The organism is Massilia sp. Root418, assembly GCF_001425265.1.
Classification (GTDB): Bacteria; Pseudomonadota; Gammaproteobacteria; order Burkholderiales; family Burkholderiaceae_D; genus Rugamonas.
The window spans coordinates 908,729-966,399 of record NZ_LMEC01000011.1; the positions used below are offsets into that span (position 1 = coordinate 908,729).

Sequence of the window (57,671 nt, forward strand, 5' to 3'; positions counted from 1 at the left end):
GGCCACGCTGGCGGCCGGCAGCGGCAACGCCACCCTGACGGCGGCCAGCATCAACCTCGGCAACAGCAGCGCGGGCGGCAGCTTCACGGCCACGGCCGGCACCGGCAACCTGGCCGTCAGCGGCACGGTCAGCGCCGGCGGCAGCGTGCTGCTGTCGACCCAGCGCAGCGGCGACCACCGCATCACCAACAGCGGCAGCGTGTCCTCGGGCTTGGACATCCAGCTCAAGAGCGGCAAGATGACGCTGGCCGGCGGCACGCTGACGGCCTCCTCGGTGCTGCTGGAATCGGACAACGCCATCAACCTGGGCGCCACCGGCAACCCGGCCGACACGCTGGCCCTCACCAGCGCCGACCTGAATTCCGCCCATGCCGGCGAACTGCAGGTGGTGGCGGGCGAGGGCCACGCCGGAACCGGCGACATCGTGCTGAGCGCACCGCTGTCCTTCGGCGGCGTGCTGGCGCTGACGGCCCACCGCAATATCGACCTGCAGGCGGCGCTGGCCACCGGTGGGCTGACGCTGAGCACGCCGGGCAGCATCACGGCCACCGGCAGTGTCGCGGTGGACGGCACCTTCAACGTGCTGCAGGGCAGCTGGAGCCAGTCCGCCGCCACGCTGCCATCCTTCCAGGCCACTGATTTCCGCCTCAGCGGCGGCAGCTTCCTGCGCACCATCGGCGGCAACGGCAGCGGGGCCACACCGTACACGCTGGTCGATATCTATGGCGTGCAGGGTATCGGCACGCTGAGCGGCAGCCACTCGTACGTGCTGAACAACAATATCGACGCCAGCGGCACCAGCGGCTGGAACGGCGGCGCCGGCTTCCAGCCGATCGGCAACAGCGACTACAGCTACAGCGGAACCTTCAACGGCAACAGCAAGGCCATCAGCGGCCTGGTGATCAACCGGCCCGACAGCGATAACGTCGGCCTGTTCGGCTACTTCGGCGGCAGCATCAACAACCTGACGCTGACCGGCGGCAGCATCAGCGGCCACCGCAATGTGGGCGCGCTGGTCGGCCGCACCAGCGGCGCCGACGCCCACTTTTCCAATGTGCATACCAGCGCGGCGGTGAGCGGGAAGGGCAATGTGGGCGGCCTGGCAGGTTACAGCGGCGCTGAGATCGACAACGCCAGCAGCAGCGGCGCGGTGACGGGCGGTTACGAGAGCCAGTACGCGTCCAACATCGGCGGCCTGGTCGGCTACAACTTCGGCAGCATCAGCGGTTCGCATTCGAGCGCCAGCGTTACCACCAGCGGCCAAGGCTATGCCGGCGGCCTGGTGGGCGCCAACTACTCGGACCAGGCCGGCGACGGCAGCATCAACGATTCCTATGCCACCGGCAATGTGAGCTCCAGCGGCGAGATAGTCGGCGGCCTGGTGGGCGACAACGTGGGCGGCGCCATTACCGCGGCGTATGCCTCCGGCAGCGTGCAGGGCGGCCGCAACGTGGGTGGCCTGGTCGGACGCAACGCGGCCGGCTATTCGCGCAGCGGCGCCATCCGGGACGTGTACGCCAGCGGCGCGGTCAGCGCGCACGGCAGCCCGAACACCAACATCGCGCACCAGAACATGGGTGGCCTGCTGGGCGAGAACCACAGCGGCACGGTGGCCAATGCCTTCAGCAGCAGCACCCTCAATGGCAGCGGCTTCAGTTCCGTCAGCGGCCTGGTGGGCTCGGCCTCGGAGGGCTCGTTGCTGCAGCGCGGCTACTTCGACGCCACCAAGGCAGGCACCAGCACCGATGCAGGCGGCGCCACGGCGCTGACCACGGCGCAGACCAAGCAGCAGGCCAGCTTCACCGGTTTCGACTTCACCACCACGCCGGTCTGGCGCATCTACGAGGGCGACACCACGCCGCTGTTGAAAAGCCTGCTGAAGCCGCTGACCGTTACCCTCAGCGGCAACCAGACCAGGGTCTACGACGGCGTCACCGGCGCCGCCTTCTCCGGCGCCAGCAGCATGACCGGCCTGGTGGACGGCGACACCGCCACCCAGGGCAGCCTGGCCTGGACCGGGGCGCGCAACGTGGGAACCTACTATGCGGTAGGTGGCCTCTGGTCCACGAAATACGACATCGCCTACGCCGGCAGCCCCCAGCTGAGCATCACGCCGGCCGCGCTGACGGTGAGCGGTATCAGCGCCAACTCCCGGGTATACAACGGCGGCACCAATGCCTCCTTGTCCTTCGCGGATGGGGGGCAGTTGCTCGGCGTTTTCAGCGGCGACTCGGTAGCGCTCAGCACCGGCAACGCCAGCGCCAGCTTTGCGGACCGCCATGTCGGCAGCGGCAAGGCGGTCTCCGTCACAGGCCTGGCGCTCACGGGCGCGGCTGCGGGCAACTATACCTTCAGTGCGCCCGCGCTGAGCGCCGATATTACGCAGCTGGCTTCGGTGAGCTGGATCGGCGGCGCCAGCGGCCTGTGGAGCGATGGCGCCAACTGGTACGGCGGAGCCATACCGGACGGCAGCAATGTGGCCCATGTGGTCCTTGGCGGCAGCAGCGGTGTGGTCAGCTACAACGTCGGCACCACTTCCCTGCGCAGCCTGACCGCCAGCAATGGCCAGGGCCTGGCCATCAACGGCGGCGCGCTCTCGCTGGGCGCGCAGGCTGGCGACGTTTCCGCGCTGTCCGGCACGGTCAGCCTGAACAGCGGCAACCTGGGCCTCACCGGCTCGCTGGCCGCCGGCACTTACACGCAAAGCGGCGGCGCCCTGGCCGGCGGCGGCAACCTGGCCGCCGGCGCTTTCAGCATGAGCGGCGGTACCGTGGGCGGGCTAGGGACGCTGGCGGTCGGTACGCAGTACGCGCAGACCGGCGGCGTGATCACCACGTCCGGCAATATCATCATCAACCAGGCCAGCGGTAATCTGGCGGTGGGAGCTCTCTCGGCGACGGAAGCCATCTCGCTAACCGCGCAAAGCGGTAGTATTTCGCAGAGCGGCGCACTGAGCACGGGCAGCCTGCGCACGGCATCCGCCGGCGGCACGGTGCTCGACAACAGCGCCAACCATGTGCGCAACTTCAGAGGCAGCAACAGCGGCAGCGGCGGCATCAGCCTGCGCAATGTGCTGAGCGGCAGCGACGAGTTGGGCGTCGGCGACCTTGGCACCACCGGCGGCGGCATCACGATAGATAACGTGGGCGGTATCCATACCACTGGCGACCTGCGCGCGCTGGCGGGCACGGTGTCGCTGACGGCGCACAGCCCGGTCTCGGTGGGGCATGAGATTGCTGCCGACAGCATCAATCTGTCGGCCAGCACCGGCATTATGCTCACCGGCACATCCGACTTGTTGGCCACGCACGATATCAGCCTGAGCGCCGGCACCGGCGTGCAGTTGGGCGGCACGCTGGCCAGCACCGCCGGCGGCATCAGTGTGCGGACGCAGGCCGGTTCGATCACGGCGGCGGAAGGGACATCGATTTCGAGCAGTGGGCCTACGCTGCTATCGGCGCTTACTGGTTCGGTGAATGTGGCCAGCAGCATGTTCCAGCCCGGTACCGTATCGACCGTTTATGACGGCGCGGCGGACGCGGCGGCCAAGGCGGCGGCGGAAGCAGCAGCCAAGGCAGCGGCGGAAGCGGCGGCCAAGGCAGCGGCGGAAGCGGCAGCCAAGGCAGCGGCGGAAGCGGCGGCCAAGGCAGCGGCGGAAGCGGCAGCCAAGGCGGCGGCGGAAGCGGCGGCAAAGGCAGCTGCCGAAGCGGCGGCCAAGGCGGCTGCGGAGGCGGCAGCCAAGGCCGCAGCGGAAGCGGCAGCCAAAGCAGCGGCGGAAGCAGCAGCCAAGGCGGCGGCGGATGCAGCAGCTAAGGCAGCGGCGGATGCAGCAGCCAAGGCAGCGGCGGACGCGGAAGCCAAAGCAGCGGCGGATGCGGCAGCGGAAGCCGCAGCCAAGGCGGCAGCCGATGCGGCAGCCGATGCGGCAGCTAAAGCGGCAGCTGACGCGGCAGCCAAGGCGGCAGCCGACGCGGCAGCTAAAGCAGCAGCCGATGCGGCAGCCAAAGCAGCAGCCGATGCAGCAGCAAAGGCAGCGGCTGATGCGGCGGCCAAGGCGGCGGCGGATGCCGAGGCGAAAGCGGCAGCCGATGCCTTGGCCAAGGCTGCAGCGGACGCGGCGGCGGCTGCGGCGCAGAACGATCCGACCCAGCCGGTCGGCCAAGCGATCAATTCCACCGTCAACATCATTAACGTCTCGACTTCCAGCAGCAGCGCCAGCGCCGGGAATTCGTCCGCCCCGCCGGCCGCTTCAGGTTCCGGTGGCACGGCTGCAGCCCAGCCCGGCGAAAGCAAGGGCAGCGAAAAGAGCGAAAAAAGCGACACCAAGGACGGCCCTTCGTCCACCAAGACGGCCCCGAAGGACGAACCAGTCAAGAAAATGTATTGCAATTGAACCACGCTGCCAGCGCCTTGCTGGCAGCTATCCACGGCAATATCTGTTTCTTTATGGAATTTAATTGCCAATTCGTGCTAGCATTCCGGCATCCGCGCACGGGATGTGTCATCTGGAACGAAAAAATCCTTGATTTTTCAGCAAAATCAGAGGGATTGCCTTGGTCCTGGGTAATAATCGCTAGTGCGCAGCCCGGCCGGGGTATTGGCCGTGCAGCCAGGCATCAGCACCAGCTTCAGCACCAGAATAACTCCAAGAGCCTATATGACATTGAAACTAGCGCGCTTTTTCGCGGGCACTTTGCTAGCCGCCGCCATCAGCGCGGCCTGGGCCCAAGAGCCCGGCACCGACATCCGATTTGAGATCAGCCGCTTCGACGTGAAGGGCAACACGCTGCTGCCCGCCGCCGACGTGGAACGCCTGGTGGCGCCGTTCGTTGGCCAGCGGCGCGACTTCGGCGACGTGCAGCGCGCGTTGGAAGCGCTGGAAGCGGCCTATCACGCGCGCGGCTACAACGTGGTGACGGTGGAACTGCCGGAGCAGGAGCTGGACCAGGGCGTGGTGCTGCTGAAGGTGGTGGAAACCAGGATCGGCCGTGTCAAAGTGGAGAACAACCGCTATTTCGACGAAGCCAATGTCCGGCGCAGCTTGCCGGCGCTGCGGGAAGGCCGCACGCCCGATCTGAACGAGGTGTCCAACAACCTGCGCCTGGCCAATGAGAACCCGTCCAGGAAGGTCAACCTCAAGCTGCAAAGCAGCGACACGGAAGGCGAGGTCGATGCGCGCCTGGACGTGAGCGACGAAAACCCGTGGAAAGCCATGCTCAACGCCGACAACACCGGCACGGGCCAAACCGGCAAGACCCACCTCGGCTTCGTGCTGCAGCATGCCAACCTGTGGGGCCGCGACCACGTGGCCAGCCTGCAGTACACCACCACCGCCGAAGAACCGGGCCGCGTGAAGGTGTACGGCGTGGGCTACCACATTCCGCTCTACAGCCTGGGCGATTCGCTGGACTTCTTCGGCAGCTATTCCAACGTCGATTCGGGCACCGTCTCGGCCGGCATTTTCGACCTGGCGGTGAGCGGCAAGGGCGCGGTGTTCGGGGCCCGCTACACCCAGGGCGTGGCCAAGCGCGGCAAGCTCGAATCGCGCCTGGTCTACGGCATTGATCACAAGGCATTCAAAAACAGCGTCGTGCTGCTGGGCGAGGAACTGGGCAACGACGTGACCGTGCATCCGTTGAGCGTGAACTACGTGGCCAACTGGAGTGGCGAGATCGGTGAACTGGGCGGCTCGGTCACGGTGCTGCACAACGTATCGGGCGGCGCGCGCGGCGGGCAGGACGATTTCACACGCGCCCGCCTCGGCGCCAAGCCCGACTACAATGTGCTGCGCCTGTCGGGCAGCTACAGCCGCAGCCTGCCGCAGGACTGGCAGCTGCGCGCCATCGCCAACGGCCAGTACACGCCGGACGCGCTGATCCCCGGCGAGCAGTTCGGCGCCGGCGGCGCCAGCTCCGTGCGCGGCTTCTCCGAGCGCGAGATCTCCAACGACAAGGGCCTGGGCGCCAACCTGGAGCTGTACACCCCGAATTTCTGCGCCAGCGAGCGTTGGCAGTGCCGCGCGCTGGCCTTCTACGACGCCGCGCACGTCAAGCGCAACCACGCGCTGCCTGAAGAACTGGGCGGCACCACCATCGCCAGCACGGGCCTCGGCCTGCGCGTGATGATGGCCACTTACCTTAACCTGCAGCTCGACTACGGCCACGTGGTACAGGCGGGTGCAACAGGGCGCAGCGGCGCCAACCGGCTGCACATGCGGCTGGGACTATCCTATTGAAGAGTTAGATGATGCGAGCGTATTTTCCAAGCCACCTGCACCTGAAGCGTAAACTCCTGGCGGCCACTGTCGCCGCCTGCTTCGGCGCCGCCGCGCATGCCAATCCGCTGGCCCCGCAAGTGGTGGCCGGGCAGGCGCAGTTCAGCCAGCAGGGCAATGTGTTCTCGATTACGAATGCGCCCAACACCATCATCAACTGGCAGAGTTTTTCCATCCAGGCCGGTGAAATCACGCGCTTCATCCAGCAGGGCGGCGACAGCAAGGTGCTGAACCGCATTGTCGGCCAGGACCCCAGCAAGATCCTCGGTGCGCTGCAGTCGAACGGCAAGGTCTACCTGATCAACCCGAACGGAGTCTTGTTCGGCAAGGACGCGCGCATCGACGTGAACGGCCTGGTTGCCTCCAGCCTGGCCATCAGCAATAGCGACTTTTTGGCCGGGAAGAACCACTTCAGCGGCGAGGGCGCGGGCAAGGTGGTCAACCAGGGCAGCATCACCACGCCGGGCGGCGGCCAGGTCTACCTGATTGGCGCCAGCGTGGAGAACAGCGGCGTGATCACCACGCCGCAGGGCGAGGTGGTGCTGGCGGCGGGCAAGAGCGTACAGCTGGTCGACTCGGCCAACCCGGACGTGCACGTGGTGCTGTCGGCGCCGGCGGACCAGGCGCTGAACCTGGGCCAGGTGCTGGCGGCCGGCGGCAAGGTCGGCATCTACGGCGCGCTGGTGAANTGTGCACGTGGTGCTGTCGGCGCCGGCGGACCAGGCGCTGAACCTGGGCCAGGTGCTGGCGGCCGGCGGCAAGGTCGGCATCTACGGCGCGCTGGTGAACCAGCGCGGCCGCGTGAGCGCGGACAGCGCGGCGCTGGGCGCGAACGGCAAGATCGTACTGAAGGCCAGCGGCGCCGGCGGCACCGCGCTGCTGGAGGCGGGCAGCCAGACCAGCGCCGCCAACAGCGCGGGCCGTGGCGGCGAGATCCAGGTGCTGGGCGAACGCGTGGGCCTGGCGGGCGACGCGGCGCTGGACGCCAGCGGCGCGGCCGGCGGCGGCACGGTACTGATCGGCGGCGATTACCAGGGCGGCAACGCGGCGGTGCCGAACGCCCAGTTCAGTTTTGTCAGCAAGGATGCCAGTATTTCGGCCGACGCCACCGCGTCCGGCAACGGCGGCAAGATCATCGTCTGGGGCGACCAGGCAACGCGCGCCTACGGCGCGCTGTCGGCGCGCGGCGGGCGGTCGGGCGGGAACGGCGGCCTGGTGGAAACCTCCGGCCACTTCCTGGACGTGGACGGCGTGCGTGTCGATACGCGCGCGCCGGGCGGAACGGCCGGCCTGTGGCTGCTGGACCCTGAATTCATCACCATCGCCAGCGGCGGCACCGCCACGCGCGACGACGTGGCCAACTTCGGCGCTGGCCAGGCGAGCGGCATTACGTCGATCGCACCGGCCACCCTTAATGCGGCCACCACCCACGTGGCGCTGCAGGCGCGCCGCGACATCACCTTCAGCGACGCGGTTTCCATTGCGGCGCAGGGCGTTGGCGTATCGGCGCAAGCGGGCGGCAGCATCACCGTGGACGCCGCGCTGGCCACCAATGGCGGCCCGGTTATCCTGCAAGCGAACCTGGGCGATACCGCCAGCGGCGCGGGTGCGGTGAATGTGAACGCGGCCGTGTCCACCAATGGCGGCAACCTGGTGCTGAGCGGCGCCAGCGTGGCGCTGAACGCGGCGGTGCGCGTGGGCCTGGGCGACGTGGACCTGCGCTCGAACACGGCCGGCGGCAGCATCTCGGTCGGTGCCGGCGGCAACTTGAGCGGCGACTCGGACGCGGCGTACTCGCCGCTGTTCTCCTTCATGGCGGACAGGATCAGCCTGCAGGGCAGTGTGAACGGCGGCGGCGCGGGCGAGGGAACCTCGGTGTCCTTCGTGCCCTACAGCGCGGACCGCACCATCCTGGTGTCCGGCTCGGCGAACGAAAGCAAGCTGACCCTGGCACCGGCCGACCTGGCGCGGGTGTCGGCACTGAATATCAATATCGGCAGCAGCGGCGCCAGTGGCGGCGTGGTGGTGGCGGACACCCTGGAACTGGGCAATGTGCGCAACCTCTTCATCGAAAGCGCGGGTGACATCGGCGTCAACGCCACCGTGCAGGCCAGCAGCACCAGCGGCACCATTTCGTTGGGGACCTACGGCAGCGCGGCTGGCATCAAGTTCGGCGCCGGCGGCAAGCTGGGTGCGCAGAATGTGCTGCTGCGATCGGACAATATGGACCTGGGCAGCACCGCCGGGGCCATCACCGCCAGCGGCCTGGCCAGCCTGTCCACCTACAGCGACACCGCCGGCATCCAGCTGGGCGGCAGTGGGGGCAGCGGCACCTTGTCCTTGTCGGCCGCCGAACTGGCTGCCATCGACGCGGGGACGCTGCAGTTGAATACGGCGCAGGATCTGTCGGTGGCGGGCGACGTGCTGTCGGTGGCGGACACGCTGGTGCTGAAGGCCGGCACCATCAGCAACGGCGGCGGCAAGATTACCGCCGGCGCGCTGGATATGACCGCCAGCGGCAGCATCGGCACGGCGGCCAGCGCGCTGTCGACGGTGGTGTCGCAATTGTCTGCGGAAAGCACGGCCGCCAGCGGCAGCAACGGCATCAACATCAGCAACGTGAACTACGCGGCCAATCCGCTGTCTTCGCAAGCGGGGCAGCTGACCATCAAGAAGCTCACGGTGGCCAGTGGCAATGACGGCGTAATTACGCTGCACAATTCCGGCGCCACGCTGCTGGACGCGTCGGGCACCGTGTCCGCAGGCAGCGGCAAAGTGACGCTGGCCGCGCATAGCCCGCTGACCATCAACGGCGCGGTGCGCACCGTTTCCGGCGATATCGAACTGGTGGCCGGTTCCAGCGGGGCCGCCACGGACGTGCTGAGCTTCGGCGGCAATGCCGTGGTCAGCTCCGGCAGCGGCGGTGTTACGCTGACCGCCGGCGCCGCCATTGAAGGGCTGAGCAGCGCGACGGTGCAGACTGCACCGGGAAAACTGGTTACGCAAGCGAACCAGAATACGCCTGTGACGCCGCCTGTCACGCCGCCGGTGACTCCACCGGTAACGCCGCCGGTGACTCCACCGGTAACGCCGCCCGTGACGCCGCCGGTAACGCCGCCCGTGACGCCGCCAGTTACTCCACCGGTGACGCCACCAGTGGTCACGCCGCCGGTCGAGCCGCCGGTCACACCGCCGGTCGTCACGCCGCCGGTCGAGCCGCCGGTCACACCGCCGGTCGTCACGCCGCCGGTTGAGCCACCTGTGACGCCGCCCGTGGTGACGCCCCCGGTCGAGCCGCCTGTAACTCCGCCTGTGGTTACGCCGCCTGTCGTTACGCCGCCTGTCGTTACGCCGCCAGTCGTTACGCCCCCGGTTGTCACTCCCCCGGTTGAGCCTCCCGTGGTGACGCCGCCGGTCACGCCGCCCGTGGTCACGCCGCCGGTTGTCACGCCGCCCGTGGTCACGCCGCCGGTCACGCCACCGCCTAGTCCGGACATCTGCAAGGTCGCGCCAAATTCGGCGCTGTGCCAGGTGCTGTCCCCGCCGACCGCCAGCGAGCCAGTCAAGCCGGTGCAGCTGGCGTCCAATGAAGTCATCAAGACCGTCAGCGCGGCGGTCCCGCGCGCCGAGACTGGCGGTCCGGCAGCCGTCAGCGCCACGCCGGACGACAAGGCCGACAGCAAGGCCGACACCAAAGAAATCGCCTCAAACGACAAATCGGGATTGAAAAATGAGCCAGTTAAAAAACTGTACTGCAACTAAAGCCTTGCTGCTGCTGGTCCTGTGGTGCAGCTGCACCCTGGCGCTTGCGGCGCAAGTGGCGGGCACCGTGGTGCAGCTGAGCGGCCCGCTTCTGGCGCGCAAGGCCAGCGGCGCGGTCAAGATCCTGTCGCTCAAGTCCGAAGTCGAAAGCGGCGACACGCTGGTGACGGAGAAGAACACCTACGCACTGGTGCGGTTCATCGACAACAGCGAGATGACGCTCAAGCCGTCCACCACGATGAAGATCGACAGCTACGCTTTCGACAACGCCAAGCCGGACGGCGACAGCGCCAATTTCAGCCTGGTGAAAGGCGGCCTGCGCTCCGTGACCGGCCTGCTGGGCAAGCGCAACAAGGAAAAGTTCGAACTGAAGACGCCAAGCGCCACCATCGGCATCCGCGGCACCACCTTTGTTGCCGAGTACGTCCCGCCGGACGAGGCGCGCGCCACCGCATCGCTGCAAGCCTGGCTCAATGCCAGCACTGCCGCGCTGGGCGATACGGTGATGCCCGTCGCGCCGCTGCAGCTGGCGCAGGCGGCGCCGCCATCTCCCTCAACGCCCTCGCCGAGTTTGCCGCCGGGCTTGTACGTGCACGTGATCGATGGCCTGATCCACGTGACGAATCCGATTGGCACCAGCAACTTCAGCGCCGGCCAGTTCGGCTACACGGCGAGTCCCCGGACGCCGCCGGTCATCGTGCCGAGAGATCCCGGCATCCGCTTCTCGCCGCCGCCGTCGTTCAGCATTCCAGGACCGACCGGCTCCACTGCGGCACCGGGTAAATCCAATACGGTCGACTGCGAAGTCCGTTAAGCCATGAATATCGGCCAGGCCGCGCAGGCATCGGGCGTTAGCGCCAAGATGATCCGCTACTATGAAAGCATAGGGCTGGTCAGCGAGAGCCGGCGCAGCGAGGCGGGTTACCGCATCTACGGCGAGAAGGATCTGCACGCGCTGCGCTTCATCAAGCGCGCCCGCAAGCTGGGTTTTTCGCTGGAGCAGATCCGCGACCTGCTGTCGCTCTGGCAGGACAGTGCACGCGCCAGCGCCGACGTGAAAAAGATCGCCTTATCGCACGTGGACGAACTGAATCAGCGCATCCGCGAGCTGACGGAAATGCGCGACACGCTGGCCACGCTGGCGTCCTGCTGCCAGGGAGACGAACGGCCCGATTGCCCCATCCTCAAAACGCTCAGCGAATAAACATCCAGACGGTCAGCGCCGCGCCGACCGCCACCACGAAGCCCCGCATCAGTTTTTCCGGCATGCGGTGGATCAGCCACGAACCGCACAAGCCGCCCGCAATGCCGCCCGCGCACAGCGCCAGCGCGGCGGGCCAGCTGATCATGCCCGAAAAGGCGAAGATGGCCGCCGCCGACGCGTTCATCGCCATCGCCAGCATGTTCTTGGTGGCGGTGGCCATGCGGATCTGCTGGCCGGCGATGGTGAGCGCGGCCAGCATCAGGAAGCCGATGCCGCCGCCGAAATAGCCGCCGTAGACGGCAATGCAGCACTGCACCGCCACCAGCGCCCAAGTCGGCATGCCGCTGACCGCGTGCAGCGGCTGGCTGCGGAAACTGCCCCAGGCGAAGACGGACGTGGCAAACAGCACCAGCCAGGGCACCAGGCGGGAGAAGAAGGTGGGCGGCGTCACCATCAGCAGGATGGCGCCGAACACGCCGCCGGCCACGCTGATGGTGAACAGCTGCCTGAACGTCAGCCCGGCCACGCCGCCCGCCAGCTTGCGGCCGGCGATGGCGGAGGTGGTCTGGCTGGGAAACATGGCGATGGTGGAGGTCATGTTGGCCGCCACCGGATTCAGGCCAGCCAGCAGCAGGGCGGGGAAGGTGATGAAGGAACCGCCGCCCGCGAGGGCATTCTGTACCCCGGCAAACAGGCCGGCGGCAGCGATCAGGAGGACGGTGTGGAGTTCGAGGGGAGGGACTGGAGACATGCCCGATTATAGCCGGGCGCGCCGCGCGGCGTAATTCGGGCATCATGGCCGCATCGCCATATCCGGGGGGAGCGAACGGTGGAATATGAACTGTACTACTGGCCCACCATCCAGGGCCGGGGCGAATTCGTGCGGCTGGCGCTGGAGGAGGCGGGCGCCCGCTACAGGGACGTGGCGCGCGGCAAAGGCGGCATGCCGCCCACCGAGGCGGCCATCGACCCGGCCGAAGAAGTGCGCGCCGCCTTTGCGCCGCCGGTGCTGCGCGCGGGCGAACTGCTGATCGGGCAGACCGCCAACATCCTGCTCTACCTGGGCCGCAGGCACGGCCTGGCGCCGCGCGCGGAAGCGGGCTGGCTGTGGGCGCACCAGTTGCAGCTTACCATCGCCGACATCGTCAACGAAGCGCACGACACGCACCATCCCGTTTCCACCAACCTGTACTACGAAGACCAGAAGAAGGAGGCGAAGAAGCGCGCGGCCGATTTCACGGCCGAGCGCATCCCCAAGTTCCTCGGCTACTTCGAGCAGATCCTGCAAAACAATGGCGGACGCTATATGGTGGGCAGGCGCCTCAGTTACGTGGACCTGTCGCTGTTCCAGCTGATCGAGGGCCTGCGCTACGCCTTTCCCAAGGCGATGGCGAAGCAGGAGCCGGGCTGGCCCGGCCTGCTGGCGCTGCACGGCATGGTCGCTGCCCGGCCCAATATCGCCGCCTACCTGGCCTCCAAGCGCCGCATCCCCTTCAACGAGGACGGCATCTTCCGCCGCTATCCCGAACTGGAGTAGGCTTACTGCGCGGCGGTGACGGGAAAGCCCGCGTCGGCGATGGCCGCCTTCACGGCGTCCAGCGGCGCGCCGGACTGCACCATCACCTGCTTGCCCGCCAGGTCTACCTCGACCGACGCCTGCGCGTCGATCGCCTTGACCGCCTTGGTCACGCTCGCCACGCAGTGCCCGCAGCTCATTTCTTCCACTTGCAGCTGATACATATCAACCTCCTTGTTGTGATGTGTGTACTGTAGGCCTTCCCACCATGGGAAGGTCAAGCCCAAAAAAAGGGGTCAGGGTTAATTAATTGGGAAATGTTTCCAAATTAATTAACCCTGACCCCTTTTTGTGCTGCGGCGCGGGCCGCAGTAGCTTGTTACAGCACGTCGCTGGCGTGGTCGGCCAGGCGCGAGCGTTCGCCGCGCGCCAGGGTGACGTGGCCGCTGTGCGACCAGCCCTTGAAGCGGTCTACTACGTAGGTAAGGCCGCTGGAACCTTCCGTCAGGTAGGGCGTGTCGATCTGCGCGATGTTGCCCAGGCAGAGGATCTTGGTGCCGGGACCGGCACGCGTGACCAGGGTCTTGACCTGCTTGGGCGTCAAGTTCTGCGCTTCGTCGATGATCAGGAACTTGTTGACGAAGGTGCGGCCGCGCATGAAGTTGAGCGACTTGATCTTGATGCGCGAGCGGATCAGGTCCTGCGTCGCGGCGCGGCCCCATTCGCCGCCGTCGCTGTCGGACTTGTTGAGCACTTCCAGGTTGTCGTCGAAGGCGCCCATCCATGGCGACATCTTCTCTTCCTCGGTGCCCGGCAGGAAGCCGATGTCCTCGCCCACCGGCACGGTGACGCGGGTGACGATGATCTCGTTGTACAGCTTGGTCTCCAGCACCTGCGCCAGGCCGGCCGCCAGGGCCAGCAGGGTCTTGCCGGTACCGGCCTGGCCCAGCAGGGTGACGAAGTCGCACTCCGGGTTCATCAGCAGGTTCAGCGCGAAGTTCTGCTCGCGGTTGCGCGCGGTCACGCCCCACACGCTGTTCTTGTTGTGGCTGTAGTCGCGCAGGGTTTGCAGCACGGCGGTCTTGCCGTTGATCTGCTTGACCTGGCCGTAGAACGGCGCCTCGCCGTTGGCCGGCTCCAGGAACACGAACTGGTTCACCAGCAGGGACGGGATGACCGGGCCGGTGACGCGGTAGAACGTGGCGCTCTGGCCGTTCTTGTTCTCCTGCCAGGACTCCATGTCCTTGCCGTGCTTGTTCCAGAAGTCGTCCGGCAGCTGGACGATGCCCGAGTACAGCAGGTCGGTGTCTTCCAGCACATGGTCGTTGAAGTAGTCTTCGGCCGGCAGGCCCAGCGCGCGCGCCTTGATGCGCATGTTGATGTCTTTCGACACCAGCACCACGGCGCGGCCCGGCTGCTCGTCCTCCAGCGAACGCACCACGCCCAGGATCTGGTTGTCTGCCTTGCCTTGCGGCAGGCTGGCAGGCAGGTCGGCGATCTGCAGCTTGGTCTGGAAGAACAAGCGGCCCTTGGCGTCCTTGTTGCCCAGCTTGGACAGCGGGATGCCGCTCTCGATGGCGTCGTCGTCGGTGCTGCCGACCAGCGCGTCCAGCGTGCGCGAAACCTGGCGGGCATTGCGCGCCACCTCGGTCATGCCTTTCTTGTGATTGTCCAGCTCTTCCAGCGTCATCATCGGCAGGAAGACATCGTGTTCCTCAAAGCGGAACAGCGATGACGGGTCGTGCATCAGCACGTTGGTGTCGAGCACGAACAGCTTGGTGCTGCCTTCCTGGTCGGCATGGCGGCTGGTGGAGGACTTGATGGTCACTTCCACCGGCTTGTGCTTGGCAGGATGCGGCGCTTCCACCAGCACCGGCGCGGACTTGCCGCGCGGCGACTTGGCTTTGGGCGACGCCGGCGCGGCGGCCGGTGCGGCGGCAGGTGCAGGAGCGGCCTGCAGCAGCGCGGCCTTCTTCGCGGCCGGCTTCTCGGCAGGCTTGGCGGCGGCGGCGGTCTTGGCCTTGGCGGCCGGTGCGGCGACTACCGAAATCGGCGCGGCAGGTGCAACAGCGGGTGCGACAGCTTTGACGGGCTTGGCCGCAGGCGCCGCCTTGGCAGCTTTCTTCGGTGCGGCAGGCGCGAGTTCAACAACAGGCAAAGGCTGGGGACGAACGCCGCTGGCCTTCGGGTAATCTTTTGCGAGCAACAGCGTTGCAGGCTTGGTAGGCAGTTTTGGCAGTGGCATCAGGATCTCGATCTAAAAAATGCTGGAAGGGTCCGCCCATTGGACACGCCGCGCAAATAGCGGCGCATGGGGTGGATGCTGACGAAAAGAAATATAAGAACTGCCGCGGGCGGGTAACGCCCGTTGAATGTACCGGTTGGTGGCCGCAGCCACCTGATACAGTTGGTGGGAGAACTTTGCAGACTCAAAATCGGATGTTGGTGCGTCAGTGTGGTGCGCTCTATGATTTTACAAATTCCAGTACTTCATCGACGTGACCAGGAACCTTCACGCCTCTCCATTCTTTCACCAATCGGCCGCTACCGTCAATGACAAACGTGCTGCGCTCGACACCGCGCACCGTCTTGCCGTACATCTGCTTCATCTTCATCACGCCGAAGGCCTGGCATACAGCCTCGTCCGGGTCGGAAATGAGCTCGAAGGGCAGGCCCAGCTTGGCCTTGAAGTTCTCGTGCGACTTCAGCGAGTCGCGGCTGATGCCATACACTTCGGCGCCGGCGGCCTGGAACTGCTCGTGCAGGTCGCGGAAGGCCATGTTCTCGGTGGTGCAGCCGGGCGTATTGTCCTTCGGATAGAAGAACAGCACGGTGTGCTTGGCCGGGCGGCCCGACAGCTGGAAAGTCTGGCCGCTGGTCATGGCGGCGGAAAAGTCGGCGACGGTTGCTACGGATGGGCTATCAGCCACAGGTGCTCTCCTGGACGGTGGCGCTGGTGCGTGGGCATGGTTGCTGGCAGCGTACCCAGCGGCGCATAGATGGGGATAATGTACTGTTATTCAAGCTTGTTCGGCTGATATTTCTTATTGCTTTTCGATGATGAGCGCCAGGGTCACCTTGCGGCCTTCGGCCATCAGGATATTGTAGGTGCGGCAGGCGGCGTTGGTGTCCATGCATTCCACGCCGATGTGCCTGCCCATCAGCGGCGCGGTCAGCTTGGGATGCACGAAGCGCTGGCGATCGCCGGTGCCGAGGATGACCACGTCCGGCGCGTCGTCCAGCAGCTGCTCGAAATGCGCGACCGTCAGCTGCTCGAAGCTGGCGACCGGCCAGGCGCGCGGTGGCGTTTCCGGCAGCACGATCAGGCTGTGGTCGTAGGGCTGGGCGTTGATTTCCACGCCGCCGGGAAAGTAGCCGGTGACGGTCTGGTAAGCCTGGGTGCTGTTGGGGTGGAGCTTCATAATAAAGTTTATGCGTAAGTATCTGTACGTAAAGTGGCGTAAAGGGACGCGATTCAGATCGTTATTGTAACGTTTTCCCTCGATCTGCGGCCCGCGAAGGTTGATTTAATCAAGCGGTTTCGGCAGAATGGGTATTTTCGCAATGCACCATTTGCGCGCATCGCCCGCCACGGGCCCCGTTATCTCGATAGGATTAGATTTTGCGACCGATTAACAAGTCGAACAAGCTGGCCGAAGTTTGCTATGAAATCCGCGGTCCGGTGCCGGAGAAGGCGCGGCAGATGGAAGAGGAAGGCCACAAGATCACCAAGCTGAACATCGGCAACCTGGCCGTGTTCGGCTTCGATCCGCCGGACGAAATCGTCCACGACATGATGGTCAACCTGCACGGCGCGGCCGGCTACACCGATTCCAAGGGCATGTTCGCGCCGCGCAAGGCGGTGATGCATTACACGCAAGGCAAGAACATCGCCGGCGTGGCGATCGACGATATCTACCTGGGCAACGGCGCCTCCGAACTGATCGTGATGTCGATGAACGCGCTGCTCAACACCGGCGACGAAGTGCTGGTGCCGGCGCCCGACTATCCGCTGTGGACCGCGGCCGTGAGCCTGTCCGGCGGCACCCCGGTGCACTACGTGTGCGACGAGCAGCAGGACTGGTTCCCCGATATCGAGGACATGCGCCGCAAGATCACCAGCAACACCAAGGCCATCGTCGTCATCAACCCGAACAATCCGACCGGCGCGCTCTATCCGGACGAGATCCTGCTGCAGATCATTGAACTGGCGCGCCAGCACCAGCTCATCATCTACGCCGACGAGATCTACGACAAGGTGCTGTACGACGAAGCGCGCCACACCTCGATCGCCTCGCTGGCGGACGACGTGCTGATGGTGACCTTCAACGGCCTGTCGAAGAACTACCGCGCCTGCGGCTACCGCGCCGGCTGGATGGTGGTCTCCGGCGAGAAACGCCATGCAAAAGATTACATCGAGGGCCTGAACATGCTGGCCTCGATGCGTTTGTGCGCAAACGCGCCGGGCCAGTTTGCCATCCAGACTGCGCTCGGCGGCTACCAGAGCATACAAGACCTGGTGGGCCCCGGCGGGCGCCTGTTAAAGCAACGCGACCTGGCTTACAAGCTGCTGACCGAGATTCCGGGCGTCACTTGCGTCAAGCCGAAAGCGGCGCTGTACATGTTCCCGCGCCTTGATCCGAAGATCTACCCGATCGCGGACGACCAGCAATTTGCCTACGACTTGCTGGCAGAAACCAAAGTACTGATAGTCCAGGGCACCGGATTCAACTGGATTGCGCCCGACCACTTCCGCGTCGTGTTCCTGCCGAACACGGACGACATGACGGAAGCGTTCGGACGTATCGCGCGCTTCATGGAAGGCTATCGCAAGCGCCACGGCAGCCCCATCTGATAATCACAGCGCCGGGCCGGCGCCGCCGGCCGCGCTGCAAGGAACTCACCATATGAAACCCATCAAAGTAGGCCTGTTAGGCGTCGGCAATGTCGGCTCCGGCACGTTCAACGTACTGGAACGCAACCAGGAAGAGATTCGCCGCCGCGCCGGACGCGGCATTGAAGTGGTGGCCGTCTCGGCCCGCAACCTGGAACGCGCCAAGCAGCGCACTGGCGGCAAAGTGAAAGTGGTCGCCAGCCCGTACGACATCGTCAACGATCCGGAAATCGATATCGTCGTCGAGCTGATCGGCGGCTACGACGAAGCCAAGGCGCTGGTGCTGCAAGCCATCGCCAACGGCAAGCACGTGGTCACCGCCAACAAGGCGCTGCTGGCCGTGCACGGCAACGAGATCTTTGCCGCCGCCCAGGAAAAGGGCGTGATGGTGGCGTTCGAAGCGGCTGTCGCAGGCGGCATCCCCATCATCAAGGCGCTGCGCGAAGGCCTGACCGCCAACCGCATCGATTGGTTCGCCGGCATCATCAACGGCACCACCAACTTCATCCTGTCCGAGATGCGCGACAAGGGCCTGGACTTCGCCACCGTGCTGAAGCAGGCGCAGGAACTGGGCTACGCCGAAGCCGACCCTACCTTCGACATCGAAGGCGTGGACGCGGCGCACAAGGCCACCATCATGTCCGCCATCGCCTTCGGCATCCCGGTGCAGTTCGATAAGGCGCACGTGGAAGGCATTTCCAAGCTGGACGCGGTGGACATCACCTACGCCGAGCAGCTGGGCTACCGTATCAAGCTGCTGGGCATTGCCAAGCGCGCCAAGGTCAACGGCACCGAAGGCATCGAGCTGCGCGTGCACCCGACCCTGATCCCGGCCAAGCGCCTGATCGCCAACGTGGAAGGCGCCATGAACGCGGTGCTGGTGCAGGGCGACGCCGTGGGCGCCACGCTGTATTACGGCAAGGGCGCGGGCGCCGAGCCGACCGCCTCGGCCGTTATCGCGGACCTGGTCGACATTACCCGCCTGGCCACGGCCGACCCGGAACACCGCGTGCCGCACCTGGCCTTCCAGCCGAACGCCATGACGGACATCCAGATCCTGCCGATGGACGAGATCACCACCAGCTATTACCTGCGCCTGCACGTGGTGGACCAGCCCGGCGTGCTGGCCGACCTGACCCGCATCCTGGCCGATGCCACGATCTCGATCGACGCGATGATGCAGAAGGAGCCGGCGGATAACGAGACGCACACCGACATCATCATCCTGACGCACCAGACGCAGGAAAAGAACGTCAACGCGGCCATCGCCAAGATGGAAGCGCTGGCCACGGTGGTGGGCAGCGTGACCAGGATCCGGTTGGAAAACCTGAGCTGATCTTCAGGCGGCGCTGCGGCGGGTTACGCGCGTACCGCGCTAACCCGCCCTACGAAAAACGCGGCGCTGCTGCCCGTAGGGCGGGTTAGCGCCAACGGCGCGTAACCCGCCAAGCCGCCGCCTATCGCCCCGCAATAATCAGCAATTCGATCAGCCGCCGGCGTCCGCCGGTGCTACCCTTGGCGCTCTCACCGGAGCCCGCCTTGAAGCCCATCATCCTCGCCTTGCTCGCCGCCGGCCACGCCAGCGCCGCCACCTACTACGTTTCCCCCACCGGCAACGACGCCGCCAGCGGCGCCCAGAACGCCCCTTGGCAAACCATCGCGCGCGCCCAGTCCGCTGCCGCGCCCGGCGACACCATCTACCTGCGCGGCGGCCGCTACGCCTACAGCGCAGCCACCACCGCCTGCGCCAGCCGCACCGCCGTGGTGGACGCCGTGACCCTGAGCAAAAGCGGCAGCGAAGGCGCCCCGATCCGCTACTGGGCCTATCCGGGCGAAATTCCGGTGTTTGACTTCTCCGCCATGAAAGACGACTGCCGCGTCAAAGGCATCAACGTCTCCGCCAGCTGGCTGCACCTCAAAGGCCTGGAAATCACCGGCGCCCCGCAGCAGCCGGAAAACCGCCTCAACCACGAATCCTGGGGCTTGTGGATCAAGGGTAGCCATAACGTGTTCGAGCAGCTCAACGCTCACCACAACATGGGCCCCGGCGTGTTCCTGGCGGACGGCAGCCACAACCTCGTGCTGAACAGCGACTCGCACCACAACTACGACCCCTACACCTCCAACGGCGCAGGGCAGAGCGCCGACGGCTTCGGCGCCCACATCAAGGCCAACCAGCCCGGCAATGTGTTCCGCGGCTGCCGCGCCTGGGCCAACACGGATGACGGTTTCGACCTCATCAAAGCCTATTCGCCCGTCACCATCGAATACTCGTGGGCCTGGCAGCACGGCTACCTGCCCGGCACCAGCACGCCGCTGGCGGCGGGCAACGGCAACGGCATCAAGGCCGGCGGCTACGGCGGCGTGTACGCGGCCAACGCCGCCAGGCATATCGTGCGCTTCTCGGTTGCCTTCCACAACAAGGCCGCCGGCTTCTACGCCAACCACCACCCGCTGGCGCTCGACTTCTTCAACAACACCGCCTTCGGCAACGGCGCCGACTACGACATGCGCGGCATCGCCCCGGACGGGGCCCCGGCCAGCTTCGGCCTGCTGCGCAACAACATCGGCCGCACCGTGCGCAACGCGGCCGGCGCCGACCAGGCCCACAACAGCTGGACCCTGCCGCTCACCGTGCGCGACAGCGATTTCGAGAGCGTCTCGGCCGAGGGCTGGGACGCCGCGCGCCAGGCCGACGGCAGCCTGCCGGCGCTGCCTGATTATCGGCCCCGCGCCGGCAGCGCGCTGATCGACAAGGGCGTGGACGTCGGCCTGCCGTTCAACGGCGCCGCGCCCGACCTGGGCGCGTTCGAGTCCGGCGCGCAGGCAAAAAAATAGCCGGGCTGCGCAAACGCGGCCCGGCGAAAAGGTCTTACTCTGGGTAGGTACTACAACATCAACTGCGGGTGCTACAAAACCGGATTACTTGCTGGCGACGGTCAGTTCGCTCTTCACTTCCTTCACGCCTTCAACGGCGGAGGCGGCCTGGATTGCTTTGGTGCCGATGTCGGTGTTGGCGACCTGGCCGGTCAGCGTGACCACGCCCTGGGCAGCGGTAACGCCCACGCCTTTGTAGTCGGACAGCGCAGCCTGGACTTTCTTGCTCAGCGCGCTGTCGGTGGCGGTAGCGGCAGTGCCGACGCCAGCCATCGCGCCTTCTTGCTGTGGCACAGCGTAGGCGGCGGTGATCGAAGCGGCGGTCAGGGTTGCGGCGGCCAGCAGGCGGGTGATCATTTTGGTATTCGTCATGTTTGCTACTCCATAAAGGTTTTTAAAGGAACGCCTTGTGACGTTATCCTCCCTATTGCAAGCGCTGTGCCAGGTCTAAAAACTCCAATGAAATCAAAGCCTTGGTAATTCTGCCAAGATTAACTTGCCGACAGGCAGCAGATCCGCAACAGTATTTGTCGTGATATGGCGACACCATCTGCGACCGTTTCCGTAAGCCTTTGAATTTAAACGTTTATTTTCTGTCGCCGCAGCACGACAGAAAAACCTCATGGCCGGCGGCGCGGCGATTGGGTAGAGTCTGAACACCCATCCCAAGGAGACGCACTCATGCAATTGTCCAACTACAAGACTTCGACCAAGCTCGTGCTGGCGTTCATCGCGGTGGCCACCATAGGCGCCTTGCTGGGCGCCTACGCCATCTACAACATGAAGCGCATCAACGATGCGGACACCCGCTTGTACCAGCAAGAGTTGATGGGCCTGTCATACTTCAAGGAAGCCAATGTGGAGCGCCTGAAGGCAGTGGTGGGCCTGCGCGACGCCATCCTTGCCAGCACCCAGGCCGAGCGCGACAACGCCTATGCCCGCATCGCCGACGGCAGGGCCAAGAGCAAGGCCTTCATCGCCCAGGCCAGCCCGTTGTTTACGACAGCAGAGGGCCAGCGCCAGGTGGCGCAGCTGCAGGACGTGATCAACACCGACCAGGCCGCCGCCGAGGGCCTGCTGACGAGGATCAGGGCCAGCGAGATGCACGCGGACAGCGAACTGCAGCAGTACATGCGCAACAACGTGGTCCAGCCCAGCGTGCAGCTGGGCATCGCGATGAACAAGCTGTCGCAGCTCAAGGAAAGCGAAGCCAAGGCTGTCGCCGAGGCCAATACCGGCTTGTATGCCAGCAGCCGCAACGTGATGATCATGCTGGTGCTGGCCGGGCTGGCGGCGGGCGTGTTCCTCGGCCTGGCGGTCAGCCGCCAGGTCACCCGGCCGCTGGCGGTGGCGGTCGGCAGCGCGCACCGCATGAGCGAGGGCGACATGACGGTGGCCATGCAGGTGGACGGCAAGGACGAAACGGCGCAGCTGCTGCAGGCGCTGGAAAACATGCGCGCCAGCCTGCAAGGCATCGTCGCTACCGTGCGGCAGGACGCGGACGGCGTGGCCACCGCCAGCAGCGAGATCGCGCAGGGCAATATGGACTTGAGCGCGCGCACCGAGAGCCAGGCCAGCGTGCTGGAGGAAACCGCCGCGTCGATGGAACAGATCAGCTCGGCGGTGAAGCAGAACGCCGACAGCGCGCGCCACGCCAACCAGCTCGCGTCCAGTGCCGCCAGCGTGGCGGTGCGCGGCGGCGAGGTGGTGGCGCAGGTGGTGTCCACCATGCAGGGCATCAACGACGCCTCGCGCAAGATCGAGGATATTACCGGCGTTATCGACGGCATCGCCTTCCAGACCAATATCCTGGCGTTGAACGCGGCGGTGGAAGCGGCGCGGGCGGGCGAGCAGGGCAGGGGCTTCGCGGTGGTGGCGTCCGAAGTGCGCAACCTGGCGCAGCGTTCGGCCGCGGCGGCCAAGGAGATCAAGGCCCTGATCAGCGACTCGGTGGAGCGCGTGGACCAGGGCGCCAGGCTGGTGGACCAGGCCGGCGCCACGATGACCGAAGTGGTGGACAGCGTGCAGCGCGTGAGCGCCATCATCGGCGAAATCGCGCTGGCCAGCGGCGAACAGACCACCGGCGTGGAACAAGTGAACCAGGCCATCATCGAGATGGACCACGTGACCCAGCAGAATGCCGCGCTGGTGGAGCAGGCGGCGGCAGCCGCCAAGGCTATGCAAGACCAGGCGGCCAGCCTGGCGCAAGCGGTCAGCGTGTTCAAGATTGAAGCCGGGGCCGCGCGCCAGCATGCGCACAATCCGGCCTCCAGCCGGGCGCTGGCGCTCAGGTAAAACGTCGGGCGGGTTCGCTGTGCGCCGCCCGCCAGGCGGCGCCGCGCCGCCGGCCATGACGGCCGCAAGCCGCCCTACGAATCGGCGCCGTCGGCGCGGAACTGGGCCGCGTTGAGATCGTATTTCTGCAGCAGGCGGTAGAACTCGGTGCGGTTGCGGTCCGCCAGGCGGGCCGCGTCGGCCACGCTGCCGTCGGTGAGCTTGAGCAGCTGCACCAGGTAGTTGCGCTCGAAGCGCTGCTTGGCCTCCGTGTAGCTGAGCACTTCCAGCGACGGCACCCGCAGCGCGCGCTGCACCAGCGTGAGCGGCACCAGCGGCGCCGTGGCCAGCGCGCACACATGCTCGACCACGTTGTACAGCTGGCGCACATTGCCCGGCCAGGAGGCGCGCGTGAGCGCTTCCAGCGCGCCCGGCGCAAAGCCGCTGACGGTTTTCTGGTACTTGGCCGCCAGCGCGTGCAGGAAGCGCGTGGCCAGCAGCGCCACGTCCTCGCGCCGCTCGGCCAGCGGCGGCAGGGTCAGCGTGATCACGTTCAGCCGGTAGTACAAGTCCTCGCGGAACTGGCCTTCCAGCATGGCCGCGTCCAGGTCGCGGTGGGTGGCCGACAGGATGCGCACGTCCACCGGCCGGCCCTGGTCGGAACCGAGCTGGCGCACCACGCGCTCCTGCAGCACGCGCAGCAGCTTGACCTGCAGCAGCAGCGGCATGTCGCCGATTTCGTCCAGGAACAGGGTGCCGCCGTCGGCCGCCTGCACCAGGCCTTCGCGGCTGCTGATGGCGCCCGTGTAGGCGCCTTTCACGTGGCCGAACAGTTCCGACTCCAGCAGCTGCTCGGGAATCGCGCCGCAGTTGACGGCGATGAAGGGCGCCTTGGCGCGCCGGCTGGCGCGGTGGATGGCGCGCGCCAGCAGCTCCTTGCCGGTGCCGCTTTCGCCGCGTATCAGCACGCTGGCGTCCGACGCGGCCACCAGCTTGGCCTCGGCCAGCAGCTCGGCCATGGCCTGGCTGCGGCTGATGATCTCGGCGCGCCAGCTTTCGTCGCCGCCGCCGTGCACCGGCGCCGGTGCGGTCAGGCTCAACGCCTGCTCGATGCGCTCCAGCAGCACCTTGGCGTCGAACGGCTTGGTCAGGTAGGCGTAGGCGCCCAGGGTGGTTGCTTCCACCGCGTCCGGGATGGTGCCGTGCGCGGTCAGCAGGATCACCGGGAGCGCCGGATGCTGCGAGCGGATTTCCTGGAACAGCGCCATGCCGTCGCGGTCCGGCAGGCGGATGTCGCTCACCACCAGCTGCGGCAGCTCGATCGACAGGCGCGCCAGCGCCGCTTCCGCGCTGCCCACGGCCGTCACGCGGTAGCCGTTGGCGGTCAGGCGCAGCGAGAGCAGGCGCAGCAGGTCGGGATCGTCATCGACCAGGAGGATGTGGCCGCCGGAGGCCTGGGGGCCGGCCATCAGCGGCCTCCCTGGGCGGAGGACTGCGGCGGCGGCCGCACCGGCAGGTTGCGCTCGATGGCTTTCAGGCCTTCCAGCATGTCGTTCAGCTGTTCGGTCTTGCGCTGGTTTTCCTTCAGCTGGGCACTAAGTTTTTCATTGTGCTCGGACAGGCGGCGCGCCTCCGCGCAGTGGCTCGACAGCAGTTGCGCCAGCGGCTTGAGCGACTGCGCCGCCTGCTCGGTGGAGGTGGCCACGCTGTCGAATTGCGCCTGGGCGCGCGCCAGGTCGCCGCTGCCGCGCGTGAGCATCAGGATCATGCCGATCTGCAGCGACAGCTTGGGAGTGGATTGCTGCAGGCTCAAGCCGCTCAGTTCCTTCAGCAGTTCGCCCTGCTGCATGCGGCGCAGGCTCTGGTGGTAGGCCAGCAGGGGCGCGGCCTCGTCCTGCGGCGACACATGCGTGAGCGGGGTTTGCGCCAGCGGCGCCACGGGCGGCGGCGCCGGCATCACGGCCGGCGGCGGCGGCGGGGGCGCCGGCGTCACGCAGGCGCCCAGCAGCAAGGCTGGCAACAACACCGGCAGCAGGGACAGCAGTTTAGTGGTCATAGGGCAGTTCAATCCGAAAATGGGCTCCCGCCTGGGAGGGAAGCAGTTGCAGGCTGCCGCCATGCGCTTGCACGTATTCGCGCACGATGGACAGGCCGATGCCGTTGCCGCGCCGCGCGCCGGGCGGCTGGCGCTCGCCCTGGTAGAAGGGCTCGAAGACGCGCTCGGCGTCTTCCTCGGCCACGCCGGGGCCCTGGTCGATGCAGTCGATGCGCAGCAAGCCCTGGTGCTCGTCCAGCGCAAAGCGCACCGTGCCGCCCTGCGGGCTGAAGCGCACCGCGTTCGACAGCAGGTTGCCCAGCGCGATGGCCATCTTGTCGTGGTCCATGGGCAGCGCGCGCGGCGCGCCGTCCACCCGCGCCACCAGGGCGCGCGCCTGCAGCTGCAGCTGCTGGTTGGCGATCACCTCGTGCAGCAGTGCGGCCGGTTCGCAGGGCGCGCGCAGCAGATGCTGGGCGTCGAAATTGGCGGCGTTGTAGCGCAGCAGGTCCTCGATCTGGTTTTGCAGCGACGCCGTGTTCTGGCGCAGGATGGCCGCGATCTCGCGCTGCTGCGGCGTGAGCGCGCCCAGCAGCTGGTCCTCCAGCAGGGCCACGCCCTCCACCAGCGCGGCCAGCGGCGTCTTCAGTTCATGCGAAATGTGGCGCAGGAAGCGCGACTTGTCGGCCTCCAGGTCGGACAGGCGCTGGCGCAGCCAGTTCAGCTGCTGGCCCAGGCGGCGCAGGTCGTTCGGCCCCTCGACCGCGATGGCGTCGCCGTAGCGGTTCTCGCCGAGGCGGTGGATGGCTTGCTCGATCTGCTTGAGCGGGCGCGAGACCCAGGCGCCGAAGCCCACCGCCAGCAGCGCCGCCACGGCGATAGCGGCGGCCACCTGGCCGGTCAGCACGCCGCGCCGCTGGTCCAGTTCGTCGAGCAGCAGCTGGTTGCGGCGTTCCACCTCGCGCTTGACCTCATCTTCCAGCGCCTGGCTGATGGCGGGCAAGCCGCTCAGGGCCTGGCTCAGCGCCTGGTTGAGCGCCTGCTGGCGGTTGGCGCGGCGCCCGCGCGGGCTTTGCAATACGGTCCAGGCCGCTTCGCTGCGCTGGTTCCAGTCGGCAAATGTTTGCGGCGGCGCGCCGGGCAGGCCGGCAGCCACGGCGGCCAGCGCCGCCTGCGCGTCGCGCCAGGCCTCGGCGTAGCGCTGGCGGAAGGCCGGGTCGTCCAGCACCAGGAACTGGCGCGCGCTGCGCTCCATGGCCACGCTGCGCTCGGCCAGGCGCTGCGCGTTCTCGGTGAGCGCGATGGCATGCTGGCCCGCCTCGCGGCTGTGGGCGGCAAGGCGGTCCAGGGTCAGCAGGGCATGCACCGAGGTCGCGCTCAGCAGCACGGCGATCAGCAGGAACACGCCCAGCAGCAGATGGCGAAATGACAGCTTGGGAAACATAGGGAACGGGGGCCGGACGGCTCAGCAGCGTACCCGCGCATCATAGGGGAAAAGCCGGAAACTCCGCGTCCGATTGGCCGCCCGCCCGCCAACCGGCCTGAGCCGCATTTTCCCCACTTCGGGGTCAGACCCCGAAGTGGGGAAAATGCGGCTTAGCTCGCTTGTAGGAAAGGGCTTCAGGCGGGAAAGGAAACGGTGACCTTGAGGCCGTGGTGGCGGGCGCCGCTGCCGAGGACGATGGTGGCGCCGTGCAGTGCGGCAATATCGCGCACGATGGCCAGGCCCAGGCCGGCGCCGCCCGGGTTGCGCTGCATGGAGGCGGCGGCGCGGTAGAAGGGCGAGAAGACACGCTCGCGCTCGCTTTCCGGGATGCCGGGGCCGCTGTCTTCCACTTCCAGCACCGGGCCGCGCCCGGCCAGGCCGGGATGGACCCGCAAGGTGACGCTGCCGCCGTCGGGCGTGTAGCGCAACGCGTTGTCGACCAGGTTGGCCACCAGCTCGTGCAGCAGCAGCGCCTGGCCGGGCACCACCGCGTCGTGCTCGGCTTCCAGCGCCAGGTCGATATTGCGGCTCACGGCCGGCACCGCCAGCTCCAGCGCCACCTGCCGCACCAGCGCGCGCAAGGCCACCGGCACCGGGTCGCTGCCGCCGCTGTGCTCGATGCGCGCCAGCATCAGCAGGCGGTTGGCCAGGTGCACCGCCGAATCAGTGGTGGCGGCGATGCCCTGCACCATGCCGCGCAGCGCAGCGGTGTCGCACGGGGCGCGGCCCGCTTCGCGCAGCGCCAGCTCGGACTGGGTCTTGAGCACCGTGAGCGGGGTGCGCAGCTGGTGCGAGGCGTCGGCGATGAAGCGGCGCTGGCTGGCAATCAGCCCCTGGATGCGCGACATGGAGCCGTTCATCGCTTCCACCAGCGGCCGCACTTCCTTGTGCACCAGCGCCGGGTCGACGTCGGACAGGTCCGAGACGCTGCGCGTTTCCACTTCTTCCTTGAGCCGCATCAGCGGTTGCAGCACCAGGCGCACGGCGAACCAGACCAGCAGGGCCGTGGCCAGAATCAGCCCGGCCTGCCACAGCAAGGTGTCGAACAAAATCTGGTTGGACAGGCCGCGCCGCGCGTCCAGCGTCTCGGCCACCTGGATCAGGGCGATGCCGCGCATGCTGTCGTCGTACACCGGCTGCAGCAGCGCGGCGATGCGCACCGGCTGGCCGTTGTACTTGGCGTGGTAGAAGCGCACCAGCGCGGGATAGGCTTCCGAGCGCGGCACGTTGGCCGGCACCGGCGGCAGGTCGCCGAAGCCGGACACGGTCTCGCCGTTGATGCCGCTGACCTTGTAGAAGATGCGGCCCAGGGTGTCGGTCTCGAAGCTGTCCAGCGCCACGTAGGGCACGTCGGCCACCACCTTGCCGTCCTGGACCGACACGCGCTCGGCCAGCGCGCGGGTGGAGGCCAGCAGCGAGCGGTCGTAGGCCATGTCGGCCGCGTCCAGCGCGTTGCGGTAGACCGAGACGGCGTCCAGCGCCATCAGGAAGATCAGCGGCACCAGCAGCCAGCGCATCAGCTGCCCGCGCAGGCTGCCGAGCGGCGCGCCCGGGCCGGCGGGGCGCGCGGGCGGCGCCGGCGCGGCCGGCGCGTCCTGCGCTGCCTGGTCCGGCGCGCGCTCCATCAGACGGCCGGTTCGCGCGGCTGCAGCAGGTAGCCGATGCCGCGCAGGGTGGTGATGGCGGCGGCGCCGGGCTGGCTGCTCTCCAGCTTCTTGCGCACGCGGTGGATGTACAGGTCGATCGCGTCCAGGTTGGCGTCGTCGGCCAGCGCGAATACTTCGTCGAACAGCTTTTCCTTGGACACGGCGCGCCCGCTGCGGCTGATCAGCGCCTCCAGCACGGCGTGCTCGCGCGGCGTGAGCGCCAGGTTGGCGCCGTGGTAGCTGAACATGCGGGTGATGGTGTCGAAACTGAGCGCGCCGCAGCTGTGCACCAGCGCCTCGTTGCCCACGCTGCGGCGCAGCAGGGCCTTCACGCGCGCTTCCAGTTCGGCCAGTTCGAAGGGCTTGGCCAGATAGTCGTCGGCGCCCAGGTTCAGGCCCTGCACGCGCTCTTCCAGCCCGCCGCGCGCGGTCAGGATCAGCACCGGGGTCTTGCCGCGCGGGCCGCCGCGCGCGCGTAGGCGCTTGAGCACCTCCAGGCCGTCCATGCGCGGCAGGGTGAGATCGAGGATCACCAGCGCGTATTCCTGGGTGTGCAGCAGGGCGTCGGCGTCGGCGCCGTTGTCCGCGCACTCCACCGTCAGGTGGGAGTCGCGCAGGGCCTTGGCCAGCCAGTGCTGCAGTTCGGTGTGGTCTTCGACGAGGAGGATGCGCATGATAGTCGTGGTGCCGGGTGGATGCTCAGGCCTGCATCTTCCTCGCCGCGCCGCCAAAAGTAAATCTTTGTGGTGACATGACGACAAGATTGGCAGGCAATTTGCGGTGAAAGGGCAATGAAAGAGAATTGAAAGGAAGTGAAACCTATAGTGGAACCCTGATTTCCGTGATCAGGCATATCACCAACAATTATATCTATAGGAGACACCCATGAAGAAGTCCACTTTGACAATGGCAGTATCGGCGGCAGTGGCTGCCTGCGCCCTGGGCGGCGCGGCGCACGCGCAGTCGAACGTGCAGGTCTATGGCCTGATCGACGCCGGCGTCGAAAGCGCTTCCCACGCCACGCCCACGGGCGGTTCCAAGACCAGCGTGATCTCCGGTGGTATGAACACCTCGCGCTGGGGCCTGCGCGGCACCGAAGACCTGGGCGGCGGCCTGAAAGCGGTGTTCCAGCTCGAAGGCGGCATCCTGCTCGACACCGGCGCCCAGGACGGCCCGCTGTTCAAGCGCCAGGCCAACGTCGGCCTGGAAGGCAGCTTTGGCCGCGTGGTCATCGGCCGCTCCTTCACCTCCGTGTACGACACCGTGATCGCCTACGATCCGATGGGCTTCGCGCCGTACTACTCGTGGGCCACCAGCGGCCCGGCCACCGGCCCGAGCAAATACGGTTTCACCACCGCCTTCGACAACCTGATCAAGTACAGCGGCAGCACCGGCGACTTCAAATACGGCGCCACCTACGGCATGGGCGAGCAGACCACCGGCCAGTCCGACAGCCGCAAGATGGCGGGCAACGTGGCCTACGCCGCCAATGGCCTGGGCCTGATGGCGACCTGGGAGCGCATCAACGGCAACACCGTGGTGGCCACCGGCAACCGCGACGAGAACACCGTCTATCACATCGGCGCCAGCTATGAAACCGGCCCGCTGAAGTTCTGGGGCGTGATGCGCGACTACAAACTGGTGGCCGGCAAGGCCGCCACGCCGGATGTGAAAGCGACCACCTGGTGGGCCGGCGTGGCCTACAAACCGGTGGCCAATACCACCATCACCGGCGCCGTCTACCGCGTGAACGTGAAAAACCTCGCCACCGGCAAGGACGCCGACCCGACCATGTACGTGGCGCGCTACCGCTACGCGCTGTCCAAGCGCACCGACGTATACGTGGCCGCGGCCTACGCCAAGTCGAAGAACGGCCAGCTGACCGGCCTGTCGCGCGACGACGCCGGCTTCGCCACCAACCAGCGCGGCGTGGTCACCGGCATCCAGCACCGCTTCTAAGCCCAGCCCGCGAGCCCGCCGTGAAAGCCATGCCATCGATCCTGTTCCCGCTTGTCCTGCTGGCCACCGCCGGCGCCTGGGCAGCCGGTGCGGCCAGGCCGGCCAAGCCGGCCGCGGCCGCGCCGGGCCGGGTGGAGTGCATCGTCCCGTCCAAGCCGGGCGGCGCGATGGACCTGACCTGCAAGCTGGCGCAGAAGGGGCTGCAGGCGCTGGACGGCGGCGCGCCGCGCGACGTCCACATCAGCTACGTGCCCGGCGGTATCGGCGCGGTGGCCTGGCATTCGCTGATGACGCAGCGGCGCGCCGATCCGAACACCCTGGTGGTGTTTTCCGGCGGCTCGCTGCTCAACCTGGCGCAGGGCAAGTTCGGCAAGGCCAAGGCGGACGACGTGCGCTGGGTGGCGGCGCTGGGCGCGGACTACGGCATGATCGCGGTGCGTTCCGATTCGCCCTACAAGACGCTGGGCGACCTGGTGGCGGCGCTGAAGCGGCATCCTGAAAAGGTGCTGATCGGCGTGTCCGGCACCATCGGCAGCCAGGACTGGCTGAAGATTGCGCTGGTGATGCGCACCGCCGGCGTGGATCCGAAAGTGCTGCGTTTCGTGGCGCTGGAGGGCGGCGGCGAGGCTTTCACGGCCATGGACGCGGGCTATGTGCACGTGGTCTCGGGCGATGCCTCCGAAGCCACGCTGTACGCGGCCAACGGCAAGACGCGCGTGCTGGCGGTGCTGTCCGAACAGCGCCTGCCCGGCGTGCTGGCCGCCGTGCCGACCGCGCGCGAGCAGGGCGTGGACGTGGTCTGGCCCATCATCCGCGGGGTGTGGATGGGGCCCCACGTGCCCGAGGCGGACTACCGCCAGTGGGTGCGGGTGTTCGACCGCATGATGGCCACGCCGCAGTTCGCCCAGGCCCGCGCAAGCTATGGACTGTATCCCTTTGCACTGACCGGCGACGCGCTCGCCGAACATGTTCGTAAGGCCGTGGACGACTACGGCAAGCGCGCCAGCGAATTCGGCCTGGTGCGATAAGCAAAAAACAACTTAACTGGAGACTCTCATGTTCATCAAATCGACCCTGGCCGTTGCGGCCGCCCTGTTTGCGTCCGCCGCTTTTGCACAAGTGCCCGCCGGCTATCCGGCCGACTACCAGAAGCTGATCGACGGCGCCAAGAAAGAGGGCAAGCTAGTGGTCTACGGCGCCACCGACAGCAAGGCCACGCAGCCCTTGATCAAGGAGTTCAGCGCCCTTTACCCGGGCATCAGCGTCGAGTACAACGACATGAACTCCACCGAGGTGTACAACCGCTTCATCTCCGAGGCGGCGGCCGGCGGCAACACCGCCGACGTGATGTGGTCTTCCGCGATGGACCTGCAGATGCGCCTGGCCTCGGACGGCCACGCGCTGAAATACAAGTCGGTGGAAGCGTCCAAGATTCCCGGCTGGGCGGTATGGGACGACCAGGCTTACGGCACCACCTTCGAGCCGGCCGCCATCGTCTACAACAAGCGCCTGCTGGACCCCAAGGAAGTGCCGCAGAACCACGCCGAGTTCGCCAAGCTGATCCAGCAGCCCAAGTTCAAGGACAAGGTCACCACCTACGACATCGAAAAATCCGGCGTCGGCTTCATGTTCATGACGCAGGACGCGAAAGAGAATCCGAACTTCCTGGACCTGGAAAACGCCTTCGGCGTGGCCAAGGTACGCGTGCAGTCCTCCACCGGCACCATGATGGAGCGCATCTCCTCGGGCGAAAACCTGATCGGCTACAACGTGCTCGGCTCCTACGCCCTGGTGCGCGCCAAGAGCGACCCCTCCATTGGCGTGGTGCTGCCGAAGGACTACACGCTGATCCTGTCGCGCGTCATGTTCATCAACAAGGCTGCCAAGAACGTCAATGCCGCCAAGCTGTGGCTGGACTTCATGCTGTCGCACCGCGGCCAGACCGTGATCGCCAACGACTCCAAGCTGTACGCCATCCGCGCCGACGTCACCGGCGAAACCACGTCGGCCGACCTGATCAAGCAGATCGGCAAGGACAACGTCAAGCCGGTGCCGGTGCACCCCATCGTGCTGCAGTTCCTGGGACCCGCCAAGCGCATGGCTTTCCTGAAGCAGTGGAAAGAAACCGCGGGCAAGAAGTAATTTAGGAAGCCGGACAACCAGGGCCTTATCATGCAAACACTGACCTTATCCAGCATCGGCGGCAATGGCCGCCGGAGCCTGAACTGGCCGCGCGGGGTGGTGGTGACGCTGACCGCGATCGCCATCTTCCTGCCCCTGTTCCTGATCTTTTACCAGAGCTTCCTGTCGGCGCCGTTCTTCATGCCCGACAAGATGCTGGGTCTGGACGCGTACCGCTTCATCTTCGATGACCCGGACTTCGCAATGGCCTTCAAGAACGGCCTGATCCTGGCCACCGGCCTGACACTGATCGCAGTGCCGATGGGCGGCGCGCTGGCCTTCCTGATGATACGCACCGACCTGCCGGGGCGCGGCTGGATCGCGCCCATGCTGCTGGTGCCCATCTTTGTCTCGCCCATGGTGATGGGCTTTGGCTATGTGGTGTCGATGGGGCCGGTGGGCTTCTATTCCACCTGGGCCAAGCAGCTGCTCGGCTTCGTGCCCTGGAATATCTATTCGTTTACCAGCATCGTCATCATCGCCGGCCTGACCCACGTGCCGCACGTCTACCTGTACGCCTCGTCGGCGCTGAAAAGCCTGGGCTCGGACGTCGAGGAAGCGGCCCGCGTGGCCGGCGCCTCGCCGCTGCAGGTGATGGTGAACGTGTCGCTGCCGATGATCATGCCGGCGCTGGCCTACGCCGGCGTGCTGGTGTTCTTCCTCGGCTTTGAGGTGTTCGGCCTGGTGCTGGTGCTGGGCGACCCGGAAGGCCACCTGGTGCTGCCGACCTATCTGTACAAGCTGACCAACAAGCTGGGCACCCCGTCCTACCACCTGATGGCGGCGGTGGCCGTGTGCCTGGTGATGGTGACCATGCCGCTGGTGATGATACAGCGCTGGCTGCTCAAGTCGGCCAACAAATACGTGTCCATCAAGGGCAAGGGCGCGCGCAGCAAGGCCATGCCGCTCGGTAAATGGAAATGGCTGGCCTTCGGCGTGCTGTTCGCCTGGCTGCTGTTCACCATCATCATGCCGCTCACCGGCATCGTGCTGCGCTCCTTCGTGCAGTACTGGGGCGAGGGCGTGAAGCTGGCCGACGTGCTCACGCTGCAGCACTTCCGCGACATCATGGCCGAGCCTTCGCTGATGCGCGGCATCGTCAACACCATCCTGATTGGCGTGATCGGCGGCGGCCTGGCCGTGGCCTGCTACAGCGCCATCGCGCTGGCCATGCACCGCAAGCCGGACGGCATCACCCGCGCGCTGGACTACAGCGTGCTGGTGCCGCGCGCCATTCCCGGCCTGCTGGCCGGCCTGGCCTTCCTGTGGGTGTTCCTGTTCGTGCCGTCCTGGCTGGACGGCTTCTTCAAGGGCTCGGACAACGGCGTGGCCCTGTGGCTGAGCGAACATCTGGTCCCGGCACTGCGTTCGCTGCGCTCCACCATCTTCGCGGTGTGGCTGGCGTACTCGGTGGTGTGGCTGGCCTACGGCATGCGCCTGATCTCCACCGCGCTGCTGCAGGTCGGCCCGGAGCTGGAAGAGGCGGCGCGCGCCGTGGGCGCCCAGCGCGGCCAGGTGACGCGCGACGTGACCCTGCCGCTGATCAAATACGGCCTGCTGGGCGCGTGGCTGATGGTGTTCCTGATCTTCGAGCGCGAATACTCCACCGGCGTGTACCTGCTCTCGCCGGGCACCGAGGTAATCGGCGCCATGCTGGTGTCGCTGTGGGCGGGCGGTTCCACCGACCTGGTGGCAGCGCTGTCCTTCATCAATATATCGCTGGTGGCCGTGGGCCTGGGCATTGCGCTGCGCTTCGGCGTGAAGCTGCACAACTAAGCCAAGCGCACAACTGAGAGAACTATCATGAAACGAGACCTCGCCATGAACGAATTAAGCGTCAACGACCTGCACCTGGAATACGGCCAGGGCGCCACGGCCAACCCCATCCTCAAGGGCGTATCGATGCACCTGAAGAAGGGCGAAGTGGTGGCGCTGCTGGGCCCTTCGGGCAGCGGCAAGACCACCCTGCTGCGCGCGGTGGCCGGCCTGGAGAGCCCGAAGCTGGGCACTATCAACATCGGTGAGCGCAATGTGTTCGACGGCTCGAAAGCGTTCGAGATGCCGGCCGAGCAGCGCAACCTGGGCCTGGTGTTCCAGTCCTATGCGCTGTGGCCGCACAAGACCGTGTTCGACAACGTGGCCTACGGCCTGAAGCTGCGCAAGATGGGCAGCGCCGAGATCAAGGAGCGCGTGAACGACGTGCTGAAGCAGCTGGGCCTGGGCCACCTGGGCGAGCGCTACCCGCACCAGATGTCCGGCGGCCAGCAGCAGCGCGTGGCGATTGCCCGCGCGCTGGTGTACAACCCGCCGGTGATCCTGCTCGATGAGCCGCTGTCCAACCTGGACGCCAAGCTGCGCGAGGAAGCGCGCGCCTTCCTGCGCGAGCTGATCGTGCGCCTGGGCCTGTCCGCGCTGATGGTGACGCACGACCAGGCCGAGGCCATGGCGATTTCCGACCGCATCCTGCTGCTTAACAACGGAAAGATCGAGCAGCAGGGCACGCCGCAAAGCATGTACGAAACTCCGGAAACGCTGTTCACGGCGGAGTTCATGGGCAGTAACAACCGCCTGCCGGCCAAGGTGCTGTCGCGCGACGGCGCCAGGGTCACGCTGCAAGCTGCCGGCACCACCTTGCAGGGGACCGCACGCGGCGCCGGCATGGCCGAACCGGCCACGCTGATCCGCGTGGAGGAAGTGCGGGTCAGCTCCACGCAGGTGGACAACGCCATCGAGATCCCGCTGCTGACCTGCATGTACCTGGGCGACCGCTGGGAATGCCTGTTCAAGAGCGCCGATGGCGCCATCAGCCTGCGCGCCTACTCGAAGTACAAGCTGGACGCGGGCAGCTACTGGCTTGAGCTGCCGGCCGACAAACTGTGGGTCTTCTAGGACGCACAGCGGCGTGAAACCCGGCCGGGCCTTCCTCTCCGCGCTGGCGGCCGGCATCCTGGCCGCACTGCTGTGCGTGTTGCTGAACACGCCGCTGCCGTGGATGATAGGCCCGCTGTTCGCCACCGCCGCGCTGCGCCTGTGCGGCGTGGCGCTGAGCGCGCCGGTTCGCGTGCGCGAGGCGGGGCAGTGGGCCATCGGGACCGCGCTCGGCCTGTACTTCACGGCACCCGTGCTGGCTGTGCTGGCGGCGCAGGCGGGCTGGATTGCCGCCGCAGTCGCCTTCGCGCTGGCACTTGGATGCTTCTGCGCCTGGCTGCTGCACAAACTGTCCCGCACCGACCGCACCACGGCCTTCTTCGCCATGGCGGTGGGCGGCGCATCCGAGATGGCCGTGCAGGGCGAGCACCACGGCGCCAACGTCGAACGGGTGGCCGCCGCGCACAGCTTGCGCATCATGATGGTGGTGGCGATCATTCCCTTTGCCATCCGCTATTGGGGCCAGCACGGCCTCGGCATCGGCACCGACCTGTTTGTGCCAGGCGCGCGCAGCGTGCAGCCGCTTGGCCTGCTGGCGCTGATGCTGCTCACCAGCGGCGCCGCGCTGGCGCTGAAAAAGGGCCGGCTTCCCAATGCCTGGGTCATCGGCCCCTTGCTGATGGCTTTGTTGCTGACGGCCTTCGGCGTCCACCTGAGCCGCCTGCCTGAATGGATGGTGAAGGCGGGCCAGCTGTTCATCGGCATATCGCTCGGCACCCGTTTCACACCCGGCTTCCTGCACACGGCGCCGCGCTACCTGGCCAGCGTGGCCGCTTGCAGCGCGCTGGCGCTGGCACTCGCCGCCGCGTTCGGATTGCTGCTGGCGCGCGTGGCAGGCCTGAACCCCGGCACCGCCATCCTCGCCACCTCGCCCGGCGGCATCGCCGAAATGTCGCTCACGGCGCAGACCCTGCACCTGGGGGTGCCCATCGTCACCGCCTTCCACGTGTCGCGCATGGTGATCCTGGTGCTGGCGATAGGTCCGCTGTTCCGCCGCATGCGGCGCCTGCGCGCGGGCGGATAGGCGGGAAAAAAGTCTCCACGCCCTCGCCAGCGATGCGGGGGGCGAGTTTTCGCGCCATGTCGGAACTGAACTGCGCCAAACGCCTCTAACGATACGCTCGGCAGGCCTTCGGGCTTATTGCTTGAGGTAGTGTTCCGAGCGCGGCCCGTACAGGATGCCGTTGGCCTGGCCTGCCGTCAGCAGGCGCGCATTGGCCACGCCGGCCACCGGGTGCGAGGTGTCGCTGACGTTGTTGATGATCTGCTTGACGGCCGCCGCCACCAGTGCGCCGACCAGGCCGCCGCCGCCGCTGTTGCCGCCTTCGTTGTTGGAGGCGCTGGCCGCGCCGGTCCACAAGACGTTGCCGGTTTTGATGTCCACCAGCTTGGCGTTGACCGAAACCACCACCACGCTGTTGATCACCGTGTAGGTGGCGCCGTAGTTGGAAATGGTGACGTACAGCGCGGCGTCCGCGCCGAAGATCTCGTCGAGTTTCTTGATGTCGACCGCGTGGATGTCGGCGGCGCTGGTCAGGCCGTTCTGCTTGAAGGTCTCGCCCACTACGGCCACCGGCAGCACGTAGTAGCCGGCTTCTGCCAGCGGATACGTCACTTGCGCGTACACGCTGTTGCCGGCCTTGACTTCAGGCGAGTTGTTCAGCGGCGGCAGCACCAGGATGGAGCGCGGCTTGGCGGCCTTGAACGCGGTGTAGTCGTACGGCGCCTTCTGCGTGGCGCAGCCGGCGAAGAACACCGCCGGCGCCAGGCAGGCCGCCAGTTTCAGGATACGGTGCATCATCATTTCTCACCTTTTTTCGTTTTGCCGAGCAGGAAGTCCATATAGGCTGCCGATTCGGGGAACAGTTTTTTCTCAGCCTCGAACTCCGCTGCAACCTGGTCGGGCGTGCCGGCTACCGAGTACAGCATGCCCAGGTGTGCATGGAAGCCGGGCGGCACCATATTGCCCTTGGCGCTGATGAGCTGCAGGTCCTTTTCCATGGCGGCGATCTGCTGCTCCGGGCTTTCGCCCTTCAGGTATTGATAGACCTGCGGCTGGTAGCCTTCCCACTGGTACAGGGTCTTGGGCGCGGTGGCGCAGCCGGTCAGCAGGGCGCTGGCGGCCAGCGCCAGCGCGGCGGCGGCACGCGTGGTGGTGTTGCGTATCATGCGCGCTCCTATTTGCGAACGGTCAGCGCGCCGGCTTCCACGCCTGCCACCAGCTGGTCCACCGCCTGGCGCACGGCCAGGTCCAGCACCTTGCCGTTCAGGGTGGCGTCGTAGCTGGCAGTGCCGCCAAAGCCCAGCACCTCGCGGTTCGACAGGCTGTATTCGCCGGCGCCCTGGCTGGAGTACACCACTTCGGAGGTGGCGATGTTGACTACGTTGAGCGTGACCTTGGCGTAGGCCACCTGGGTCTTGCCGCGGCCCGCCAGGCCGAACAGCTGATGGTCGCCCACTTCCTTGCGGCCGAATTCGGTCACGTCGCCGGTAACGATGAAGTCGGCGCCCTTGATGTTCTGCGCCTGCTGCTTGAAGCCGGCTTCCTGCTTCATCTCGTTCAGGTTGTCGCGGTCCAGCACGTTGAAGCGGTTGGTCTGCTGCAGGTGCGAGATCAGGATAGTCTTGGCCTGGCTGCCCAGGCGGTCGACGCCATCCGAGAAGATGCCGCGCATGAAGCTGGAGCGGTTGTCGAATTTGCCGACCGCGATGGGGCTGCGCACGCCGGTGTAAGGGCGCGCCGCGCTGGCGACGGTAGGTACGGCCAGTGCCTGCGAGCTTTCGGTGGCGCAGCCGGAGAGCAGCGATGCGCCGAGCAGGGCAGCCAGCATGGCGCCAGTTTGATACATTTTCATAGTTAGCCCGGGGAGAGTGGATGGAATACGGGGATTGCACGCAGCAGGGGTGCTGGCAATTTCTCGGCAGCAATTTTACTTGATCAATTGCACTCACAATCTATCCAATAGTCACTTCCCCCGCCGGCTTGGCGATTATTCGTCCAGGCTCCACAGGTACTGCATGCGCGTCCAGGATTGCTGTGGCACGCCGTCTATGGTGGCGGGCTTGAAGCGGCAGAGGCCCAGGCCCACCTGGGCGGCGCGGTCCAGCTCGCGGAAACCGCTGGACTTTTCTACTTTCGAATCGGCCACGCGGCCGTCGGTGCCGATCAGCAGGGCCAGCGTGACGGTGCCAGTGTCGCCGTTGCGCTGCGCGTTCCTGGGGTAGTCCGGCTTGGCGCAGTTGGCCGCGTCCACCACGGCCGCTATGTGTACCGGCGTGCGGGCAGGCAAGATGCGGTCGCCGCCGGTGTCCGCAGCGGCGACGGGGCCGGGGACGGATGGCTGGGCGCGGTCCGTCAGGGGCCGGGCGGTGACGGTGGATGGCTGCTGGGGCACATTGTCCGGCGCCGGTGGCACGTAGATGTCCGGCTGGCGCGGCGCGTCCATGGGCAGGTCGGTGTACTCCACCTTGCGCGGCGGCTCGGCGGCGTCCTTCACCAGGTCCACCGTGGTTTCCGGCAAATGGAAGACGGTGATCTTGGAACTGCTCATCACCAGCACGGCCAGCGCCAGGTGCAGGGCGGCGACAACGGTGATGCCGGTCAAGTTCTTTTCGTTTTTCATGTGCGCTCCAGTTCGTAAGTGGAACCCGAAATTGCTAGGTCGTGGAAGAATAATATTCCATAAGATGGAAATGGAAAAGCAATTTCTATGGCAATGCGTGGTGTGCTATGCTTCTCTTCAGTGGAAATATTTTTTGCGAATGGATGGAGGATGGAACGAAAGATACGAGTCATGCTGGCGGATGACCATCCGATCGTAATGACGGGCTTCGCGATGTCGCTGGAGAGCCACGGCATGGAAGTGGTGGGCCAGGCGCGCACGCCGGCCGATGCGGTGGCGCAGTTCGCGGTCTTGCGGCCGGATGTGCTGGTGCTCGATATCCGCTTCGGCGAAGAGCTCACCGGCATGGACGTGGCCAGGCAGGTCCTGGCGCAGACGCCGGCTGCCAGGATCGTCTTCCTGAGCCAGTTCGACCAGGACAGCCTGATCAAGGAAACCTACCGCATCGGCGGGCGCGCCTTCATGACCAAGGACTGTGATCCGGCCGAGCTGGCGACGGCGGTGCGGCGCGCGCACGAAGGCGGACTGTATTTCCCGCCGCAGATCGCCGAACGCCTGGCGCAGCTGTCGGTGCAGGGCGAACAGTCGCCGCAGGCGCAGCTCGACGAGCGCGCGCTGGAGATCTTCACGCTCATGGCCGAGGGCCTGACCAACGCGGAGATCGCCGAGAAACTGGACGTGTCCACCAAGACCATCAGCAACATCAGCCAGGCGGTGAAAGAAAAGCTGGGCGTGCACCGGCCCGCGCTCATCACGCGCCTGGCCGTCAAGCACGGGCTGATTGAGCCCTGATGGCGCTGACGCCATGGCGTGGCTGGAGCGTGCGCACGCGGCTCCTGTCCATCATCATCGTGCCGGCGGCGTATATGTTCGTCACCTTCGTGGTGTATGCCTGGCAGGCGCCCCTGACCGAGGTGCGCGAGGAGCTGGCTGAACGCGGCCCGCTGGTGGCAAAGGTACTGGCCGACAGCAGCGAATACAGCATCACCGCCGGCAAGCTGGATGAACTCAAGGCCAGTGTGAGCCGCATCGTGCAGTCCGACAGCAGCATCCACAAGGTGGAGCTGTTCGACAAGGCGCGCCGCCCGCTGCTGCAGGTGGCCAGCCGCAGCGGGGGCCAGCCGGAACCGAGCTACTACGAAGCGCCCATCCAGCGGCGCTTGATCTGGATGAATATGCAGACCCGCACGCCCGGGCCGGAAGGCATGACGGTGGAGACGGTGGGCCAGGTGCGGGTGACCATGTCGTCCACCGCCATGCTGCGCAAGCAGACGGGCAGGTTTTACTTCGCGCTGCTGGTGGCCAGCCTGGGCCTGCTGGTGTGCGTACTGCTCGCCTGGCACCTGGCCAGGCAGTTCAACCATTCGCTGAACGCGTCCATCGGCGCGTTGCGCGAGGCCGACGCCGAGAAGCGCCGCCTGATCCGGAAGGTGAACAGCGCTGTGGAGGAGGAGCGCAAGAGCATCGCGCTGGAGATCCACGATGAGCTCAACGCCACGCTGATCGCGGTGCGGCTGGAGTCGCAGCGCATCGTGGACTTGTCGCGCAAGCTGGAGCAGGGCGCGGAAGCGCAGGAAATCGCCACCCGTGCGCAAGGCGTGATCCAGCTGGCGCTGGGCCTGTACAACAGCGGCCGCGCGCTGGTGCGGCGCCTGCGGCCGGAGGTGCTGGACATGCTGGGCCTGCAGGGCGCGATCGAAGAAATGGTGCGCCATTACGACCGCGCCGGCGCCGGCTGCCGTTTCGCGTTCCACGCCGAAGGCGATTTTTCCAAGCTCGACAGCGCGCTCGCCATCTCGGCCTACCGCACGGTGCAGGAAGCGCTGTCCAATGTGGTCAAGCACGCCAACGCCACGCGCGTGGCGGTCACGCTGCGGCGCGCTGCCGGGGCGCAGGACAGCGCGCTGCTGATCGAGATCGCCGACAACGGCAAAGGCTACGATCCGGCACAGGCGTCGGCCGGCATCGGCATCGTCGGCATGCGTGAACGCGCCGAGGCCTTCGGCGGCAGCCTGGCCATCGCCACCGGCCATCAGGGCACCACCATCACCATCCGCCTGCCGCTGGGGCAATGAGCGCCCAGCGGGCCTTATTTAGGCTGTTGGCTGCCGTTCATCTGGCGCAGCAGGGTGCGGACGAAGTAGGCCAGAAGGGCGATGCCCGCCAGGAGGACGGCCCAGAGGACCATCGTGCGCCCCGTGGCGCCCGATTCCGTCGAGGCGGCCGCCGGTGCGCTTGGCGCGCCCGGGGCGGCGTCAGCGGTGGACAGGTCGGCGTGCGCCTGCGGCAGCGCGCGCAATTCGTCTGCGCTGAAGCCGGGGGCAATCTGGGACGGCTGCAGCGCAGCCTTTTGCACGCCGGCGCGGCCGAACTTGAGCTGGTAGGGGCCGTTGCCATTGGCGAGCAATAGCAGCGTGGACGGCGTCCAGGAAACGCGCAGCGCCGGCTGCTGCGCTGAAGCCTGCTGGGCCTTCGCCACCCAGGTGTCGGTATGCGTTTCGGCGATGGCGGCATCGCCCGACATGCGCTCAACGCCTTGCTGGCTGATGCGGTAGAAGGTGGTGTTCAGCACGGGAACGAACCGCCACTCCGGCTGATGCCTGCGGTGACGGCTTGGCACGGGCTCATAGATGCCCAGCGTTACCGGAAATACGGCGTTGGCCGCGCCGAACGCCATGCCGATGCGCTCCGCCGGGATCGCGATGCTGCTGCGGTACACGAGGTCCCCGTTCTTGGCCACGCTGGGCTGCAGCAGGAGGGTGTCCAACGGCGGCGCCGCCTCGGCCGTGCTGGCGCTTTCGGCAACGATGCGCGCGAACTCCAGCGGCGTGCCGCTGCGCCAGCTGATGCGCGCGTAGCGGAAGTGCGTGGGCTGCAGCGCCATGCGGCTATTCGACAGCGTTTCGGCGTCCGCATTCGAAAGCCAGCTCAATTCGGCGGCGCAGGATGGTTCCCAGTGCTGCAGGTCGTTGCTGGTTTCCAGCCACAATTGCGCGCTGTAGCTGGGCGTCCCTGGCGGCAGCTCGAAGCGCAGCGCGGACACCGGGCGCGCAACGCCGCGCGCGTCCTGCGCGCCGTCAATCTCCAGTATCAGGTGGGACAGGGTTTCCCGCGCGGCGGCGGCCGGCGACGCGGCGCTGCTGGCGACGGACAGCAGGCGCCCGCTGCCGTCGGTGCGGATGTCCAGCCGCGTGCCCGCAGCGTCGGCGGCCGTGCCCGCGGCGGACTTCAGCGGAAAGATGCGCACTGGCAGGTCGGTTACTGTGGTGCGCGTTTGTACCGGCGGCGCCAGTAGCGCGAACGGCACAGCGGCGCCCTTGCGGTCGAAGACGCGCAGGTCGTCCAGCGCCGCCGAGCGGGAGCCGAGGTAGACCTGCTGCGGCAGGCGCAGCGCGGCCAGGCCGCTGTCCTTCGACACGCTGAGCTGGATGGCGTGGCTGTAGCCGGCAGCGCCGTCCGCCGGTGCGGCGGCGTGGCAGGCGCCGGCCAGCAGCAGCGCGGCAGCAGCGGGGCTGCGCACAGCCCGCAGGACGGCGCGTAGCAAGGCGCGTCAACCAGATGGCGCAGCTGCGCCAGGTCGCGGTCGTTGCTTGCTACCTGCCGGCTGGCGCGCCTTGCGGCGATGATGCAATAGACCGGCACCCCGATCAAATACAGCGCGAGTGCGAATAGCCCGACAATCAAGGTTTCCATGACTGCTCCTGCCCTTATCAGCGTATGGTGATCGTACGGGCTTCCTTGTCCTGCGCCTTGATGAAGCGCACGACCGAGTCTACCGTCACGGTGTCGATCAGGCCGGCCATGCGGCGCTCGTAGGGATGGTCGTCGAACGCCACATTGGCGCGGAACATGCGCGCGCCCAGGCGCGTCATGGCCGGGATCTCGACCGTGATGGGGCGGAAACCCGCCTGCTTCAGCCAGGCCTGCGCCTCGGTCCGCGTCTCCACCTGGCCCGGCTCCGCGCTGGCGGCGGCGTAGCTCTCCAGCACCCACTGGTTGGAATTCTGGTAGCGCGTGGAGTATGCGTACGACAGCATGTTGTAGCCGCTGTGGTGCAGGCGGCGCGGCGTGCTGGTGGACAGCACGCGCGCCAGCCTGGCCTGCGCATCGCGGCCCGGTATCACCAGCTGGGCTTCGTACAGGAACATATCGTCGAGGAAGAAATTCCCCAGGCCCTCGTTGAACAGCCCGGAGGTGGCGCTGCCGCAGTCGTTCAGCTCGTGCACCACCAGCCAGCGGCTGCGTTCCTGGTCGCGCCACACCAGCGCCATGTGCGAGTAGCGCAATCCGTATTTGCTCAGGTCCTGCCCGGCGCGCGCGATAAAGGCGATCTGCGCGCCGCTCTCATCCAGGGCGCGGCTGGTGCGCAGCGCCAGGTCCATACCCTTGACGACCGACTGCAGTTCCAGCGGCTTGTCTTCGCAGCTGTCGCCGGCGCGGGCGGCCGGCGGCAACAGGGCCAAGCCGGCCAGCGCGGCAGCGGCCAAGCAGGCCAGCGTTGTGCGGCGCATCTTATTGCCCCACGCGGCTGTGGTGGATCAGCGCCTGCCCGACTTCGTTCGGGATGAAGGCGATCGCCTTGCCGGACATGACCAGCACGTAACCGGTGGAGATGGCCGTCACCGTCACGGCCTGGCCCACGGCGCGCGACAGCCCTTCGGCCGCCTTGGTGCTCAGCTTGACCGAGGCAGTGGCCGCATCGGAGACGCCCTTGAGCACGACCACGCTGCCGTCGGCCGCCGCCTCCACGCTGGCAATGACCACGTAGCCCGATGCGGCCACCGCCGACATCGATCCCAGCACGACAATGCCCGCCGCGCCGGACAGCGCCTCCGAGGCGCGCGACAGTTCCGACGATTCGCCGGTGCCGGCGCCGTGGGCGAAGGCATGGGCGGTGGCAAGGGACAGCAGGGAAATCAGCAGCAGGCGTTTCATTATGAGTCTCCGGTTGGTTGGTGGACTGCATCATGACGGCCGCCGCCCCGGTGAGCAACAATTGCGCTACTAGTTGTCAAAATTTGCATGCGTGGTATCATTTTTTGATACTTATCGAGAAAGCGCTAGCCCATGTCCCATTCCAGCCTCATGATCGACGCACTGAAACGGCAATTGAAGGTAAAAGCCGTGACGTACGCGGAACTGGCCAGGCGTATCGGCCTGTCCGAAGCCAGCGTCAAGCGCATGTTCGCGCAGCGCAGCTTCACGCTGGAGCGGCTGGAGCAGATACTGGACGCGGTGGGCATGGATTTTGGTGAACTGGTGCAGGCAGCCAGCGACACCCCCCAGCTGATCGCGCAGCTGACCTATGCGCAGGAGCAGGAAATCATCGGGGACATGAAGCTGCTGGTGGTGGCGGTGGCGGCGCTGAACCTGATCCCGCTGGAGCAGATCGTGGCGGTGTACAGGATCAGCGAGGCGGAGGCGGTAAAGTACCTGCTCCGGCTGGACAAGATCGGCTTCCTCACACTGTTGCCGAACAACCGCGTCAAGCTGCTGGTGGCGCGCACCTTCAGCTGGATACCGAACGGCCCGATCCAGACCTGGTTCCGCGGCGAGGCCTACGGCGACTTCCTGGACGCGCGCTTCGCCGGCGAGCAGGAGGTGATGAAGCTGGTGAGCGTGATGCTGTCGCCGCGCTCCACCAAGTCGCTGCTGGAGCGGCTGCGGCAGGTGGCGGACGAGTTCTCGCGCCAGCACCAGGAAGACGCGCGGCTGCCGTATGAGCAACGGCACTCGCTGACCTTCATGCTGGCGGCGCGGCCCTGGATGCCGGCGGCATTTAAGACTTTGATGCGCTAGCTCATGCCGCACTGCAGTAAACCGGGTTGTCGGACCGGGGTTCCTGATGTATTTTGTCAACATTCTAATTTTGCAAAGACCACGACCATGAGCAAGCCCAGCCAGTTTTCCCTGCTGACGCAGCGCCGCTTTGCCCCCTTCTTCTGGGTCCAGTTCCTGGGCGCCTTCAACGACAACCTGTTCAAGACCGCGCTGATGGTGGTGCTGGCCTTCGAGGCGGCCAGCTGGACCAGCATGTCCGCCTCCACGGTCACCAACCTGATACCCGGCCTGTTCATCCTGCCCTACGTGGTGTTCTCCGCCACGGCCGGCCAGATCGCCGACAAGTTCGAGAAGGCCGGCCTGTCGCGGCTGGTGAAATGGCTGGAAGTGGGCATCATGCTGATGGCCGGCGCGGGCTGGATGACGCACACCTTGTGGCTGCTGATCGCGGCGGTGGTCGGCATGGGCGTGCATTCCACCCTGTTCGGCCCCGTGAAATACGCCTACCTGCCGCAGCAGCTCAAGCCCGAAGAACTCATGGGCGGCAACGGCGTGATCGAGATGGGCACCTTTGTCGGCATCCTGCTGGGCCAGGTGCTGGGCGCGGTGCTGGTGGCGTACAAGGGCGTCGGCATCGAGCTGGTGGCCGGCGCCACCCTGGCGGTGGCCGTGATCGGCCTGCTGGCCAGCTACCGCATTCCGCTCACCCCGGCGCCGGCGCCGGACCTGAAAATCAACTGGAACCCGGTCAGCGAAACCATGCGCAACCTGCGCTTCTCCAAGCAGAACCGCAGCGTGTTCCTGTCCATGCTGGGCAACTCGTGGTTCTGGTTCTACGGTGCGCTGATCCTGGCCCAGTTCCCGGTGTTCGCCAAGGATTACCTGCACGGCGACCACAGCGTGTTCGTGCTGCTGCTGACGGTGTTCTCGCTGGGTGTGGGCACTGGCTCGCTGCTGTGCGAGCGCCTGTCCGGGCACAAGGTGGAAATCGGCCTGGTGCCGTTCGGCTCCATCGGCCTGTCGCTGTTCGGCGTCGACCTGTACTTCGCCAGCCAGGGCTACACCAACGCGGCGGCGGTGCAGTGGCTGGGCTTCCTGGCGCAGGACGGCGCGCTGCGCATCCTGTTCGACATTGTCATGATCGGCGTGTTCGGCGGCTTCTTCATCGTGCCGCTGTTCGCGCTGATCCAGGTGCGCTGCGAACCGGCCCATCTGTCGCGCACCATCGCCGGCATGAACATCCTCAACGCGCTGTTCATGGTGGCGGCCACCGGCGTGGCCATCGCGCTGCTGGGGCAGGGCTTCACCATCCCCGAGCTGTTTCTCGCCACGGCGGTGATGAACGCCTTGGTGGCGGCCTACATCTTCTCGCTGGTGCCGGAGTTCCTGATGCGCTTCCTGGCCTGGATGCTGATCCATACACTGCACCGCGTCAAAACCATCGACGCCGACCGCATCCCGGAGACCGGCCCGGCGGTCCTGGTGTGCAACCACGTCAGCTATGTGGACGCCATCGTGATTGGCGCGGCCAGCCCGCGGCCGATCCGCTTCGTGATGGACCACCGCATCTTCAAGACGCCGCTGCTGGGCTGGATCTTCCGCACCGCCAAGGCGATCCCGATCGCGCCTGCCAAAGAAGACCCGTGGCTGATGGAAAAGGCCTTCATCGACATCGCGCAGGCGCTGCACGAAGGCGACCTGGTGTGCATCTTCCCGGAGGGGCGGCTCACCAGCACGGGCGAGCTCAACGAGTTCAAGGGCGGCATCGCCAAGATCATCGAGCGCAGCAAGGTGCCGGTGATCCCGATGGCGCTGCGCGGCCTGTGGGGCCACCTGCTCAGCCGCAGCAAGGACAACGTATTCGAGCGCGCCTTCCGCAAAGGCTGGCGCTCGCGGCTGGCGCTGGCAGTCGGCCAGCCGGTGGCACCGCTCGACGTCACCCCGGAACTGCTGCGCACCCAGGTGTCAGAATTGCGCGGCGACTGGAAATAATTCCTACAAGCGAGCTGAGCCGCATTTTGCCCACTTCGGGGTCTGACCCCGAAGTGGGCAAAATGCGGCTCAGCTCGATTGGGGAAGGATCAGTGGGGGCGGGCGGCCAGGCGCAGCAGGTCGTCGAAGTCCACCGGCTTGATCAGGTGCTGGTCGAAGCCGGCGTCCATGGTGCGGCGGCGTGCGTCGCTCTGGCCCCAGCCGGTCAGCGCCACCAGGCGGATCGCTTCGCCGCCGGGCTGCTGCCGGATCAGGCGCGCGGCCTCGTAGCCGTCCATGCCGGGCATGCCCAGGTCCATCACGATCAGGTCCGGCCGCTGCTGGGTGGCGGCTGCCACCGCCGCGTAGCCGTCGTAGGCGGTGCTGACGTCGAAATTCTCCAGCTCGAACAGCGCGCCCAGCGAGTCGGCGGCGTCGCGGTTGTCGTCCACCACCAGCACCTTGGTGCGGCGCCCGTTGACGCGGTCGGCCACGTAGGGCTCGGCCGCCATCGGCGCGGCAGTCGGCTGGCGCGGCAGCGGCAGCTTGATGATGAATTCGCTGCCCTGGCCTATGCCGGGGCTGTGCGCTTCGATGCTGCCGCCGTGCATTTGCGCGAACTGGCGCGCCAGGCTCAGGCCTATCCCCAGCCCGCTCGACATCTGGCCCGTCACCGTGCGGCTTTGCTCGAACATATTGAAGATCTTGGGGATCGCTTCCGCTTCCAGCCCGATGCCGGTGTCGCGCACGCTCACGCACAGCATGCCGGCCTCGCGCCACGCGCGCAGCGTGACCTGGCCGCCTTGCGGCGTGAACTTGATGGCGTTCGACAGCACGTTGGAATAGATCTGCACCACCCGCGCGTAGTCCGCTTCCAGCACCAGGTCCAGTTCCGGCATGTCCTGCTCCACGCGGATGCGCTTGGCGCCGGCGGCCTGCTGGCTCAGCTCCAGCACGTGCCGCATCACCACGGAAAATTCGATGGCGTCGCGCCGCAGTTCGATCTTGCCGCTGGTGATGCGCGCCACGTCCAGCAGGTCGTCCACCAGCCGCGTCAGGTGCACCACCTGGCGTTCCACCACTTCCTTGATGCGCTCGGCCTGCGGCGAGCCGGGGAACAGGTTGGGCAGCAGCGCGGCCGAGGTGCGGATGGGCGCCAGCGGATTGCGCAGCTCGTGGCCCAGGCTGGCCAGGAACTCGTCCTTGCGGCGCGTCGCTTCGCGCACCTGGTACTGCTTGTCGCGCGCTCGCAGCTGGGCGTGCAGGGCGGCGATCAGGGTCACCGTGCGCACCGGGCGTTCCAGCAGCGTGAGGTTGCCCAGGCTGATCACGGCACGCCGCACCAGCAGCGAATCGCCGCCGCGGTGGGTCAGCAGCAGGATAGGCAAGTCGGACCAGTTGGGCTGGTGTTCCACATAGTCGGCCAGCAGGCGGAAGCCGCTGGCCGACAGCGCTTCTTCCACCGTCAGCACGGCGCCGGCGCCCTGCATCAGTTCCTGCCGCAGTTCGCCCACCGTCTCGCACACGTGGCAGTCGATGCGCGCCATGTCCAGCACCTTGTAGCACAAGGCGGCGTTTTGCCCGGTGGGCGCGTAGACAAGGATGCGTTTTTCCATGGCGGTCAGGACCTGAGGGGAGCGCCCGCCTGCGCGGCGTCGGTGGACGGGTGGATGTGGGTCGGCACGCCGGTCAGCACGCCGTGGAAGCCGGCCAGTACCGCGCCCACCTTGGGACCGTCCTTGGCGATGCTGAATTCGCGCAGCGAGCGTTCGTGCTGGCTGCCGCGCTTCTTGAACACGGAGATGGCTTGCCGCACTTCGCCTTCGGATTCGAAGTAGCGCAGCATCACCACGTTGTCGGCGATGTAGCTGGCGTCCACCGAGGTGGTCATGGCGCCGCCTATCATGCCCGCCTGCACGCCCACCACGATGGTGACCACGCCGCACTGGCCCAGGTAGGTGAGCAGCTCGTGCAGGTAGGTGGACAGGAAACGCTCGTCCGGCACCGCGTTCAGGTAGCCGTTCAGGCTGTCGAGCACGATCACGCGCGCGCCGTTGCTGGCCGATTGCACCACCGCCTGGGTAAACTGGCCCGGGGTGAGTTCGGCCGGGTCCACCTGCTGCACCGTGAGCAGGCCGTCGGCAATCGCCTGGTTCAGTTTCAGCCCCAGGCTTTCCGAGCGGTTCAGCATATTGTTGCGCGCTTCCTCGAACAGGAACATGGCCGCGCGCTCGCCGCGCTGGCAGGCTGCCGAGACGAACTGCGCCGCCACGGTGGACTTGCCGCTGCCGGGCGGGCCGGCCACCAGGGTGCTCATGCCTTCCTCCAGCCCGCCGCCCAGCAGGGAGTCCAGCTCGGGCAGGCCGCTGGAGAGCTGGCGCCGGGTGCCGGTGCCGCGCGTTTCGGCCGCCACCAGGCGCGGGAACACGTGCAGTCCACCGTACAGGATGCGGTAGTCGTGCGAGCCGCCGCGGAAGGCAATGCCGCGGTATTTCACCACCCGCAGGCGGCGCCGCTCGCTGCCGTAGGACTGGCTGGCCAGCTCCAGCGTAACCACGCCGTGCGCCACGCTGCGCACTTGCAGGTCGGTGCTGAGGGCGGTGCGGTCGTCCAGAAAGATGGTGGTGCAGTTGCGGCTGGTGAGGTACTGCTTGAGCGCGAGCACCTGGCGCCGGTAGCGCAGCGGGCTTTCGGCCAGCAGCTGCAGTTCGGACAGGGAATCGAGCACGGCGCGGGTGGGTTTGTATTTTTCGATCGCCGCCAGGATGCGCTGGGTGGTCGTGCCCAGTTCGATTTCGGACGGGTGGAAGATGGAGTATTGCTGGTCCGGGTCCAGCGAGGCCTGGTCGGGGATGATTTCCTCGATGTGAATGCCATCCAGCGTCCAGCCGTGCGACTGGGCCACCGAGCTCAGCTCTACCGTGGTCTCCGCCAGCGTGATGTACAGCACGGATTCCCCCTGGCGCTTGCCCTCGTTCAGGAACTGCAACGCCAGGGTCGTCTTGCCGGTGCCTGGCTCGCCTTCGACGAGATACAAGCGGTCACGCGTCAGGCCTCCCGCCAGTATGCTGTCCAGGCCAGGGACGCCGGAAGAGAGAAAGCGGCCCGGGTCGATATTTTGCTGTTCCATAGTGGTTCGCCATTGGGATATAGGTCGTGAAAATAATAACGCAGGCAAGAAAAAGGCACTGTACGTTAGAGCACATATGGCACCTAGTTGACTCTGGAAAACTACATCTGGTTACAATTGTGATGGATGAAGCATTGCCGATTTACTACAATGGCGCCGTGTTACCGGCTTTACTCCCCGCTGCGGTTCCCCTGCTGCAGCGTTTCAACCCGCTGCGAGCGGGTTTTTTTTCTTGACAGACTTAGAATGATCGTTCATTCTATAAAAAGAGCAATGTCTGACAACTGTCGAAGGCGAACGATGAAACCGATTTCCCTGATCCTGATTTCCGCAGCCGCGCTCAGCGCGGGCTGCCAACCCACCACTGCCGCAGCACCTGGCGCCGGACCGGCGCAGGTGGCGGCCGTGGCCGTCCATACCGTAGCCCCGCGCAGCCTGGCCATTACCACCGAACTGCCGGGCCGCACCACGGCCTACCAGGTGGCCGAAGTGCGTCCGCAAGTGGGCGGCCTGGTCCAGAAGCGCCTGTTTGCCGAAGGGGCGGACGTGAAGGCCGGCGCGCAGCTGTACCAGATCGACCCGGCCACTTACCAGGCCGCGTACAACTCCGCCAAGGCGGCGCTGGCCAAGGCCAAGGCCAACCTGATGGCGGCCACCCCGAAGGTGGCGCGCTACAAGGACCTGGTGGCGATTGAAGGCGTGAGCCGCCAGGACTACGACGACGCGGTGGCCGCCGCCGAGCAGGCCAAGGCCGACGTGGAAGCGGCGGCGGCGGCGCTGGACACCGCCCGCATCAACCTGGAGTACACCAGGGTGGCGGCGCCGATCTCCGGCCGCATCAGCCGTTCCAACGTCACGCCGGGGGCACTGGTGACTGCCGGCCAGGCCGGCGCGCTGACCACCGTGCAGCAGCTGGACCCCATCTACGTGGACGTGACCCAGTCCAGCACCGAGATGCTGCGCCTGAAGCGCGAGCTGGAAAGCGGCAGCCTGAAGAAGGACGGCGGCCAGGCCAGGGTGACCCTGCTGCTGGCCGACGGCAGCAGGTACGCCCAGGAAGGCAAGCTGCAGTTTGCCGACGCCAGCGTCGATCCCGGCACCGGCAACGTGGTGCTGCGCGCGCTGTTCCCCAATCCCAAGCATGATCTGCTGCCCGGCATGTTCGTGCGCGCCGTGGTGGAGAGCGGCGTGGACGAGCAGGCCATCCTGGTGCCGCAGCAGGGCGTGACCCGCAACGCCAAGGGCGAAGCGACCGCGCTGGTGCTCAACAATGAAGGCAAGGTGGAGCAGCGCGTGCTGGCCACCGGAAGTACCGTGGGCGACCAGTGGCTGGTGAAGTCCGGTCTGGCGGCGGGCGACCGCGTCATCATCGACGGCTTGCAGAAGGTGCGCCCCGGCGCCCCGGCGCAGGTGGCCGCCGCCCCTGCCTCCGCCCCGGCCCAGGCCGCGGCAACCAAGCGCGCAGCGCAGTAAGCGGGGCAGACCATGGCACGTTTCTTTATTAACCGGCCGATCTTTGCCTGGGTGGTGGCGATCGTCATCATGCTGGGCGGCGTGATCGCCATCCTCGGCCTGCCGATCGCGCAATACCCGAGCATCGCCCCGCCCGCCATCACCATCAGCGGCGCCTATCCGGGCGCCTCTGCCAAGACGGTGGAAGACGCCGTCACCCAGGTCATCGAACAGAAGATGAAGGGCATCGACGGCTTGCGCTACATGAGTTCGAGCAGCGATTCCACCGGCGGCATCAGCATCACGCTGACCTTCAACAACGGCACCAATCCGGACATCGCCCAGGTGCAGGTGCAGAACAAGCTGCAGCTGGCCACGCCGCTGCTGCCGGCCGCCGTCACGCAGCAAGGCCTGGTGGTGTCCAAGTCCACCAAGAACTTCCTGATGGTGCTGGGCTTCGTGTCGGAGAACGGCAGCATGAAGCAGGCCGACCTGGGCGACTACGTGGCTGCCAACGTCATCGATCCCCTCAGCCGGGTGGAAGGCGTGGGCGACGTGACCCTGTTCGGTTCCCAGTACGCCATGCGCATCTGGCTCGACCCGAGCAAGCTGCAAAGCTACCAGCTGACCCCGGCCGATGTGACGGCCGCCATCACCGCGCAGAACACGGAAGTGTCGGCCGGTGAGCTGGGCGGCGCGCCGGCCGTGCCGGGCCAGCAGCTGAACGCCACCGTGTCGGCGCAGAGCCGCTTGCAGACCGCCGAGCAGTTCGGCGCCATCCTGCTGAAGACCACCGCCAGCGGCGCCACCGTGCACCTGCGCGACGTGGCCCGCATGGAACTGGGCAGCGAAAACTACAACACCGTGGCGCGCTTCAACGGCAACGCTGCCACCGGCGTGGCGATCAAGCTGGCCACCGGCGCCAACGCGCTCGACACGGCGAAAGCCGTCAACGCCAGGATCGGGCAGCTGTCGAAGCAATTCCCCGCAGGGATGAAAGCTGAAGTGGCGTTCGATACCACGCCCTTCGTCAAGCTCTCCATCGAGGAAGTGGTGAAGACGCTGGTGGAAGCGGTGGTACTGGTATTCCTGGTGATGTATCTGTTCCTGCAGAACTTCCGCGCCACCCTGATCCCCACCATGGCCGTGCCGGTGGTACTGCTGGGGACCTTCGGCGTGCTCTCCGCGCTGGGCTACTCCATCAACACGCTCACCATGTTCGCCATGGTGCTGGCCATCGGCCTGCTGGTGGACGACGCCATCGTGGTGGTGGAAAACGTCGAGCGCGTCATGACGGAAGAGGGCTTGCCGCCGAAAGAGGCGACCACCAAGTCCATGAGCCAGATCACCGGGGCGCTGGTGGGCATTGCGCTGGTGCTGTCGGCCGTGTTCGTGCCGATGGCGTTCTTCGGCGGCTCCACCGGCGTGATTTACCGCCAGTTCGCCGTCACCATCGTCTCGGCCATGACGCTGTCGGTACTGGTGGCCATGGTGTTCACCCCGGCGCTGTGCGCCACCCTGCTCAAGCCGGTGGCCCAGGGCCACCAGCCCGCCAGCACCGGCTTCTTCGGCTGGTTCAACCGCAGCTTCGAGCGCGGCAGCAGCAAGTACGAAGGCTGGGTGGGCGGCATGCTGAAACGCGGCAAGCGCTCCATGCTGCTGTACGGCGTGCTGCTTGCCATCCTGGCCGTGGTGTTCATGCGCCTGCCGACTTCCTTCCTGCCGGAAGAAGACCAGGGCGTGCTGTTCGCGCAGATCCAGCTGCCGGCCGGCGCCACGCAGCAGCGCACCTTGAAAGTGATCGAGCAGGTGGAGCAGCATTTCCTGACCAATGAAAAGCAGAACGTAGCATCGATCTTCACCGTGGCCGGCTTCAGCTTCGGCGGCAACGGCCAGAACACCGGCATCGCCTTCGTGCGCATGAAGGACTGGGCCGAGCGCCCTGGCGCGGAGGGCAACGTGAAAGCCATCGTCGGCCGCGCCATGGGCAGTTTCTCGCAGATCCGCGACGCCTTCGTGTTCGCCTTCGCGCCGCCTGCGGTGCTCGAGCTGGGCAACGCCAGCGGCTTCGACCTGCAGCTGCAGGACCAGGCCGGCCTGGGACACGAAGCGCTGATGGGCGCCCGCAACCAGCTGCTGGGCATGGCGGCCAAGAGCCCGCTGCTGGTGGGCGTGCGCCCCAACGGCCAGGACGACACGCCGCAGTACAAGATCACCGTGGACCAGCAAAAGGCGACCGCGCTGGGCTTGTCCGTGGCGGATGTGAACCGCGTGCTGAGCACCGGCTGGGGCTCGTCCTACGTGAACGACTTTGTCGACCGCGGCCGCGTGAAGAAGGTCTACCTGCAAGGCCAGCCGGATTCACGCATGGCGCCGGAAGACCTGGGCAAATGGTTCGTCCGCAACAACGCAGGCGAGATGGTGCCGTTCGCCGCCTTCGCCAGCGGCCAGTGGATCTACGCTTCGCCGCGCCTGGAACGCTTCAACGGCTTGTCGTCGGTGAACGTGCAGGGCATGCCGGCGCCGGGTGTCAGCTCAGGCGCAGCCATGGCCGAAGTGGAAAAGCTGGCGGCCCAGCTGCCGCCGGGCATCGGCTTCGAGTGGAACGGCCTGTCGGTGGAAGAGCGCGCTTCTGGCTCGCAGACCACGGTGCTGTACACGCTGTCGCTGCTGATGGTGTTCCTGTGCCTGGCCGCGCTGTATGAAAGCTGGTCGGTGCCGTTCTCGGTGCTGCTGGTGGTGCCGCTGGGCGTCATCGGCACGGTGCTGGCCACCTGGGGCTTCCACCTGGCGAACGACGTGTACTTCCAGGTCGGCTTGCTGACCGTGGTCGGCCTGGCGGCGAAGAACGCCATCCTGATCGTGGAATTCGCCAAGGAGCTGGAAGAGCAGGGCATGGCGCTGAGAGAAGCCACGCTGAAGGCAGTGCGCCTGCGCCTGCGTCCCATCCTGATGACTTCGATCGCCTTCGGCCTCGGCGTGCTGCCGCTGGCCATCGCGAGCGGCGCCGGTTCGGGCAGCCAGAACGCCATTGGCGTGGGCGTCCTGGGCGGCATGCTGACGGCCACTTTCCTCGGCATTTTCTTCGTGCCGGTATTCTTCGTGCTGGTGCGCGGCCTGGTCCGGAAACGGAAACCCGCCGCCGCTGCCGGCACCGCAGCAGGAGCACACTGATATGCAAAAGACGTTACTTTCCCTGGCCGCCGCGGCGTGCGCCGCGACCTTGTTAAGCGCATGCAGCCTGGCGCCGGTGTACCAGCGTCCGGCGGCGCCGGTGGCGGCAGGCTGGCCGCAAGGCGACGCCTACAAGCCCGCCCCGGTGGCGGCAGACGCCAAGCCGGCCGCCGACATCGCCTGGCGCGACTACTTCGCCGACGAACGCCTGCGCCAGGTCATCGCGCTGGCGCTGGCCAACAACCGCGACCTGCGCGTCTCGGCGCTCAATATCGAGAAGGCGCGCGCGCAGTACGGCATCGAGCGCGCCGCGCTGGTGCCCGGCGTGACCGCGTCCGGCGGCCAGAACGCCACCCGCACGGCGGACAATATGACGCCAGGCGGCCAGGGACAACTGAGCCGCCAATACACCGCCAGCCTTGGCGTGTCCTACGAGCTGGATTTCTTCGGCAAGGTGCGCAGCCTGTCCGAGGCGGCCCTGCAGCAGTACCTGGGCACCGAGGAAGCGCGCCGCGCGCAGCAAATCAGCCTGGTGGCGGAAACGGCCGGCACCTGGCTGACTCTGCAGGCCGACCGCGAGCGCCAGCGCCTGGCGGCCGACACGCTGAAGAGCCAGCAGATCAGCTATGAGCTGAGCAAGCGCCGCTTCGACGCGGGCGCCACGTCCGGCCTGGACATGTACGAAGCCCAGACCAGCGTGGAAGCGGCCCGCAACGACATGGCGCTCTACACCGCGCAGGTGGCGCAGGGCGAGAACGCGCTGGCGCTGGTGGTGGGCGCGGCGGTGCCGGCCGAGCTGCAACAGCAGCAGGCGCCGCTGGCCAGCGTGGCGGCGATGGCTGAACTGCCTTCCGGCCTGCCGTCCGACTTGCTGCAGCGCCGCCCGGACGTGCTGGGCGCCGAACGCACGCTGCAGGCGGCCAACGCCAACATCGGCGCGGCGCGCGCGGCTTTCTTCCCCAGCATATCGCTGACCGGCAGCGCCGGCAGCGCCAGCAGCAACCTGTCCGGATTGTTCAAGGCCGGTTCGGGCACCTGGAGTTTCCTGCCGCAGATCAGTCTTCCCATCTTCAACGGCGGCGCCAACACGGCCAACCTGGCCGTGGCCAAGGTGGAGCGCGACATTGCGGTGGCGCGCTACGAGCAGGCCATCCAGTCTGCCTTCCGGGAAGTGGCGGACGCGCTGGCCCAGCGCGGCACGCTGGACGAGCGCCTGGCGTCGCAGGTGGCGCTGGCCGATGCGTCGCAGAAGAGCTTCCGCATCCACGAGGCGCGCTACCAGAAGGGTTCGGAGTCTTACCTGAACGCGCTGGTGTCGCAGCGCGCGCTATACGCTGCACAGCAAAGCCTGATCTCGGCCCGCCTGGCGCGCGCCGCCAACCAGGTCACCTTGTACAAGGTGCTGGGCGGCGGCTACCAGTAATGATGGGGCAGGGCGACGCTTGCGCAGGGGGTGTTACGCCGGCTGCCATTCCATGGCCGCGTACAGGCCGTCCAGTCCCTGCATGATGAAGTCGCAGCGCTGGCAAAGCCGCTGCGCCGGGTTGCCCAGCAAGACGTTCATGCGCACCGGCAGGTGCAGGCGCTGGCCGTGCGCCTGCAGGCCGCGCAGCAGGCCCCGGCCGATGCCGCGTCCCCGGTATTCGGGCAGCAGCGTGATGTCGATCAGCCGCACTTCGTCGTCGCTGTACTGCACGTACAGCCGGCCGATCGGCCGCTCGCGCTCGACGATGATGGTGGCTTCGGCGTCCGGATACTGCAGCTGGAAATCGGTCTGCTGCGCCTTGAATTGGACGGTTTGCAACATCGCCTCGGTGGCCGCGTCGCAGCCATGCAGGCGGAACTCCGTGCCGCGTGCGCTGGCATACAAGCGCTGCAAAAAGGCCTGGTCGGCCAGCGTGGCTGGGCGCAGTTCAATGGATGGCGCGGTCTTGTAGGTCATCATGGACGACACCCTGTGCTGGTTTGTGTTGTCTTTATGGTATCACCAATCGGGCCTGCTGTTGTACGCCAAATTGACAAAATGCGCGGCGTTGGCCACAGTACCGCATCGAACACGAGGAACCCTCATGAGCACCACCGAAAAACGCCATCTCGACCCGGAGCGCGCCCTGGTGCGCCGCAAGCAGGTGCTGGACGCTGCGGCCGCCTGTTTCGGGCGCAGCGGCTTCCACGGCGCCAGCATGGCCGAGATCTCCAAGGCGGCCGGCATGAGCGCCGGCCATATCTACAACTACTTCGACAGCAAGGACGCCATCATCGCGGCCTTCGTGGAGCAGAACGTGGAGCGCGTGTCGCAGCTGATGCGCGACCTGGAGCAGCAGGCCGACCCGCTGCAGTCCATCGTGGACGACGCGCCGCGCCACGTCAGCGAGCACCTGGACCCCAACACCTGGCCGCTGGCGCTGGAGATTTCCGCCGAAGCGGCGCGCAATCCCAAGATCGCCGAAGTGGTGCACGACGCCGACCGGCGCTCGCGCGCGCAGTTCCGCGCCATCCTCAAGGCCTCGCGCGAGCAAAAAGGGCTGGCGGTGGACGACGACACCATGGACGGCCTGGTCGAGGCCATGATCTGCATCTTCCAGGGACTGGACCTGCGGGTGGTGCACAATCCCAAGCTGAACGAAGCGGCGCTGGCGCGCTACATGGGCATCGCCATGAAGGCGATGCTGTTCTCATAAAAAGGACACGATGAGCTCTCCCTACATCTTCCCCGCCCACGACATCGCCGGCCTGCCGGTAGCCGGCACGGACGCGCTGTTCCCGGTGCGCCGCATCTACTGCGTCGGCCGCAACTACGCCGGCCACGCCCGCGAAATGGGTTCCGACCCGACCCGCGAACCGCCGTTCTTCTTCTGCAAGCCGGGCGACACCATGGCCGTGCTGCCGGTGCCGCCGCAGGGCGTAGCCGAGCTGCCGTATCCCCCCAGGACCGGCAATTACCACTACGAGTGCGAACTGGTGGTAGCCATCGGCAAGGGCGGCAGCGACATCGCCGTGGAGGACGCGCTGCAGCACGTATTCGGTTACGCGGTCGGCCTGGACATGACCCGGCGCGACCTGCAGGGCCAGATGAAGGACGCCGGGCGTCCATGGGAAATCGGCAAGGCCTTCGATTACTCGGCGCCCATCGGCGTGATCACGCGCGCGGCGCAGGCCGAAGGCATCGCGCAGGCGGCCATCACGCTGGAAGTGGACGGCGCGGTCAAGCAGTCCAGCCACATCACGCACCTGATCTGGTCGATCAGCGAGACCATCGCCAACCTGTCCACGCTGTTCACCTTGCAGCCGGGCGACCTGATCTTCAGCGGCACGCCGGAAGGCGTGGGCGCAGTGGTGCGCGGCCAGACCATGGTGGCGCAGATTGACGGTTTGGCGCCGATCGCGCTGAAAGTCGTCTAAAGCTTTTCCATGGCGGCGGCGATGGCCCGCAGGCCGTCGAGCGCGCCCATGGCGATGCCCACGTCTTCTCTTCCCGGCACCTGCGGCTCGCGCGGATTGATG

Annotated in this window: 47 protein-coding genes (2 of these 47 running past the window's edge); 25 read left to right on the forward strand and 22 right to left on the reverse strand. The window is 66.6% G+C overall.

Features of this window, described 5'->3' with window-relative positions; translation table 11 throughout:
• The 5 genes from ASC94_RS32485 to cueR form a co-directional block, all read left to right on the forward strand.
• A protein-coding gene (locus ASC94_RS32485; RefSeq protein ID WP_056394548.1) for an S-layer family protein crosses the window boundary here: on the forward strand, positions 1-4,393 show its 3' portion. 962 nt of this gene lie to the left of the window's left edge; the window shows 4,393 of its 5,355 coding nt (coding positions 963-5,355); its start codon lies off the left edge, out of view; it ends in the stop codon at positions 4,391-4,393.
• 264 nt (positions 4,394-4,657) lie between these two features.
• Complete coding sequence (locus ASC94_RS11515) at positions 4,658-6,235, forward strand: ShlB/FhaC/HecB family hemolysin secretion/activation protein (protein WP_056394551.1); 1,578 nt, start codon at positions 4,658-4,660, stop codon at positions 6,233-6,235.
• Between the two features lie 11 nt (positions 6,236-6,246).
• The coding region (locus ASC94_RS33640) for a filamentous hemagglutinin N-terminal domain-containing protein (protein WP_229417239.1) at positions 6,247-6,962 on the forward strand (716 nt) is incomplete at its 3' end.
• A 3,042-nt stretch (positions 6,963-10,004) separates the two neighbouring features.
• Positions 10,005-10,850: a FecR domain-containing protein gene (locus ASC94_RS11535; protein WP_056394560.1), complete on the forward strand. Its 846-nt coding sequence runs from the start codon at positions 10,005-10,007 to the stop codon at positions 10,848-10,850.
• Positions 10,851-10,853: 3 nt separating this feature from the next.
• Positions 10,854-11,240 (forward strand): Cu(I)-responsive transcriptional regulator, encoded by a 387-nt coding sequence (gene cueR / locus ASC94_RS11540; protein ID WP_056394563.1) that lies wholly within the window; start codon positions 10,854-10,856, stop codon positions 11,238-11,240.
• Here cueR and ASC94_RS11545 read toward each other — a convergent pair.
• Positions 11,230-11,991: a sulfite exporter TauE/SafE family protein gene (locus ASC94_RS11545; RefSeq protein WP_056394566.1), complete on the reverse strand. Its 762-nt coding sequence runs from the start codon at positions 11,989-11,991 to the stop codon at positions 11,230-11,232. The genes cueR and ASC94_RS11545 overlap by 11 nt on opposite strands.
• A 78-nt stretch (positions 11,992-12,069) precedes the next feature.
• Between ASC94_RS11545 and ASC94_RS11550 the strand changes: the two genes are divergently transcribed.
• Complete coding sequence (locus ASC94_RS11550) at positions 12,070-12,777, forward strand: glutathione S-transferase (RefSeq protein ID WP_056394568.1); 708 nt, start codon at positions 12,070-12,072, stop codon at positions 12,775-12,777.
• 2 nt (positions 12,778-12,779) lie between these two features.
• On the opposite strand, the gene ASC94_RS11555 is transcribed toward ASC94_RS11550, so the two are convergent.
• The 4 genes from ASC94_RS11555 to ASC94_RS11570 form a co-directional block, all read right to left on the reverse strand.
• Positions 12,780-12,980: a heavy-metal-associated domain-containing protein gene (locus ASC94_RS11555; RefSeq protein ID WP_056394571.1), complete on the reverse strand. Its 201-nt coding sequence runs from the start codon at positions 12,978-12,980 to the stop codon at positions 12,780-12,782.
• Positions 12,981-13,135: 155 nt separating this feature from the next.
• On the reverse strand, positions 13,136-15,001 hold the full coding sequence (locus tag ASC94_RS11560; protein WP_056394574.1) for a PhoH family protein: 1,866 nt from the start codon (positions 14,999-15,001) through the stop codon (positions 13,136-13,138).
• A gap of 220 nt (positions 15,002-15,221) precedes the next feature.
• Positions 15,222-15,686: a peroxiredoxin gene (locus tag ASC94_RS11565; RefSeq protein WP_082616416.1), complete on the reverse strand. Its 465-nt coding sequence runs from the start codon at positions 15,684-15,686 to the stop codon at positions 15,222-15,224.
• Positions 15,687-15,800: 114 nt separating this feature from the next.
• Positions 15,801-16,178: an Mth938-like domain-containing protein gene (locus ASC94_RS11570; protein ID WP_056394579.1), complete on the reverse strand. Its 378-nt coding sequence runs from the start codon at positions 16,176-16,178 to the stop codon at positions 15,801-15,803.
• Between the two features lie 200 nt (positions 16,179-16,378).
• On the opposite strand from ASC94_RS11570, the gene ASC94_RS11575 reads away from it, so the two are divergent.
• The 3 genes from ASC94_RS11575 to ASC94_RS11585 all read left to right on the forward strand — a co-directional run bounded on the left by ASC94_RS11575 (position 16,379) and on the right by ASC94_RS11585 (position 20,488).
• Complete coding sequence (locus ASC94_RS11575) at positions 16,379-17,611, forward strand: pyridoxal phosphate-dependent aminotransferase (protein ID WP_056394582.1); 1,233 nt, start codon at positions 16,379-16,381, stop codon at positions 17,609-17,611.
• A gap of 52 nt (positions 17,612-17,663) precedes the next feature.
• Entirely contained in the window at positions 17,664-18,986 is a 1,323-nt protein-coding gene (locus ASC94_RS11580; RefSeq protein ID WP_056394585.1) for a homoserine dehydrogenase, read from the forward strand.
• Positions 18,987-19,189: 203 nt separating this feature from the next.
• Positions 19,190-20,488 (forward strand): right-handed parallel beta-helix repeat-containing protein, encoded by a 1,299-nt coding sequence (locus ASC94_RS11585; protein WP_056394589.1) that lies wholly within the window; start codon positions 19,190-19,192, stop codon positions 20,486-20,488.
• Between the two features lie 84 nt (positions 20,489-20,572).
• Here the strand turns inward: ASC94_RS11585 and ASC94_RS11590 are convergent, their stop codons facing one another.
• Positions 20,573-20,899, reverse strand: coding sequence for a BON domain-containing protein (locus tag ASC94_RS11590; RefSeq protein ID WP_056394592.1), 327 nt, complete (start codon positions 20,897-20,899; stop codon positions 20,573-20,575).
• Between the two features lie 309 nt (positions 20,900-21,208).
• On the opposite strand from ASC94_RS11590, the gene ASC94_RS11595 reads away from it, so the two are divergent.
• Entirely contained in the window at positions 21,209-22,822 is a 1,614-nt protein-coding gene (locus tag ASC94_RS11595; protein ID WP_056394596.1) for a methyl-accepting chemotaxis protein, read from the forward strand.
• A gap of 74 nt (positions 22,823-22,896) precedes the next feature.
• Here the strand turns inward: ASC94_RS11595 and ASC94_RS11600 are convergent, their stop codons facing one another.
• The 5 genes from ASC94_RS11600 to ASC94_RS11620 form a co-directional block, all read right to left on the reverse strand.
• A complete protein-coding gene (locus ASC94_RS11600) occupies positions 22,897-24,270 on the reverse strand; it encodes a sigma 54-interacting transcriptional regulator (protein ID WP_056394599.1) in 1,374 nt (457 codons plus the stop codon).
• A complete protein-coding gene (locus ASC94_RS11605; RefSeq protein ID WP_082616417.1) occupies positions 24,270-24,857 on the reverse strand; it encodes a hypothetical protein in 588 nt (195 codons plus the stop codon). The genes ASC94_RS11600 and ASC94_RS11605 overlap by 1 nt, the downstream gene beginning before the upstream one ends.
• On the reverse strand, positions 24,847-26,280 hold the full coding sequence (locus ASC94_RS11610; RefSeq protein ID WP_056394602.1) for a sensor histidine kinase KdpD: 1,434 nt from the start codon (positions 26,278-26,280) through the stop codon (positions 24,847-24,849). Before ASC94_RS11610 ends, ASC94_RS11605 begins: the two co-directional genes overlap by 11 nt.
• A 176-nt stretch (positions 26,281-26,456) precedes the next feature.
• On the reverse strand, positions 26,457-27,947 hold the full coding sequence (locus ASC94_RS11615) for a sensor histidine kinase (RefSeq protein ID WP_082616418.1): 1,491 nt from the start codon (positions 27,945-27,947) through the stop codon (positions 26,457-26,459).
• Complete coding sequence (locus tag ASC94_RS11620) at positions 27,947-28,642, reverse strand: response regulator (RefSeq protein WP_056394605.1); 696 nt, start codon at positions 28,640-28,642, stop codon at positions 27,947-27,949. The genes ASC94_RS11615 and ASC94_RS11620 overlap by 1 nt, the downstream gene beginning before the upstream one ends.
• Positions 28,643-28,853: 211 nt before the next feature.
• On the opposite strand from ASC94_RS11620, the gene ASC94_RS11625 reads away from it, so the two are divergent.
• Genes ASC94_RS11625 through ASC94_RS11650 form a run of 6 tightly spaced genes read left to right on the forward strand, consistent with a single transcriptional unit; the run spans position 28,854 to position 36,060 of the window.
• On the forward strand, positions 28,854-29,927 hold the full coding sequence (locus ASC94_RS11625; RefSeq protein ID WP_056394610.1) for a porin: 1,074 nt from the start codon (positions 28,854-28,856) through the stop codon (positions 29,925-29,927).
• 29 nt (positions 29,928-29,956) lie between these two features.
• Entirely contained in the window at positions 29,957-30,955 is a 999-nt protein-coding gene (locus ASC94_RS11630) for a tripartite tricarboxylate transporter substrate-binding protein (protein WP_082616419.1), read from the forward strand.
• A 28-nt stretch (positions 30,956-30,983) separates the two neighbouring features.
• Positions 30,984-32,069, forward strand: a complete 1,086-nt coding sequence (locus ASC94_RS11635) for an ABC transporter substrate-binding protein (RefSeq protein ID WP_056394613.1) — start codon at positions 30,984-30,986, stop codon at positions 32,067-32,069.
• Between the two features lie 30 nt (positions 32,070-32,099).
• On the forward strand, positions 32,100-33,884 hold the full coding sequence (locus tag ASC94_RS11640; protein ID WP_056394615.1) for an iron ABC transporter permease: 1,785 nt from the start codon (positions 32,100-32,102) through the stop codon (positions 33,882-33,884).
• A 45-nt stretch (positions 33,885-33,929) separates the two neighbouring features.
• On the forward strand, positions 33,930-34,997 hold the full coding sequence (locus ASC94_RS11645; RefSeq protein ID WP_056394617.1) for an ABC transporter ATP-binding protein: 1,068 nt from the start codon (positions 33,930-33,932) through the stop codon (positions 34,995-34,997).
• 13 nt (positions 34,998-35,010) lie between these two features.
• Positions 35,011-36,060, forward strand: coding sequence for an AbrB family transcriptional regulator (locus ASC94_RS11650; RefSeq protein ID WP_056394618.1), 1,050 nt, complete (start codon positions 35,011-35,013; stop codon positions 36,058-36,060).
• Between the two features lie 114 nt (positions 36,061-36,174).
• On the opposite strand, the gene ASC94_RS11655 is transcribed toward ASC94_RS11650, so the two are convergent.
• The 4 genes from ASC94_RS11655 to ASC94_RS33650 form a co-directional block, all read right to left on the reverse strand.
• On the reverse strand, positions 36,175-36,837 hold the full coding sequence (locus ASC94_RS11655) for a GNA1162 family protein (protein ID WP_056395048.1): 663 nt from the start codon (positions 36,835-36,837) through the stop codon (positions 36,175-36,177).
• The gene (locus ASC94_RS11660; protein WP_056394621.1) at positions 36,837-37,205 is read right to left on the reverse strand and encodes a DUF4810 domain-containing protein; all 369 of its coding nucleotides are present in this window, start codon (positions 37,203-37,205) and stop codon (positions 36,837-36,839) included. The genes ASC94_RS11655 and ASC94_RS11660 overlap by 1 nt, the downstream gene beginning before the upstream one ends.
• Positions 37,206-37,213: 8 nt before the next feature.
• Complete coding sequence (locus tag ASC94_RS11665; protein WP_056394623.1) at positions 37,214-37,891, reverse strand: CsgG/HfaB family protein; 678 nt, start codon at positions 37,889-37,891, stop codon at positions 37,214-37,216.
• 135 nt (positions 37,892-38,026) lie between these two features.
• A complete protein-coding gene (locus tag ASC94_RS33650) occupies positions 38,027-38,659 on the reverse strand; it encodes an energy transducer TonB (protein WP_082616420.1) in 633 nt (210 codons plus the stop codon).
• A 150-nt stretch (positions 38,660-38,809) separates the two neighbouring features.
• On the opposite strand from ASC94_RS33650, the gene ASC94_RS11675 reads away from it, so the two are divergent.
• On the forward strand, positions 38,810-39,451 hold the full coding sequence (locus tag ASC94_RS11675; RefSeq protein ID WP_056394624.1) for a response regulator transcription factor: 642 nt from the start codon (positions 38,810-38,812) through the stop codon (positions 39,449-39,451).
• Complete coding sequence (locus tag ASC94_RS11680; RefSeq protein WP_056394626.1) at positions 39,451-40,734, forward strand: sensor histidine kinase; 1,284 nt, start codon at positions 39,451-39,453, stop codon at positions 40,732-40,734. The genes ASC94_RS11675 and ASC94_RS11680 overlap by 1 nt, the downstream gene beginning before the upstream one ends.
• Positions 40,735-40,748: 14 nt before the next feature.
• Here ASC94_RS11680 and ASC94_RS11685 read toward each other — a convergent pair whose 3' ends face one another.
• The 3 genes from ASC94_RS11685 to ASC94_RS11695 all read right to left on the reverse strand — a co-directional run bounded on the left by ASC94_RS11685 (position 40,749) and on the right by ASC94_RS11695 (position 43,594).
• Positions 40,749-42,203 carry a DUF3999 family protein gene (locus ASC94_RS11685; protein WP_082616421.1) on the reverse strand — a complete coding sequence of 485 codons (1,455 nt, stop codon included), beginning with the start codon at positions 42,201-42,203 and terminating at the stop codon, positions 40,749-40,751.
• A 166-nt stretch (positions 42,204-42,369) separates the two neighbouring features.
• Entirely contained in the window at positions 42,370-43,170 is an 801-nt protein-coding gene (locus ASC94_RS11690) for a DUF2145 domain-containing protein (protein ID WP_056394630.1), read from the reverse strand.
• A gap of 1 nt (position 43,171) precedes the next feature.
• Positions 43,172-43,594 (reverse strand): hypothetical protein, encoded by a 423-nt coding sequence (locus tag ASC94_RS11695; RefSeq protein WP_056394632.1) that lies wholly within the window; start codon positions 43,592-43,594, stop codon positions 43,172-43,174.
• 132 nt (positions 43,595-43,726) lie between these two features.
• On the opposite strand from ASC94_RS11695, the gene ASC94_RS11700 reads away from it, so the two are divergent.
• Together ASC94_RS11700 and ASC94_RS11705 are read left to right on the forward strand one after the other, a co-directional pair.
• Positions 43,727-44,458 (forward strand): helix-turn-helix transcriptional regulator, encoded by a 732-nt coding sequence (locus tag ASC94_RS11700; RefSeq protein ID WP_056394634.1) that lies wholly within the window; start codon positions 43,727-43,729, stop codon positions 44,456-44,458.
• 87 nt (positions 44,459-44,545) lie between these two features.
• The gene (locus ASC94_RS11705) at positions 44,546-46,432 is read left to right on the forward strand and encodes an MFS transporter (RefSeq protein WP_056394636.1); all 1,887 of its coding nucleotides are present in this window, start codon (positions 44,546-44,548) and stop codon (positions 46,430-46,432) included.
• Between the two features lie 89 nt (positions 46,433-46,521).
• Here ASC94_RS11705 and ASC94_RS11710 read toward each other — a convergent pair whose 3' ends face one another.
• Positions 46,522-48,027, reverse strand: a complete 1,506-nt coding sequence (locus tag ASC94_RS11710; RefSeq protein WP_056394638.1) for a response regulator — start codon at positions 48,025-48,027, stop codon at positions 46,522-46,524.
• Positions 48,028-48,032: 5 nt separating this feature from the next.
• The gene (locus ASC94_RS11715) at positions 48,033-49,541 is read right to left on the reverse strand and encodes an ATPase domain-containing protein (protein WP_056394640.1); all 1,509 of its coding nucleotides are present in this window, start codon (positions 49,539-49,541) and stop codon (positions 48,033-48,035) included.
• Positions 49,542-49,841: 300 nt separating this feature from the next.
• Here ASC94_RS11715 and ASC94_RS11720 point away from each other — a divergent pair, with 300 nt between their 5' ends.
• Genes ASC94_RS11720 through ASC94_RS11730 form a run of 3 tightly spaced genes read left to right on the forward strand, consistent with a single transcriptional unit; the run spans position 49,842 to position 55,590 of the window.
• The gene (locus ASC94_RS11720) at positions 49,842-51,014 is read left to right on the forward strand and encodes an efflux RND transporter periplasmic adaptor subunit (RefSeq protein WP_056394642.1); all 1,173 of its coding nucleotides are present in this window, start codon (positions 49,842-49,844) and stop codon (positions 51,012-51,014) included.
• Positions 51,015-51,026: 12 nt separating this feature from the next.
• Positions 51,027-54,167: an efflux RND transporter permease subunit gene (locus ASC94_RS11725; protein ID WP_056394644.1), complete on the forward strand. Its 3,141-nt coding sequence runs from the start codon at positions 51,027-51,029 to the stop codon at positions 54,165-54,167.
• 1 nt (position 54,168) lies between these two features.
• Complete coding sequence (locus ASC94_RS11730; RefSeq protein WP_056394646.1) at positions 54,169-55,590, forward strand: efflux transporter outer membrane subunit; 1,422 nt, start codon at positions 54,169-54,171, stop codon at positions 55,588-55,590.
• 33 nt (positions 55,591-55,623) lie between these two features.
• Here ASC94_RS11730 and ASC94_RS11735 read toward each other — a convergent pair whose 3' ends face one another.
• Entirely contained in the window at positions 55,624-56,112 is a 489-nt protein-coding gene (locus ASC94_RS11735) for a GNAT family N-acetyltransferase (RefSeq protein ID WP_082616422.1), read from the reverse strand.
• A 124-nt stretch (positions 56,113-56,236) separates the two neighbouring features.
• On the opposite strand from ASC94_RS11735, the gene ASC94_RS11740 reads away from it, so the two are divergent.
• A complete protein-coding gene (locus tag ASC94_RS11740; protein ID WP_056394648.1) occupies positions 56,237-56,848 on the forward strand; it encodes a TetR/AcrR family transcriptional regulator in 612 nt (203 codons plus the stop codon).
• A gap of 10 nt (positions 56,849-56,858) precedes the next feature.
• Positions 56,859-57,569, forward strand: a complete 711-nt coding sequence (locus ASC94_RS11745) for a fumarylacetoacetate hydrolase family protein (protein ID WP_056394650.1) — start codon at positions 56,859-56,861, stop codon at positions 57,567-57,569.
• On the opposite strand, the gene ASC94_RS11750 is transcribed toward ASC94_RS11745, so the two are convergent.
• Positions 57,566-57,671, reverse strand: partial view of a Sir2 family NAD-dependent protein deacetylase gene (locus ASC94_RS11750; RefSeq protein WP_056394652.1) — the end only. 725 nt of this gene lie beyond the right edge of the window; the window shows 106 of its 831 coding nt (coding positions 726-831); its start codon lies beyond the right edge, outside the window; the stop codon is at positions 57,566-57,568. The genes ASC94_RS11745 and ASC94_RS11750 overlap by 4 nt on opposite strands.

Bases quoted from the DNA above. Each gene is read 5' to 3' on its own strand.
- ASC94_RS11515 (WP_056394551.1), top strand. From the start codon at position 4,658: ATGACATTGAAACTAGCGCGCTTTTTCGCGGGCACTTTGCTAGCCGCC.
- ASC94_RS11535 (WP_056394560.1), top strand. From the start codon at position 10,005: ATGAGCCAGTTAAAAAACTGTACTGCAACTAAAGCCTTGCTGCTGCTG.
- cueR (WP_056394563.1), top strand. From the start codon at position 10,854: ATGAATATCGGCCAGGCCGCGCAGGCATCGGGCGTTAGCGCCAAGATG.
- ASC94_RS11545 (WP_056394566.1), bottom strand. From the start codon at position 11,991: ATGTCTCCAGTCCCTCCCCTCGAACTCCACACCGTCCTCCTGATCGCT.
- ASC94_RS11555 (WP_056394571.1), bottom strand. From the start codon at position 12,980: ATGTATCAGCTGCAAGTGGAAGAAATGAGCTGCGGGCACTGCGTGGCG.
- ASC94_RS11560 (WP_056394574.1), bottom strand. From the start codon at position 15,001: ATGCCACTGCCAAAACTGCCTACCAAGCCTGCAACGCTGTTGCTCGCA.
- ASC94_RS11570 (WP_056394579.1), bottom strand. From the start codon at position 16,178: ATGAAGCTCCACCCCAACAGCACCCAGGCTTACCAGACCGTCACCGGC.
- ASC94_RS11580 (WP_056394585.1), top strand. From the start codon at position 17,664: ATGAAACCCATCAAAGTAGGCCTGTTAGGCGTCGGCAATGTCGGCTCC.
- ASC94_RS11590 (WP_056394592.1), bottom strand. From the start codon at position 20,899: ATGACGAATACCAAAATGATCACCCGCCTGCTGGCCGCCGCAACCCTG.
- ASC94_RS11595 (WP_056394596.1), top strand. From the start codon at position 21,209: ATGCAATTGTCCAACTACAAGACTTCGACCAAGCTCGTGCTGGCGTTC.
- ASC94_RS11600 (WP_056394599.1), bottom strand. From the start codon at position 24,270: ATGGCCGGCCCCCAGGCCTCCGGCGGCCACATCCTCCTGGTCGATGAC.
- ASC94_RS11605 (WP_082616417.1), bottom strand. From the start codon at position 24,857: ATGACCACTAAACTGCTGTCCCTGCTGCCGGTGTTGTTGCCAGCCTTG.
- ASC94_RS11610 (WP_056394602.1), bottom strand. From the start codon at position 26,280: ATGTTTCCCAAGCTGTCATTTCGCCATCTGCTGCTGGGCGTGTTCCTG.
- ASC94_RS11615 (WP_082616418.1), bottom strand. From the start codon at position 27,947: ATGGAGCGCGCGCCGGACCAGGCAGCGCAGGACGCGCCGGCCGCGCCG.
- ASC94_RS11620 (WP_056394605.1), bottom strand. From the start codon at position 28,642: ATGCGCATCCTCCTCGTCGAAGACCACACCGAACTGCAGCACTGGCTG.
- ASC94_RS11625 (WP_056394610.1), top strand. From the start codon at position 28,854: ATGAAGAAGTCCACTTTGACAATGGCAGTATCGGCGGCAGTGGCTGCC.
- ASC94_RS11630 (WP_082616419.1), top strand. From the start codon at position 29,957: ATGCCATCGATCCTGTTCCCGCTTGTCCTGCTGGCCACCGCCGGCGCC.
- ASC94_RS11635 (WP_056394613.1), top strand. From the start codon at position 30,984: ATGTTCATCAAATCGACCCTGGCCGTTGCGGCCGCCCTGTTTGCGTCC.
- ASC94_RS11640 (WP_056394615.1), top strand. From the start codon at position 32,100: ATGCAAACACTGACCTTATCCAGCATCGGCGGCAATGGCCGCCGGAGC.
- ASC94_RS11645 (WP_056394617.1), top strand. From the start codon at position 33,930: ATGAACGAATTAAGCGTCAACGACCTGCACCTGGAATACGGCCAGGGC.
- ASC94_RS11655 (WP_056395048.1), bottom strand. From the start codon at position 36,837: ATGATGCACCGTATCCTGAAACTGGCGGCCTGCCTGGCGCCGGCGGTG.
- ASC94_RS11660 (WP_056394621.1), bottom strand. From the start codon at position 37,205: ATGATACGCAACACCACCACGCGTGCCGCCGCCGCGCTGGCGCTGGCC.
- ASC94_RS11665 (WP_056394623.1), bottom strand. From the start codon at position 37,891: ATGAAAATGTATCAAACTGGCGCCATGCTGGCTGCCCTGCTCGGCGCA.
- ASC94_RS33650 (WP_082616420.1), bottom strand. From the start codon at position 38,659: ATGAAAAACGAAAAGAACTTGACCGGCATCACCGTTGTCGCCGCCCTG.
- ASC94_RS11675 (WP_056394624.1), top strand. From the start codon at position 38,810: ATGGAACGAAAGATACGAGTCATGCTGGCGGATGACCATCCGATCGTA.
- ASC94_RS11680 (WP_056394626.1), top strand. From the start codon at position 39,451: ATGGCGCTGACGCCATGGCGTGGCTGGAGCGTGCGCACGCGGCTCCTG.
- ASC94_RS11690 (WP_056394630.1), bottom strand. From the start codon at position 43,170: ATGCGCCGCACAACGCTGGCCTGCTTGGCCGCTGCCGCGCTGGCCGGC.
- ASC94_RS11695 (WP_056394632.1), bottom strand. From the start codon at position 43,594: ATGAAACGCCTGCTGCTGATTTCCCTGCTGTCCCTTGCCACCGCCCAT.
- ASC94_RS11700 (WP_056394634.1), top strand. From the start codon at position 43,727: ATGTCCCATTCCAGCCTCATGATCGACGCACTGAAACGGCAATTGAAG.
- ASC94_RS11705 (WP_056394636.1), top strand. From the start codon at position 44,546: ATGAGCAAGCCCAGCCAGTTTTCCCTGCTGACGCAGCGCCGCTTTGCC.
- ASC94_RS11710 (WP_056394638.1), bottom strand. From the start codon at position 48,027: ATGGAAAAACGCATCCTTGTCTACGCGCCCACCGGGCAAAACGCCGCC.
- ASC94_RS11715 (WP_056394640.1), bottom strand. From the start codon at position 49,541: ATGGAACAGCAAAATATCGACCCGGGCCGCTTTCTCTCTTCCGGCGTC.
- ASC94_RS11720 (WP_056394642.1), top strand. From the start codon at position 49,842: ATGAAACCGATTTCCCTGATCCTGATTTCCGCAGCCGCGCTCAGCGCG.
- ASC94_RS11725 (WP_056394644.1), top strand. From the start codon at position 51,027: ATGGCACGTTTCTTTATTAACCGGCCGATCTTTGCCTGGGTGGTGGCG.
- ASC94_RS11730 (WP_056394646.1), top strand. From the start codon at position 54,169: ATGCAAAAGACGTTACTTTCCCTGGCCGCCGCGGCGTGCGCCGCGACC.
- ASC94_RS11735 (WP_082616422.1), bottom strand. From the start codon at position 56,112: ATGATGACCTACAAGACCGCGCCATCCATTGAACTGCGCCCAGCCACG.
- ASC94_RS11740 (WP_056394648.1), top strand. From the start codon at position 56,237: ATGAGCACCACCGAAAAACGCCATCTCGACCCGGAGCGCGCCCTGGTG.
- ASC94_RS11745 (WP_056394650.1), top strand. From the start codon at position 56,859: ATGAGCTCTCCCTACATCTTCCCCGCCCACGACATCGCCGGCCTGCCG.